58 protein-coding genes (1 of these 58 running past the window's edge) are annotated in these 57,671 nt (G+C 43.0%); 24 read left to right on the top strand and 34 right to left on the bottom strand.

All coding sequences use genetic code 11. The annotated features are described in order from the left end of the window. Positions 1-172: 172 nt before the first annotated feature. Positions 173-1,357, top strand: a complete 1,185-nt coding sequence (locus tag ACE01R_RS04695) for a PQQ-dependent sugar dehydrogenase (protein WP_395548059.1) — start codon at positions 173-175, stop codon at positions 1,355-1,357. Positions 1,358-1,426: 69 nt separating this feature from the next. On the opposite strand, the gene ACE01R_RS04700 is transcribed toward ACE01R_RS04695, so the two are convergent. From ACE01R_RS04700 to ribF, 7 genes are all read right to left on the bottom strand, one after another. After that, entirely contained in the window at positions 1,427-2,062 is a 636-nt protein-coding gene (locus tag ACE01R_RS04700; RefSeq protein WP_395548091.1) for a TauD/TfdA family dioxygenase, read from the bottom strand. After that, complete coding sequence (locus tag ACE01R_RS04705) at positions 2,019-2,471, bottom strand: hypothetical protein (protein WP_395548114.1); 453 nt, start codon at positions 2,469-2,471, stop codon at positions 2,019-2,021. Before ACE01R_RS04705 ends, ACE01R_RS04700 begins: the two co-directional genes overlap by 44 nt. 411 nt (positions 2,472-2,882) lie before the next feature. Continuing rightward, the gene (locus tag ACE01R_RS04710) at positions 2,883-3,425 is read right to left on the bottom strand and encodes an NADPH-dependent FMN reductase (RefSeq protein WP_395548116.1); all 543 of its coding nucleotides are present in this window, start codon (positions 3,423-3,425) and stop codon (positions 2,883-2,885) included. A 150-nt stretch (positions 3,426-3,575) separates the two neighbouring features. Then, on the bottom strand, positions 3,576-4,058 hold the full coding sequence (locus tag ACE01R_RS04715; RefSeq protein ID WP_395548118.1) for a peptidylprolyl isomerase: 483 nt from the start codon (positions 4,056-4,058) through the stop codon (positions 3,576-3,578). Beyond that, complete coding sequence (lspA, locus tag ACE01R_RS04720) at positions 4,051-4,593, bottom strand: signal peptidase II (RefSeq protein WP_395548119.1); 543 nt, start codon at positions 4,591-4,593, stop codon at positions 4,051-4,053. Before lspA ends, ACE01R_RS04715 begins: the two co-directional genes overlap by 8 nt. Continuing rightward, positions 4,586-7,432, bottom strand: coding sequence for an isoleucine--tRNA ligase (gene ileS / locus ACE01R_RS04725; protein ID WP_395548130.1), 2,847 nt, complete (start codon positions 7,430-7,432; stop codon positions 4,586-4,588). Before ileS ends, lspA begins: the two co-directional genes overlap by 8 nt. A gap of 63 nt (positions 7,433-7,495) precedes the next feature. Continuing rightward, a complete protein-coding gene (ribF, locus tag ACE01R_RS04730; protein WP_395548164.1) occupies positions 7,496-8,497 on the bottom strand; it encodes a bifunctional riboflavin kinase/FAD synthetase in 1,002 nt (333 codons plus the stop codon). Between the two features lie 313 nt (positions 8,498-8,810). On the opposite strand from ribF, the gene ACE01R_RS04735 reads away from it, so the two are divergent. Continuing rightward, a complete protein-coding gene (locus ACE01R_RS04735) occupies positions 8,811-9,374 on the top strand; it encodes a 5'-nucleosidase (protein ID WP_395548169.1) in 564 nt (187 codons plus the stop codon). A gap of 79 nt (positions 9,375-9,453) precedes the next feature. On the opposite strand, the gene ACE01R_RS04740 is transcribed toward ACE01R_RS04735, so the two are convergent. The 13 genes from ACE01R_RS04740 to ubiG form a co-directional block, all read right to left on the bottom strand. Further along, entirely contained in the window at positions 9,454-10,068 is a 615-nt protein-coding gene (locus tag ACE01R_RS04740; protein WP_395548171.1) for a TetR/AcrR family transcriptional regulator, read from the bottom strand. A 380-nt stretch (positions 10,069-10,448) separates the two neighbouring features. Next, positions 10,449-11,258 (bottom strand): ABC transporter ATP-binding protein, encoded by an 810-nt coding sequence (locus ACE01R_RS04745; RefSeq protein ID WP_395548172.1) that lies wholly within the window; start codon positions 11,256-11,258, stop codon positions 10,449-10,451. Positions 11,259-11,268: 10 nt separating this feature from the next. Next, entirely contained in the window at positions 11,269-12,084 is an 816-nt protein-coding gene (gene ssuC, locus ACE01R_RS04750) for an aliphatic sulfonate ABC transporter permease SsuC (RefSeq protein WP_395548174.1), read from the bottom strand. Beyond that, complete coding sequence (gene ssuD / locus ACE01R_RS04755; protein WP_395548180.1) at positions 12,084-13,259, bottom strand: FMNH2-dependent alkanesulfonate monooxygenase; 1,176 nt, start codon at positions 13,257-13,259, stop codon at positions 12,084-12,086. Before ssuD ends, ssuC begins: the two co-directional genes overlap by 1 nt. 16 nt (positions 13,260-13,275) lie before the next feature. Further along, complete coding sequence (locus tag ACE01R_RS04760; protein WP_395549467.1) at positions 13,276-14,199, bottom strand: sulfonate ABC transporter substrate-binding protein; 924 nt, start codon at positions 14,197-14,199, stop codon at positions 13,276-13,278. A 99-nt stretch (positions 14,200-14,298) separates the two neighbouring features. After that, positions 14,299-15,261, bottom strand: a complete 963-nt coding sequence (locus tag ACE01R_RS04765) for a sulfonate ABC transporter substrate-binding protein (RefSeq protein ID WP_395548207.1) — start codon at positions 15,259-15,261, stop codon at positions 14,299-14,301. 329 nt (positions 15,262-15,590) lie between these two features. Then, positions 15,591-16,943, bottom strand: coding sequence for an amino-acid N-acetyltransferase (gene argA / locus ACE01R_RS04770; protein ID WP_395548215.1), 1,353 nt, complete (start codon positions 16,941-16,943; stop codon positions 15,591-15,593). A 134-nt stretch (positions 16,944-17,077) separates the two neighbouring features. Further along, entirely contained in the window at positions 17,078-17,464 is a 387-nt protein-coding gene (locus ACE01R_RS04775; protein ID WP_395548219.1) for an RcnB family protein, read from the bottom strand. Between the two features lie 214 nt (positions 17,465-17,678). Then, positions 17,679-18,074: an RcnB family protein gene (locus ACE01R_RS04780; protein WP_395548221.1), complete on the bottom strand. Its 396-nt coding sequence runs from the start codon at positions 18,072-18,074 to the stop codon at positions 17,679-17,681. Positions 18,075-18,369: 295 nt separating this feature from the next. Further along, positions 18,370-18,525 (bottom strand): hypothetical protein, encoded by a 156-nt coding sequence (locus tag ACE01R_RS04785; protein WP_395548223.1) that lies wholly within the window; start codon positions 18,523-18,525, stop codon positions 18,370-18,372. Positions 18,526-18,729: 204 nt separating this feature from the next. After that, positions 18,730-19,476 (bottom strand): YciK family oxidoreductase, encoded by a 747-nt coding sequence (locus tag ACE01R_RS04790; protein WP_395548225.1) that lies wholly within the window; start codon positions 19,474-19,476, stop codon positions 18,730-18,732. Positions 19,477-19,507: 31 nt separating this feature from the next. Continuing rightward, positions 19,508-20,209 (bottom strand): HAD family hydrolase, encoded by a 702-nt coding sequence (locus tag ACE01R_RS04795; RefSeq protein WP_395549469.1) that lies wholly within the window; start codon positions 20,207-20,209, stop codon positions 19,508-19,510. Continuing rightward, entirely contained in the window at positions 20,206-20,919 is a 714-nt protein-coding gene (ubiG, locus tag ACE01R_RS04800) for a bifunctional 2-polyprenyl-6-hydroxyphenol methylase/3-demethylubiquinol 3-O-methyltransferase UbiG (protein WP_395548227.1), read from the bottom strand. Before ubiG ends, ACE01R_RS04795 begins: the two co-directional genes overlap by 4 nt. 181 nt (positions 20,920-21,100) lie before the next feature. Between ubiG and ACE01R_RS04805 the strand changes: the two genes are divergently transcribed. Then, on the top strand, positions 21,101-21,718 hold the full coding sequence (locus ACE01R_RS04805) for a thiol:disulfide interchange protein DsbA/DsbL (RefSeq protein ID WP_291354232.1): 618 nt from the start codon (positions 21,101-21,103) through the stop codon (positions 21,716-21,718). A gap of 78 nt (positions 21,719-21,796) precedes the next feature. On the opposite strand, the gene ACE01R_RS04810 is transcribed toward ACE01R_RS04805, so the two are convergent. Continuing rightward, positions 21,797-22,456: a TetR family transcriptional regulator gene (locus ACE01R_RS04810; protein ID WP_395548230.1), complete on the bottom strand. Its 660-nt coding sequence runs from the start codon at positions 22,454-22,456 to the stop codon at positions 21,797-21,799. A gap of 173 nt (positions 22,457-22,629) precedes the next feature. Between ACE01R_RS04810 and ACE01R_RS04815 the strand changes: the two genes are divergently transcribed. The 4 genes from ACE01R_RS04815 to ACE01R_RS04830 all read left to right on the top strand — a co-directional run bounded on the left by ACE01R_RS04815 (position 22,630) and on the right by ACE01R_RS04830 (position 26,115). Then, a complete protein-coding gene (locus tag ACE01R_RS04815; RefSeq protein WP_395548231.1) occupies positions 22,630-23,652 on the top strand; it encodes a ferredoxin reductase in 1,023 nt (340 codons plus the stop codon). A gap of 82 nt (positions 23,653-23,734) precedes the next feature. Then, complete coding sequence (locus tag ACE01R_RS04820) at positions 23,735-24,880, top strand: fatty acid desaturase family protein (RefSeq protein WP_395548232.1); 1,146 nt, start codon at positions 23,735-23,737, stop codon at positions 24,878-24,880. A gap of 172 nt (positions 24,881-25,052) precedes the next feature. After that, complete coding sequence (gene rph, locus ACE01R_RS04825) at positions 25,053-25,769, top strand: ribonuclease PH (protein WP_395548233.1); 717 nt, start codon at positions 25,053-25,055, stop codon at positions 25,767-25,769. A gap of 175 nt (positions 25,770-25,944) precedes the next feature. Continuing rightward, complete coding sequence (locus ACE01R_RS04830) at positions 25,945-26,115, top strand: hypothetical protein (RefSeq protein ID WP_395548234.1); 171 nt, start codon at positions 25,945-25,947, stop codon at positions 26,113-26,115. Here ACE01R_RS04830 and nadC read toward each other — a convergent pair. Beyond that, positions 26,112-26,957, bottom strand: coding sequence for a carboxylating nicotinate-nucleotide diphosphorylase (nadC, locus tag ACE01R_RS04835; RefSeq protein WP_395548235.1), 846 nt, complete (start codon positions 26,955-26,957; stop codon positions 26,112-26,114). The genes ACE01R_RS04830 and nadC overlap by 4 nt on opposite strands. A 175-nt stretch (positions 26,958-27,132) precedes the next feature. Here nadC and ampD point away from each other — a divergent pair, with 175 nt between their 5' ends. Both ampD and murJ read left to right on the top strand, forming a co-directional pair. Continuing rightward, positions 27,133-27,708, top strand: coding sequence for a 1,6-anhydro-N-acetylmuramyl-L-alanine amidase AmpD (ampD, locus tag ACE01R_RS04840; protein ID WP_395548236.1), 576 nt, complete (start codon positions 27,133-27,135; stop codon positions 27,706-27,708). 75 nt (positions 27,709-27,783) lie between these two features. After that, on the top strand, positions 27,784-29,334 hold the full coding sequence (gene murJ / locus ACE01R_RS04845) for a murein biosynthesis integral membrane protein MurJ (protein ID WP_395548237.1): 1,551 nt from the start codon (positions 27,784-27,786) through the stop codon (positions 29,332-29,334). A gap of 206 nt (positions 29,335-29,540) precedes the next feature. On the opposite strand, the gene ACE01R_RS04850 is transcribed toward murJ, so the two are convergent. Then, positions 29,541-29,699: a DUF1328 domain-containing protein gene (locus ACE01R_RS04850; RefSeq protein WP_395548239.1), complete on the bottom strand. Its 159-nt coding sequence runs from the start codon at positions 29,697-29,699 to the stop codon at positions 29,541-29,543. A 193-nt stretch (positions 29,700-29,892) separates the two neighbouring features. Here ACE01R_RS04850 and ACE01R_RS04855 point away from each other — a divergent pair, with 193 nt between their 5' ends. After that, positions 29,893-30,345 carry a YcgN family cysteine cluster protein gene (locus tag ACE01R_RS04855; RefSeq protein WP_395548241.1) on the top strand — a complete coding sequence of 151 codons (453 nt, stop codon included), beginning with the start codon at positions 29,893-29,895 and terminating at the stop codon, positions 30,343-30,345. Positions 30,346-30,468: 123 nt separating this feature from the next. On the opposite strand, the gene ACE01R_RS04860 is transcribed toward ACE01R_RS04855, so the two are convergent. After that, the gene (locus ACE01R_RS04860; protein WP_395548243.1) at positions 30,469-32,634 is read right to left on the bottom strand and encodes an EAL domain-containing protein; all 2,166 of its coding nucleotides are present in this window, start codon (positions 32,632-32,634) and stop codon (positions 30,469-30,471) included. Between the two features lie 302 nt (positions 32,635-32,936). Here ACE01R_RS04860 and ACE01R_RS04865 point away from each other — a divergent pair, with 302 nt between their 5' ends. Next, the gene (locus ACE01R_RS04865; protein ID WP_395548245.1) at positions 32,937-34,211 is read left to right on the top strand and encodes a replication-associated recombination protein A; all 1,275 of its coding nucleotides are present in this window, start codon (positions 32,937-32,939) and stop codon (positions 34,209-34,211) included. Between the two features lie 273 nt (positions 34,212-34,484). On the opposite strand, the gene purC is transcribed toward ACE01R_RS04865, so the two are convergent. The 3 genes from purC to dapA are packed head-to-tail and all read right to left on the bottom strand — an operon-like array spanning position 34,485 to position 36,762. Continuing rightward, a complete protein-coding gene (purC, locus tag ACE01R_RS04870) occupies positions 34,485-35,204 on the bottom strand; it encodes a phosphoribosylaminoimidazolesuccinocarboxamide synthase (protein WP_092820622.1) in 720 nt (239 codons plus the stop codon). 36 nt (positions 35,205-35,240) lie between these two features. After that, the gene (locus ACE01R_RS04875; RefSeq protein ID WP_395548249.1) at positions 35,241-35,849 is read right to left on the bottom strand and encodes a lipoprotein-34 precursor (NlpB); all 609 of its coding nucleotides are present in this window, start codon (positions 35,847-35,849) and stop codon (positions 35,241-35,243) included. A gap of 13 nt (positions 35,850-35,862) precedes the next feature. Next, positions 35,863-36,762 (bottom strand): 4-hydroxy-tetrahydrodipicolinate synthase, encoded by a 900-nt coding sequence (gene dapA / locus ACE01R_RS04880; RefSeq protein ID WP_395548270.1) that lies wholly within the window; start codon positions 36,760-36,762, stop codon positions 35,863-35,865. 728 nt (positions 36,763-37,490) lie between these two features. On the opposite strand from dapA, the gene mhpT reads away from it, so the two are divergent. The 3 genes from mhpT (at position 37,491) to ACE01R_RS04895 (ending at position 40,654) form a co-directional block, all read left to right on the top strand. Next, the gene (mhpT, locus tag ACE01R_RS04885) at positions 37,491-38,696 is read left to right on the top strand and encodes a 3-(3-hydroxy-phenyl)propionate transporter MhpT (protein ID WP_395548305.1); all 1,206 of its coding nucleotides are present in this window, start codon (positions 37,491-37,493) and stop codon (positions 38,694-38,696) included. Positions 38,697-38,979: 283 nt separating this feature from the next. Continuing rightward, positions 38,980-39,615: a bifunctional nicotinamidase/pyrazinamidase gene (gene pncA, locus ACE01R_RS04890; RefSeq protein WP_395549476.1), complete on the top strand. Its 636-nt coding sequence runs from the start codon at positions 38,980-38,982 to the stop codon at positions 39,613-39,615. Positions 39,616-39,712: 97 nt separating this feature from the next. Continuing rightward, positions 39,713-40,654 (top strand): bile acid:sodium symporter family protein, encoded by a 942-nt coding sequence (locus ACE01R_RS04895; RefSeq protein ID WP_395548341.1) that lies wholly within the window; start codon positions 39,713-39,715, stop codon positions 40,652-40,654. A 76-nt stretch (positions 40,655-40,730) separates the two neighbouring features. Here the strand turns inward: ACE01R_RS04895 and ACE01R_RS04900 are convergent, their stop codons facing one another. Further along, entirely contained in the window at positions 40,731-41,984 is a 1,254-nt protein-coding gene (locus tag ACE01R_RS04900; protein WP_395549481.1) for a hypothetical protein, read from the bottom strand. Positions 41,985-42,061: 77 nt separating this feature from the next. Between ACE01R_RS04900 and serB the strand changes: the two genes are divergently transcribed. The 3 genes from serB to ACE01R_RS04915 all read left to right on the top strand — a co-directional run bounded on the left by serB (position 42,062) and on the right by ACE01R_RS04915 (position 44,676). Further along, the gene (gene serB / locus ACE01R_RS04905; RefSeq protein WP_395548346.1) at positions 42,062-43,282 is read left to right on the top strand and encodes a phosphoserine phosphatase SerB; all 1,221 of its coding nucleotides are present in this window, start codon (positions 42,062-42,064) and stop codon (positions 43,280-43,282) included. 422 nt (positions 43,283-43,704) lie between these two features. After that, on the top strand, positions 43,705-44,040 hold the full coding sequence (gene aciT, locus ACE01R_RS04910) for a ciprofloxacin tolerance protein AciT (protein WP_395548370.1): 336 nt from the start codon (positions 43,705-43,707) through the stop codon (positions 44,038-44,040). A 156-nt stretch (positions 44,041-44,196) separates the two neighbouring features. Next, positions 44,197-44,676 (top strand): SCP2 sterol-binding domain-containing protein, encoded by a 480-nt coding sequence (locus tag ACE01R_RS04915; protein ID WP_131274221.1) that lies wholly within the window; start codon positions 44,197-44,199, stop codon positions 44,674-44,676. Positions 44,677-44,746: 70 nt separating this feature from the next. Here ACE01R_RS04915 and dtd read toward each other — a convergent pair whose 3' ends face one another. Then, complete coding sequence (gene dtd / locus ACE01R_RS04920; RefSeq protein ID WP_395548386.1) at positions 44,747-45,187, bottom strand: D-aminoacyl-tRNA deacylase; 441 nt, start codon at positions 45,185-45,187, stop codon at positions 44,747-44,749. Positions 45,188-45,415: 228 nt separating this feature from the next. Here dtd and ACE01R_RS04925 point away from each other — a divergent pair, with 228 nt between their 5' ends. The 5 genes from ACE01R_RS04925 (at position 45,416) to asd (ending at position 50,755) form a co-directional block, all read left to right on the top strand. Then, on the top strand, positions 45,416-46,933 hold the full coding sequence (locus tag ACE01R_RS04925; RefSeq protein WP_395548399.1) for a catalase: 1,518 nt from the start codon (positions 45,416-45,418) through the stop codon (positions 46,931-46,933). 153 nt (positions 46,934-47,086) lie between these two features. Continuing rightward, entirely contained in the window at positions 47,087-47,605 is a 519-nt protein-coding gene (locus ACE01R_RS04930; RefSeq protein ID WP_395548433.1) for an ankyrin repeat domain-containing protein, read from the top strand. A gap of 135 nt (positions 47,606-47,740) precedes the next feature. After that, on the top strand, positions 47,741-48,946 hold the full coding sequence (gene pncB, locus ACE01R_RS04935) for a nicotinate phosphoribosyltransferase (RefSeq protein ID WP_395548454.1): 1,206 nt from the start codon (positions 47,741-47,743) through the stop codon (positions 48,944-48,946). A gap of 112 nt (positions 48,947-49,058) precedes the next feature. Then, complete coding sequence (locus ACE01R_RS04940; RefSeq protein WP_395548457.1) at positions 49,059-49,907, top strand: sulfurtransferase; 849 nt, start codon at positions 49,059-49,061, stop codon at positions 49,905-49,907. Next, on the top strand, positions 49,904-50,755 hold the full coding sequence (asd, locus tag ACE01R_RS04945) for an archaetidylserine decarboxylase (RefSeq protein WP_395549491.1): 852 nt from the start codon (positions 49,904-49,906) through the stop codon (positions 50,753-50,755). The genes ACE01R_RS04940 and asd overlap by 4 nt, the downstream gene beginning before the upstream one ends. A 314-nt stretch (positions 50,756-51,069) precedes the next feature. Here the strand turns inward: asd and ACE01R_RS04950 are convergent, their stop codons facing one another. Further along, positions 51,070-51,681, bottom strand: coding sequence for an SPOR domain-containing protein (locus ACE01R_RS04950; protein WP_395548459.1), 612 nt, complete (start codon positions 51,679-51,681; stop codon positions 51,070-51,072). A gap of 22 nt (positions 51,682-51,703) precedes the next feature. After that, on the bottom strand, positions 51,704-53,494 hold the full coding sequence (gene argS / locus ACE01R_RS04955; RefSeq protein WP_395548460.1) for an arginine--tRNA ligase: 1,791 nt from the start codon (positions 53,492-53,494) through the stop codon (positions 51,704-51,706). Positions 53,495-53,691: 197 nt separating this feature from the next. On the opposite strand from argS, the gene ACE01R_RS04960 reads away from it, so the two are divergent. Further along, positions 53,692-53,976 carry a DUF2798 domain-containing protein gene (locus tag ACE01R_RS04960; RefSeq protein ID WP_395548461.1) on the top strand — a complete coding sequence of 95 codons (285 nt, stop codon included), beginning with the start codon at positions 53,692-53,694 and terminating at the stop codon, positions 53,974-53,976. A 127-nt stretch (positions 53,977-54,103) separates the two neighbouring features. Here the strand turns inward: ACE01R_RS04960 and ACE01R_RS04965 are convergent, their stop codons facing one another. The 3 genes from ACE01R_RS04965 to ACE01R_RS04975 are packed head-to-tail and all read right to left on the bottom strand — an operon-like array spanning position 54,104 to position 56,586. Continuing rightward, positions 54,104-55,411: a DUF445 domain-containing protein gene (locus tag ACE01R_RS04965; RefSeq protein WP_395548463.1), complete on the bottom strand. Its 1,308-nt coding sequence runs from the start codon at positions 55,409-55,411 to the stop codon at positions 54,104-54,106. A 30-nt stretch (positions 55,412-55,441) separates the two neighbouring features. Further along, the gene (locus ACE01R_RS04970; RefSeq protein ID WP_395548465.1) at positions 55,442-55,996 is read right to left on the bottom strand and encodes a CC0125/CC1285 family lipoprotein; all 555 of its coding nucleotides are present in this window, start codon (positions 55,994-55,996) and stop codon (positions 55,442-55,444) included. A 50-nt stretch (positions 55,997-56,046) separates the two neighbouring features. Next, complete coding sequence (locus ACE01R_RS04975) at positions 56,047-56,586, bottom strand: DUF924 family protein (protein ID WP_395548467.1); 540 nt, start codon at positions 56,584-56,586, stop codon at positions 56,047-56,049. A gap of 226 nt (positions 56,587-56,812) precedes the next feature. Here ACE01R_RS04975 and gshA point away from each other — a divergent pair, with 226 nt between their 5' ends. After that, a protein-coding gene (gshA, locus tag ACE01R_RS04980; protein WP_395548468.1) for a glutamate--cysteine ligase crosses the window boundary here: on the top strand, positions 56,813-57,671 show its 5' portion. 719 nt of this gene lie beyond the right edge of the window; 859 of the gene's 1,578 nt are visible here — the first part of the coding sequence; its start codon is at positions 56,813-56,815; its stop codon lies off the right edge, out of view.

A 57,671-nucleotide genomic window follows, 5' to 3' on the forward strand; every position in this document is an offset into this window, starting at 1 on the left:
AGAAAGCTTCTTTGAATTGATGTATTTCATCCGCAGATTATGCACGAATGCTAAGAAAATTAGAGTGAAAATATCAATCAAAAAGGTGGTCATTTTTTGATTTATGAAAGAGATCTAATATTGTACTTAGAATAAAACGGGTGAGCGATTTGAATGACAGAGGATAATAACGATGAAAATATTCCGACAGCGTATGCTGATCACAACTATATTAATCAGTACATCAAGTTTAACAGCCTGTAATGCACAAACTGACGCTGTAAGTCCGGCATCCAAGTCAGCAGCAGAAACCACATCTTCCAAACCTTCTTCAGGTTCAGTCAATCAAACGTATAAACTCACCAGCGTCACAGAATTTAATGAACCCTGGGCCATGACAGGGCTGAAGGATGGTCGGTTACTGGTCACTGAAAAAAAGGGAAAGTTACAGTTAGTTGACCCCAAAACCAGAGAAAAAATTGAAGTCAAAGGCATTCCTAAGGTGGCCTATGGCGGGCAAGGAGGCTTGGGTGATATAGCCTTGCATCCGCAATTTGAACGGAACCATATCATTTACTTAAGTTATGCAGAAGCAGGACAGGGAGGCTATGGGGCTGCGGTGGCTCGTGGTGAACTGAACCTATCCAATGCTCAAAAACCACATGTTAAAAATTTAAAAACCATCTGGAAACAAGTGCCTAAAGTACAAGGACAGGGGCACTATGCCCATCGGCTCCTGTTTGGTCAGGATGGAAAGTTATGGATTAGCTCAGGTGAACGTCAGAAGTTTGATCCTGCGCAAAATATGCAATCCAATTTAGGCAAAATATTGCGTTTAAATGAGGATGGCACACCTGCCTCAGGTAATCCGTTTAGCGGTCAGGGCGAGATTGCAAAACAGGTCTGGTCGTTGGGCCACAGAAATCCCTTAGGTATTGCATTTGATGCACAAGGCAAACTTTGGGTGGTGGAAATGGGTCCCAAAGGTGGAGATGAGCTGAATCTGATTGTCAAAGGTGAAAATTACGGTTATCCGCTGGTTTCAAATGGTGATCATTATGATGGCAGAGATATTCCTGACCATCATACCCGCCCTGAATTTAAAGCACCTGAAATCAGCTGGACACCTGTCATCTCCCCATCCAGCTTGATTTTTTATAACGGTTCGCAATTTCCTGCATGGAAAAATAAGGCGCTGATTGGCGGTTTATCTTCCAAATCCATTATTGTGGTAGATACAGCGATGAAGCCTATGACTGAAGTACAGCGTCTGGATATGAAGCAACGTATCCGTGATTTGCTGCAAGCACCAGATGGGTCAATTTGGGTGCTGGAAGATGGTAGCAATGCCAGACTGCTGAAAATGACTGCAAAATAAGGTGATTTATAAACTAAAAAAGCCCCTGATGGGGCTTTTAGAATAATTGATATTCATGACTGCACTGAATCAGGCTGCGTAATGTTCATCTGCATTAAAAGCATTGGCCTGGATCTGGATCAGTTTACGCTTGCCTTGTTCGCCATTCATGCGCCAATGGGCAATTTTGATATTATCTACAATGGCAACATCACCTTTCTGCCATTGCAGTAAAAGGGCATCACGGTACATGGCATCAAAAAAGACTTGCTTCTCTTGATTGCTCCATTCAACTTGCTCACCTTGCTGATTAAAAATTTCCCAGGTCAGCTGCATGCCATCAGCGGTTGAATCCAGCTGAATATCACCGCGATTTTCAAAGCAGTTTTGTGCCGCCTGATGTGCAAATGGATTGGTATTGTTAGCAAATGCCCAAGGTTGTATTGCCAGTTTTTGCGTGACCGGATGCTTAATGACAAATGGACAACGTTGTAAAGTCAGCTTGGCTTTTTTGTCAGCCCGTATGGATACGCTAAATGGACTTTTTTTCAGCAAGATCCGGTCGATAAAATTGACCTTGCGTGATGAAACATAAGAAAAATGGTTCCAGCTGCCTTGGTATTTCTGCTTCATTGTTTCAGGGATGTTTTCCCAAATTTGTTCCAGATTATTAAAGCCTGTTTCAGCCAGATAAGTTGAGGGTTCCTGACAATATAGGGCAGGCAATATAGCGTGAGCGTTCCGAACGTACGCCACCTTCCACATGCGGACCTTGGATAGAGTTTTCGACAGGTCCGAGCTGAACAGTATTACGGTCAATATAACGCCGATAATCGCCTGCCCCTAAAATACTTTCACTGTATTTACGCATCCATGATGCAACCCAGCTTGGCATATTGGGGTTAAAAGAATTCCAGGGCTGAAATTTGAATTGCTGTTCAATCAGGTGATGAAATTCATCGGTATGCTGGATGTTAAATCCACGAAAAATCAAAATGCCGTACTGATGTAACTGTTGCATTAGCGGTTCAAGATTCCGTTCAATATATTGGCCTAAGTCAAGCGCTGTATTGCTGTTTTCGGGGGCAATAAACAATTTAGCGTAATCGCTTAGCAAATGATGTTCTAATTGCATTTCTTTTCTCTCAAGCATTTTTATTGTTTTGTTTAGGATGGTTGTAATAATTCTGAGGATTATTCCAGTGATTCCTCATTTTTGTATGCTGGTGATTATAGGGTTTGAAATTTCAATATCATGTAAATTTTAGTGGTATTGGTTCAAGTTTTCGATAAATGGTCAGCCAGATTAAAATCATGCAGAAAGAAAAAACCCCGACATCCTGTCGGGGTTTTTTCATATTCTTTCTAAGGTATAACTCCTGTCGTACCTTGCAGCATCCTGCTGTTATCATCGCTTATCTTTTTAGTTTTAAGCTTAGAGACTTCCTGTCTCGGTATGAGTTAAATATATCGTGAAAGATAATGTGTGAAAAGTGGATATATTCTTCAACTCTTGTAAGCTTAAGCGTATATAGTCTTTAAAACATCAGGCACTTACGTATTGAATCAGTTTATCCAGTACAGCCTTTAAAGTCTTCTCGTCAAATTCATTCGGTTCGAATTCTTCGGTTTTATTGCGTGAAAAAATATCGCGAATTTCAATCACTGCATTACTATCGACTAAACCGAGTTGTGTTCCGACCTGGCGAATCTGGTCTATGGAACGCGATCCATTGGTTGCACCATAACCAATATAGGCAGCAGGTTTGCCTTGCCATTCTTTACCGACGTAATCGAATGCATTTTTCAGGGCTGGGCTATAGCCATGGTTATATTCAGGGCTAATAAAAATGAAGGCATCGCCTGAAGCTACTTTATCTGCCCAGTCTTGTTGTTTGGGTTGATCATAAATGCCCGTAATTGGAGGATGGCTACCAGCAAAAATCGGCAGAGCCCATTCTTTTAAATCGACCAGTTCGGCCTGAACTGTACTGAAATTGGCTTGTTCAATACTGTGTTTTACCCAACGTGCCACTTTAATTGCAGTCCGACCTTCACGCACGCTACCCACGACAATATATATTTTCATGTATTGAGCCTAAATTTTTAAAATTTTCTTCTTTAACTTATTATGAATGTTATTTGTTGAATATTATGGATTTGTATCTTCATCAATATCGCTGAAAGCAGAAAATAAAAAAGCTCCCGTAGGAGCTTTTAAACGAATAAGGCTGAAACCTTACATAATTTTAATGCCTTGTTGACCCGCCGGGGTCACTTTAAAGATTTCTACTTCAAAAGTAATATCTTTGCCGGCAAGCGGGTGATTAAAATCAATTTCAGTAATATCTTCACCGACCGATTTCACTACACCAAACAGGCTTTGCTTGGCTTTATCTTCAAATTCAATCATATGACCTATAACAGGTGTCTGCTCGAATTTAACGGTATCAAATTTCTGTACGTTTTCAGGATTCCATGGACCAAAAGCTTCTTCTGGAGGAAGACTCACAGTACGGCGGTCACCGGCACGTAAACCAAACAGGGCTTTTTCAAAACCAGGTAACAAGCTGCCATCACCCATCACCAGGCTGACAGGTTCTTCACGGCTACGAGTGTTGTCAATTTCCACACCATTTTCAATGGCCACCGAAAAATGCAGCGCTACTTTAGAGCCTTCTGCAATTCGGGTTTCTTCATTTGGATTAATAATTTCAGTCATTTTGTTGCGCTTCCGCACGTTGAATACGTTGCTTTTCTAGGAAAAACGTATCGATCAGGAGCAAGATAGTACCTACGGTAATGGCACTATCAGCAATATTAAAAGCAGGAAAGTGGCTGTTGTTGTAGTAAACGTGAATGAAATCGACCACATAACCCAAGGTTACACGGTCAATCAGGTTACCGATGGCCCCACCCAAAATCAGGGCAATGGCCATAGGTAAAATCACGATTTTTTTCGGCATACGCATCAGCCAAAAAACGAAAATCACAGACACTAACGCTGCCAGTGAAGTAAAGAAATAACGTTGCCATCCACCAGCATCGGACAAGAAACTAAAGGCTGCGCCATAGTTATGTAACAATGTCCAGTTTAAAAAGGGCAGTACAGCTACCGGATCTGCATAATTCAGATGTGTCGTTGCAAACCATTTGGTCCATTGATCGAGAATAATTGCCACAATGGATAATCCGACCCACACCAGATTGTGTGGGTAGAATTGAAATAAGCCCTTTTTGTTTTGCGGATTAGGCATACTTTCTCTCTTCGCCTTGACCTGTAGGAAGGTTAATAATACAACGAGAACAAAGACCTGGATGTTCATGATGTGTATTCACATCAGGAAGCACATGCCAGCAGCGTGCACATTTTTCACCGTCTGCTGCAGAAACTTTCACGCGTAAACCTTCCAGATCGGTAGCTTCACCTTGAGCTTCATCAAAGGCATTCACAGCCACTTGAGAGGTGATCAAGACAAAACGGAGTTCGTCGCTTAACTGATCCAGTACTGCTTTCAATTCAGTATTGGCCCAAAGTTCAACTTTGGCAGACAGGTTAGAACCAATCAGTTTGGCATTACGCGCTGCTTCAATTTGCTTGTTTACTGCAGATTTCACTGCAATCAGGGTTTGCCAATCGGCTTCTGAAACCAGGTTTGCAGTTGAAGCGACTGGAATGTCATACCATTCGGCAGTGAACACATATTTCTCGCTTTGACCCGGAATTAAAGGCCAAGCTTCTTGCGCAGTAAAGCTCAGGATAGGCGCCATCCAGCGAACAAAGGCTTGTACCAGGTGATACAACGCAGTTTGTGCAGAATGACGTGCCTGTGAATCTGCTTTGGTGGTGTATTGACGGTCTTTGATGATGTCGAGGTAGAAACCACCCAAGTCATTGATACAGAAGTTAGTCAAGGCATTGGTGACGATATGGAAGTTCATATCTTCATAAGCTTGCTGAATGGTTTTTTGAACGTCCGCAGCACGTTGCAAGATGTATTGATCCAGTGCAATCAGTTGATCAACTGGCAAGGCATCCGTTGCTGGCTGGAAGCCATTCAAGTTTGCCAACAAGAAACGCAAGGTATTACGGATACGACGGTAACCATCAGACGCACGGCTAAAGATTTCTTTACCGGCAGTCATTTCATAACGGTAGTCTGAAGATGCGATCCAGAATCGTAAGCCGTCTGCACCCATATCTTTAATGATGTCTTGCGGTGTAATCACGTTACCGATCGATTTTGACATCTTGCGGCCTTTTTCATCGACCACGAAACCGTGAGTCAACAAGCCTTTATAAGGTGCGCGTCCATTGATGGCAATCGAGGTTAATAATGAAGACTGGAACCAGCCACGGTGCTGGTCTGAACCTTCAAGATACAAATCAGCAGGATCAGTCAATTCTTCACGTTGACGAAGCACGCCGTAGTGCGTTGTACCAGAGTCAAACCAGACGTCTAGCGTATCGCGTACCGCGTTGTATTGTTCAGCATCTGCACCAATGAAGTCTTTGGCTTCACGGTTGTACCAGCCATCAATGCCTTCCTGTTCAATCAGTTGGGCCACTTCTTCAATCAGTTCAGGGGTACGTGGATGCAACTCATTGGTGTCTTTGTGTACGAAGAACGGAATTGGCACGCCCCAGGTACGTTGACGCGAGATACACCAGTCCGGACGACCTTCAATCATCGATTCGATACGGTTTTTACCCCAATCTGGCACGAAGCTGATGTCATTCTCGATTGCATTTAACGCGCCTTGACGTAAACCTTTTTCGTCCATGCTGATAAACCATTGCGGTGTGGCACGGAAGATAATCGGAGTTTTATGACGCCAGCAGTGCGGGTAGCTGTGCTTGATTGGGTGATGTGCCCAAAGTTTGCCCGCTTCACTTAAAGATTCAATAATTTTCGGATTGGCTTTATAGATGTGCTCACCAGCAAAAATCGGTGCAGTTGGTAAATACACACCATTACCACCGACAGGATTATCGACTTTCAGGTTGTACAGCAAGCCAACTTTATAATCGTCTACACCATGGCCCGGTGCTGTATGTACCGCACCTGTACCGCTGGTTGCAATCACGTGTTCACCCAAGATTACAGGCACTTGGCGGTCGCTGATTAACGGATGTTGCAGCACCAGATTTTCAAGTTTGCTACCTGCAAAATCGGCAATCACTTCAACTGTGGTGAAGCCATAGCGTTCAGTGGCAGATTCAACCAAGTCTTTCGCCAAGATAAAGTTTTGCGCTGCTTTATCTTCACCGCGTGCTTTCACCAATTGATATTCAATTTCAGCATGCAGGGCAACCGCCTGGTTCGCAGGAATGGTCCAAGGTGTCGTGGTCCAGATCACGATGTCTGTTGAATCAGCAACACTCACACCTAGGCGTGCAGATAAATCTGCAAGGTCAACAACAGTGAAACCGACGTCAATCGCGTCAGATTTCTTGTCTTCATATTCAACTTCAGCTTCTGCCAATGCCGAACCACAGTCCAGACACCAGTTCACAGGTTTTAGGCCTGGCTGAATGTGACCATTTTTCGCGATTTCACCCAAGGAACGCACAATGTCCGCTTCCTGTTTAAAGTTCATGGTCAAATATGGATTGTCCCAGTCACCGAACACACCCATACGCACAAAGTCTTTTTTCTGTAATTCGACCTGGGTATAGGCATATTCACGGCAGTGTTTACGGAAGGTTGCAGCATCTACTTTAACGCCGACTTTACCAACCTTATCTTCGACTTTCAGTTCAATCGGTAAGCCGTGACAGTCCCAGCCCGGAACATAAGGTGCATCAAAACCGTCCATGACACGGCTTTTGATAATGATATCTTTAAGAACCTTGTTGACGGCATGGCCTAAATGGATTTGACCATTGGCATACGGAGGGCCGTCATGAAGCACATATTTTTTCTTGCCAATACGCGATGCACGAATCTGCTGATAAATGTTGTCAGCATACCACTCTTCTAACCATTTTGCTTCACGTACTGCCAGATTTGCTTTCATTGCAAATTCAGTACCTGGGAGGTTTAGCGTGGCTTTATAATCCACTGCATTTTCAGGAGTTTGCTTATCGCTCATGCAAGTTGTCTTCCAATTTAATCAGTCTGAGGCTGACGCGTTTTACAATAAAAAATCTGGGATTTAAAAGGGAAAATGCGGCGTGTTTTGTCGAAACTCAAGCAGTTTCTCTACATCGTCATCAATTCCCGCTTTCAATGCTTCAAGCGAAGGGTAGTCCTTTTCACCATGTAAATAGTTCAAGAACGTCACCCGCATTAACAGGCCATACAGATTAGCAGAAACATCAGGAAAATGTACTTCTAATCGCCATTCCGGATGGACTTGTTTGATGGCCGGTCGTGTACCTACATGTCCTGCACCAAACAGGGCAGTCGGTTCATAGCCTGCAATGCCTAATTTTTCAGGATTGTCGGCTTTGACTTTATCTTTTAAAGATCTGGTTTCACACACCACTTCTACGCCGTAAATTCCATTTAAACACGGTTTATGACGGTTTAGAGCAACATTAATGGTTGGAAAATCAATGGTTCGTCCAATCTGGTCACCGTATTGTACCCGACCGGTAATGCTATAGGGACGACCGAGCAATTTGGCAGCTAGAGCCAAATCGCCTGCTTGCAAAGTTTGGCGAATACGGGTCGAACTGACACGTTCACCATCCAGTGCAATCGTATGTAAGGTGGTGACCTGAAAACCATAGGCTTTTAAAAATTCACTATTGCCTTGACGGTTTTTGCCAAAGTGAAAATCATCGCCCAAAACCAGATGTTCTGCATTAAGTTTTACTTTTAACAGTTCAGCAAAGTTTTCAGCATTTAGACTGCGGAAATGGTTATCAAACTTTGCAACGGCAATGTAATCGACGCCCAGTTCGGTCAGATATTCCACTTTTTCACGCAGTGAGGTAATGCGGGGAGGCGCTTCATAACCTTGAAAAAACTCCAAAGGCTGTGGCTCAAAAATCATCACCAACGTTTTTAAATTTTGTGCGGCCGCCAGTTGTTTTAATTGGCTAATCATCGCCTGATGGCCCAAATGTACACCGTCAAAATTACCAATGGTTACGGCCGTTTTTGGCAATTGAAAATTGGGCGCTAAAGCATTCAGGCGGAGCAGCTTCATGGGCGAATCAATAAGTGAAAAATTATCAGGGCTATATATTGCCATAATCTTAGGCGTTCGTCTTGTTGTTGTGTTTTCATACAAAAAAATTATCTATTTCTCTTAAAAAATAGCTCGGTAGATAGGAGTGAACTGTATTAAGCATTAAAGACCAAGCCATGTGAGTCTCATGATGACAGTAAATCAGGATTGATAAAATTCTAAGTAGCATTTGCAGATCTGTTTTTACAGGACTGCTTTTAAATTTGCACTTGTCTGCTAATTCTTTTCTAATGGGCACAATTTTAAATTTGCATCTTAAAAAGGTTTTGCTATGTCTGATCTGGCTTTAATTATGGCCTTGCCCAGTGAATCTAAAGGTCTGTTTGAGCAGGCAGGCGTCGAGGTCCATTACAGCGGTATTGGCAAAGTCAATGCCGCGTTTAAAGCCTTTGAGGTGATTCACAAGACGGGCTGCAAGACCTTACTCAATTTGGGTACTGCAGGAAGTTCACATTTTAATGCGCATGAACTGGTAGAAGTCAGCACCTTTGTGCAACGCGATATGGATGTCTCTCCCCTCGGTTTTGCAGTGGGGGTTACTCCTATGGATGAGGATCATCCCGCAGAAATTCATTTGCAGTCCTATTTTCAGCATTTGCCTCAAGGGATCTGTGGAACAGGGGACAGCTTTGAAACAGGCTTACCCAAAGTGCCATGTAATTTGGTCGATATGGAAGGCTATGCCATGGCTAAAGTCTGTAAAAAACTGGGGGTAAGATTTGTTTCGGTGAAATATATTACCGATGGGGCCAATGAAACTGCACATTTGGATTGGGAAGAAAATTTATTATTGGGTGCACAAAAGTTATCTAAATTATATCAAATGATAAAATAAGAACAGTAAAAGCGGCAATTCGGCGACCATAGAAGGCTATGGTCGTAGGCCAAAATTATCGTTAACGATAATTTAAGATTTATGAACGGGGAATGACGCCATATAACATCATATGTACAGTATGTTGAATACAACGTTGTTGCATACTGCGATTGCGTAAGGTCTTACCGGTGACCATTTCCATTTGGGTGGCAAAATCGGCATAGTTTTGCGTCACTGCCCAAATATTCAAAATCAGCAGTTCAGGATCAATTTCTTTCGCAATTTTCCCCTGTTCCTGCCATACGCTAATTACTTTAGCCTTGCGCTTAAACAGTTTCTTTAAAGGACCTTTTAGAATTGGCAAAATATGGGGTGCACCTTGAATCACTTCCAACGCAAACAGACGGGATGCTTTCGGTTGAGTACGTGACACTTCAATTTTTTGCAATAAATAATTGGTGATGGCTTCTTCAGGCTCTAGCTCTGATTCCAGCATTTGCAGTGGTGCAAGCCATTTCTGTAGAACGGTGGTCAGTACTTCTACATATAAAGCTTCTTTATTTTCATAATAATAGAAAATATTTGATTTATGCATTTCAGCTATTTGAGCAATTTCGTCCAAGCTTGCCCCATTAAAACCGTAAAGGGAAAATACATCGAGCGCTGCACTTAGCAGTTGATGTCTTTTTTGAGTACTCTTTTTTTGTTCCATTGGCAAATTTAAAAATTAAAGTGGAAACACAAATTGTACGGCAAATCGTCAGATTTGTGCATAAGCAAAAGTTTTAATTTTATGAATAATGACGATTTATTTTGAAGATGAGCTATGAAATTGTGATAAATTCAACAAAAGTAAAAAGTTGAAGTAGAAAGATGGCTGTTTAGTACACGATGTCTATTTTCCAGTGTTTCAACAAGATTAAAAATTAAAATATTTATGCCAGGCAGAGGCTGAAATCTTGGGGTAGGGGAAAATCTATCATTAAATAAAATTAAAGAATTGATTTAACTTTACTGTGCAGAATATTGAGATCAGCGCTAATCAACTCCGGATTGATAAGCGCTCATTTTAAATCCTGATTCAAAAAAAGATCAGGTCGCCAATACCGCATTCAGCACTTGTTGTTCTAACTCAGTAAAAGCGTAATCTTTTTTACGCGGTCGAGGCAGATCCACTTTAAACTGCTGGGCAATGTGTCCCTTGTCTAACAAGATAATACGGTCGGCCAGCTGAACGGCTTCGCTGACATCATGTGTGACCAGAATTGCGGTAAAGCCTTGCTCGGTCCAGAGTTTTTCAATCAGGTTCTGCATGTCCAAACGGGTGAGTGCATCCAGCGCACCTAAGGGTTCATCTAAAAGCAAGATACGCGGCTTATGCGACAAGGCACGGGCAAGCGCAGTACGCTGACGTTGCCCCCCTGAAAGTTGTGAAGGCCACAATCCAGCTTTTTCTTTCAGTCCAACTTTTTCCAGCAGGGCAGAAGCATTGCCTTGATGTTCTTTGGCTAAACCGAGCTGTACATTTTGCTCAATGCTACGCCATGGCAACAGTCTTGGGTCCTGGAACATGACCCGAATGTCATCGCTAGTAATGCCTTCGCGAATATGACGTGCCGATTTAAACTTGATTTCACCATAGCTCGGTTGTTCCAGATCGGCAATTAAGCGTAATAAGGTACTTTTACCGCAGCCACTGCGTCCAACAATCGCAAGGAATTCACCTGGTTGAATGTGCAGGTCCAGATCTTCCAGAACTTTCACTTCACCATAGAATTTGTGCAGCTGTTCAATCAGAATTTCTGCACCCGCTACAGCGTTGGGGTTGATATCTGCACTGCCAGGGTGTTTTGGTATTGAGCGTTCTTCAGATGCATGACGCCCTATGCTTAAATCAGTCATGTCTTATTCCTTATTTTTGATAGCCTGCATGCCAACGAAGCAGGTATTTTTCTAAACCGACTGCCAATACATCAGCCAGTTTTCCAAGCAGGGCATAAAGTAAAATCCCTACCAAGACCACGTCCGTCTGTAAAAACTCACGTGCATTCATGGTCATATAACCAATGCCGGATTGTGCCGAAATGGTTTCGGCCACAATCAGCAGCACCCACACCAGACCCAGGGCAAAGCGTAAACCGACCAGAATAGACGGCATTGCGCCCGGCAAAATAATTTCTTTGTATAACTGCCAGCGGGTTAGGCCGTAACTTTTACCCATCTCGATCAGCTGCGGATCGACTGAACGAATGCCGTGATAGGTATTGATATAGAGCGGGAAGAACACCCCGACAGCGACCAAAAACAGCTTGGCTGATTCATCAATCCCGAACCATAAAATCACTAAAGGAATTAAGGCTAAAGCCGGAATATTACGGATCATCTGTAAAGTAGTATCCAGCAGGGTCGAGGCTGTCTTAGAAGAACCATTGAGCAGGCCGAGTAATAAGCCTAAGCCACCACCCACCAATAAACCAAGCAGGGCACGACCGGCACTGACTTTGACGTGTTGCCAAAGTTCACCACTGATGAGCAGGTGCCAAAATGCAGCCACGACCGCCGTCGGTGCAGGTAAAATACGACTTTCCAACAGCCCGGTACTGGATGCAATTTGCCAAATCAGGATCAGGGCAATGGGAACTAACCAGGGCAGCAAACGCTGCCCAAATTGTGTTCCACGTGAAACCTTGGGTTTCGCCAAGCTTTCAGCAGAAATGGTTTTGCTCATTAAGCCGGCTCCTGATGTTTCACTTCCTTTTTAGCCTCATCAGCAACATAGTTGTTGGCTACGATTTCACCAAAAGGACCGGTTAAGTTCGGTTGAGCCAGTTTTTTACGGGTTTCCAAAGGCAGTAAAGGGAACACCAGTTCGGCAAAACGAATCGATTCTTCCAGATGCGGATAGCCCGAGAAAATAAAGGTATCAATACCTAAATCGGCATATTCTTGAATACGTGCAGCAACCGCTTCTGGGTCACCCACCAGTGCCGTACCTGCACCACCGCGGACTAAGCCTACACCTGCCCAAAGGTTTGGAGATACTTCAAGTTTAGTACGGTCACCGTTGTGCAGTTCTGCCATACGACGTTGACCGACTGAATCCATCTGTTTGAATTTTTGTTGTGCAGCGGCAATGGTGGCATCATCGACATACTGGATCAGCTCTTCAGCAGCAGCCCATGCCTGTTCATTAGTTTCACGCACAATCACATGTAAACGGATACCGTAATTTAAACGACGACCTTTAGCTGCGGCTTTGGCTCTGACATTTTCAATTTTTTCTTTTACTGCTGCGGGTGGCTCGCCCCAAGTCAGGTAAGTGTCGACCTGATCGGTGGCCAATTCGACGGCTGCATCGGAAGAACCGCCAAACCAAAGTGGTGGGTAAGGTTGTTGTACTGGTGGATAAAGCAGTTTTGCCTCATCGACACTTAAATGTTCGCCGTGGAAAGTGAAGCTTTCACCGCTATGTGAGCGTTGTAAAATTTCACGCCAGATGGTGGTGTATTCTGCTGCAGTTTTGTAGCGTGTCGCATGATCTTCATAAACGCCGTCACCTTTCAGCTCTTGCTCATCACCACCGGTCACCAGGTTAAGCAGAACACGACCGCCAGACAAACGGTCAAAAGTTGCAGCCATACGTGCAGCTAGTGCCGGCGTGGTCACGCCTGGACGTAATGCCACAAGGAATTTTAAATTTTTGGTGGCATCAATCAGGCTGGCTGCTGTAATCCACGGATCTTCACAAGAACGGCCAGTAGGAATGAGGATGCCTTCATAACCCAGGTTGTCTACCGCAACCGCAATCTGTTTCATATAAGCATGATCGACCTGACGAGCACCTTTGCTCGTACCCAAATAACGACTGTCACCATGCGTAGGAATAAACCAGAAAATTTTCATTGCTTTGATCCTTAGATTATTTGCCTGCCCAAACGGCTTGCTGAATATTGATAGATTTTGGAATGATCTTGAGTTCGCTAAAACGGTTGGCGAGTTCTTGCTGATCGGCAATCACTTTCTTGTTAAGCAGAGCAGCGCCAGACGGGTTCGGACGACGTTGGATAAACGTTTGGCTAACCACCAGTTTCAGACCGGTGCTTTTCGCAAAGAGGTTTGCAGTAGCAGCCTTGTGACTTTGCACCCATTTGTCTGCAACGTTGACCTGCTTGATAATGCCTTTGAGTGCCTGAGGATGATTTTTCACTAAATCATTTGAAGCCAGATAGAAGGTGTAATTTGGACTTAGGCCTTTACCTGAAGACAATACTTTGGCTTTATCTTCCACTTGAGCCGCAGCATAATACGGATCCCAAATGGCCCAGGCATCAATGGCACCTTTTTGGAAAGCTGCACGGGCATCAGCCGGGCTTAACCAGATCGGTTGAATGTCAGTCCATTGCAAACCGGCTTTGCGTACCGCCTGTACCAATAAATAATGCGAGCTTGAACCACGGTGCACGCCAACACGTTTACCCTTCAACTGGCTCAGCTGGGTAATTTTGGAGTTGCCTGGTACCAAAATGGCAGAAGCCAAAGGTTTTGCTGTTTCATAGGCAAAATAATGTAGGGGTTTATTGCCGGCCTGAGCGTAAACAGGAGGAGTATCCCCTGTGGCACCGATATCAATCGAACCGACCGCCAGCGCTTCTAAAATTTGAGGACCGCCAGGAAATTCATTCCAGCTGATTTTGGCGTTTGGAAATTCTTTTTCCAATAGCTTTTGTTGCTGTGCAATCACCAGATTGACTGAAGCTTTTTGATAGCCCACGCGTAGCTGTTTTACCGAAGGATCGACCGCCCAAGCGGCACTTGAGCCCAACATCGCGCAAGCAACGAACATGGCATTTATGCCATGACTGGAGGTTTTGAACCATGTGATTGCTTTGTTGTGTGGCTGATGTTGAGTCATTGTTAAATCCCCTAAAAGTTGTTCTATGATTTACTTCGCTAAAATCGCGGCTTGAATATTGAGTTTGTTTGGAATCAGTTTCTGGTTATAAAAAGCATCGGCAACATATTGCTGCTTTTGCACCACATCGGCAGAAATCGGTTGTACCCCAAAGCCCATGCGGGAAATGGAAGTTTTCAGAATCTCGTTAGATAGTCCTGTCGGTTTTTCCAGCAGCTTGGCGGCTTCGTCCTGATGCTGGGATACCCACTGTGTGGTGGTATTTAATTCATTCACTACAGCTTTCAGCACTTCCGGATGCTGCTCGGCAAATTTGCGGTCAGCCAGATAGAACTGATGGTTACTCACCAGATTTTCACCTGTGGCAATGACACGGGCACCAATCTGTTTTTCTGCAGCCGCAAAGAACGGGTCCCAAATGACCCAGGCATCGACTGCACCACGTTCAAATGCGGCACGTGCGTCCGAAGGCGGTAAATACACCACCTGAATGTCATTTAGGGTGAGCTTGTTGGCTTGTAACACTTTTAACAGTAGATAATGAACATTCGAGCCTTTATTCAGGGCAACACGTTTACCTTTTAAATCCTGGATGCTGTGAATGACTGAATCTTTTTGCACAATTAACGCTTCTGCTTTAGGCGCTTCCGGCTGGTTGGCGATATAAACCAGATTCGAATTGGCTGCCTGAGCAAAAATAGGCGGTGCTTCACCTGCTTCACCTAATACAACACTGCCGACATTTAAGCCTTCAAGCAGTTGAGGACCGGCTGGGAATTCTACCCATTTCACATTGACGCCTTGCTCTTTCAATGCTGTTTCTAAAATGCCGCGTTCTTTAATAATCGGTAACAAGCCATATTTTTGGAAGCCGATATTTAATGTGACCGTTTCCGCTTCTTTTTTTCCGCAACCTGACATCATCATTGCGCCAGCAACTACTGAAGAAAGGACCAGTGATTTCGCCCAGAATTTTGCTTGAATGGCGCTCATGTATGTGTGCTCCGCAATAAGGAAGTGTTGAATATTGAACACATACGCTAAAGCCTTTTCTTTTTCGAAAAAAATAAGAAAAGATAAATTTCTAATGAGGAAAAAAGATAAATAAAATAAAGAAAACCTTATGCAGAAATATGATTTATCAGGACAACTCAATATCCAGTTTTATTTAATTAAATTATTGATATTAAGTAACTTAAATTCTAAATCTTAAGCGTGGATAAGGATATGCAAAAATGCCATAAACAAATCATGATAAATTTCGATGGGTTTATCATAAAGATATAAAAAATAAAGATATAAGCGGCATAAAAAAAGCCACTTTAAAGTGACTTTTTAAAGACCAGAGAATTACGTTGATAGTTATACAGGGCCTGACGTGCATTGGGTAGGTCATCCACACTGGCGGGTTCAAAACCATGTTCGACAAACCAGTGCGCGGTACGTGTGGTCAGTACAAACAGTTGCTGAATGCCCAGGCTTTTGGCTTTGTCTTCCAGGTAATGCAAAATCTCGCTACCGCGATTGGACTTGCGATAGGTTGGATCGACCGCCACACAGGCAATTTCCGCCGATGGAATTTCATTGGCTGAGGTGGGGATGGGATACAGCGCGGCGCAGGCCAGAATCATGCCATCCCGTTCAATCACGGAAAACTGTTCAATTTCACTTTCTAATCGTTCACGTGAGCGATAGACTAGAATGCCTTCCGCTTCCAGTGGACGAAGCAGATTCATCAAGCCGCCGACATCCTGAATCGTAGCCGTACGTACATCTTCATAATGCGCATCGGTCATCATGGTACCTGCACCATCACGGGTGAATAGTTCTTCCAGCAAGGCTCCATCATAAGTATAAGAAATCAGATGGACACGATGTACTCCTTGCAGTGAGGCATTTTTTGCCCCACGTAATTGCAAGGCAATATCGGGATTGGAATCCTGATATTGCAAGATCTGCTGATCGAGCTGATGCGGTCGAATTTCACGTTGCAATTGCCCGAATTCATTGACCAGACCTTGCTGTTTACCCAAGAAAATCAGCTTGTCAGCTTTGAGCCGAATGGCGGTATTGGTGGCCACTTCTTCTGCCACCAGGTTAAACACCTCACCGGTATTGGAATAACCGGTTGGGCCAAGCAACACAATATTGTGGTTTTTCAGATGTCTTTGAATGGCATCGGTATCGACTGTACGCACTTCACCAGTGAGCTGGAAATCAATCCCGTCACGAATGCCATAGGGTTTTGCGGTGACAAAATTGCCCGAGATTACATCAATACGTGCGCCGTACATTGGCGAATTGACCAACCCCATAGAGAGCAGAGCTTCAATTTGCAAACGGATAGACCCTACTGCATTCATCACAGCACTTAACGATTCACGCGTGGTAATCCGGCGATGATTATGGAAAGGCGTTTGAATACCGCTGGCTTTTAGGTTCTGGTTAATTTGCGAACGCGCGCCATGAACCAGAATCAGACGAATACCTAAAGAATGTAGCAGGGCAATGTCATGAATAATATGCTGGAAATTTTCATGTTGTACCGCTTCACCATCAAACATAATGACAAAGGTCTTGTTGCGGTGGGCATTGATATAGGGCGCAGAATGTCGAAACCAATGCACATATTGCAGATTTGTGCTTTGTGATGTTTCAGATGAATTCGTTTGCATACCTATCTCAAAATTAAAAAAATTTCCTGCTTTGATTCTAATCAAAAAATGACTGGGGGGAAGCTAAAAAATAAAAAAACACCTGAATCGAATTCAGGTGTTTTTTTTTAGGGAAGAGGAAACTTACGCCGATTTTAGTTGATGATGCGCACAATACGGTCGGTACGTTCATTTACCAAGACATAGTCGCCGTTGATTTTATACCACTGTTGATAACGGTTGGTATTCGGTAAGCGGCGTGCTTCACGGTCGCTGACTTTATAGCTGGATGAGCTAAATACGCGCGGGAAGTTTTGTCCTGCACGCCAGTCACGGCTTGGGTTTACTCTTTTATTGTCATAACGGTTCTGGTTATAGCGGTTATTGTCATAACGGCTATTGTGATCCCAACGGTGGTCCTGTTGTGATGTTGCATGATTGTAGCGTTGATGATCATCATAACGATGGTCCGGTGCTGCCATCGCTGAAGTTGCCATCAATGCAGATAAAGAAAGCGCAATTGTAGTCAGAACTTTTTTCATTACTTTCACCCTGGATCATTTAGGAAGATGTTTTCGATGATTCAAAATTAGAAGAAAAGTAGAGATAAACAATGTTGGAATCTTAGTTGAATTGTGAAATTGATGGAGAAAAAAAGAAGATTGTAAAAGCGCTGAAAGTCATAGGGTTAAAGGGGTGGGGTTGAAAATAAAAAAGCCCAAACCGAAGTTTGGGCGTGGAGAATTAAAATCGAGTTTAGAAACCTTGAATACGTACAATATTATTGCTATCTGTATCCACTAAAATATAGTCATTGTTGATTTTGTACCATTGCTGGTTACGCGACGGTTTGGGTAGGTCATGGCTTTTATAATCGACCTTGTAACCATTGCCACGATAATGCTGTGGCATCACATAGCCCGGTTGCCATTTATGCTGTTGTAAACGCTTGAATCCGCGTTCTTCACGCATCCGGCGTTTGTCCTGCATGTCGTCATCATCTTCACGAAAATCGCGGCCTTTATTGAATTTTGGATGATCGGATTGATCCCAGCCACGATTATCGTGTTTTTCATGAGGGGCAGCAGTAGTGATACTGTTTGCCATCAAAGCACTGAAAGAAATTGCCAAAATTGTCAAAATCTTTTTCATGTTGAACCCTCATAAAAAAAGTATTAATTCATTAATGCTAATGTACAAAAAAATTGCAGAGAAACTGTGAAGATAAATCACGCATTTCTTAAAAAATGCAGAGATAATAAGGATATTATTAAAAAATATCTCATCATTTAAAAATCTCTAGCAATTTTATAGTCCTATAAAATACTTGAAAACTTTCTGCTGATGAGAATTTTGTATCAAATTTCTGTAAATTATTTTATGAAGTAAAAATTTTCTTTTTTTTTAAAATAAACAGCCATGCCGGCTGTTCATGGATAGGGGTATTTTAGTTCCATTGCGTAGAGAGCTGCTGTAATGATGTCACCGCCTCAGCAATGGTTTCTGCTTGTTTAGCATCCTCAAGACCATGAATCAGAACATTCGAAAGCTGTAAGTTTTCGATGATACGAATCGTTTCAATCTTACGTTTTTGATCAGCCATATTGAGCTTCCTCATACTGAATGTTTTTAATGGTGTTCAGCATAGCCGTATTCTTATTATTTGGAAAAACGAATATTTTATTAAAAGTTATTTAAAAATACGATTTAAGGCTTGGGCGCTAAAAATATGGTTTTAGGTTTTTCAATAAGTTTGAATCCGACATAAAAAAGGGAGTAAATATAGCTCCCTTTTTTATTTTCAAGATTAATCCTGTGCATCAATGCTTTGACCATTAAGGTGCAGGCTATCATCACCCATTAAATACAGGTAAGCCGGCATAATGCTTTCCGGGGTCGCCAAGGTTTTTGGGTCTTCCTCAGGATAGGCTTTGGCACGCATGGCGGTACGGGTGGCACCCGGATTAATGCAGTTAAAACGTACGTTTGGATAGACATTTTCTTTAGCAAAAATCTGGTTCACCGCTTCAATGGCAATTTTAGATACTGAATAAGCTCCCCAACGTTCCCGCGCTTCACGGCCGACACCGGAACTGGCAAATACCACAGAAGCATGTTCAGACTTTGTCAGTAAGGGCAGCAGTTCCTGGGTCAAAATAAAAGGCGCACGCAGATTGACTGCCATGACATCATCCCAGACATCTACCGGGTAATGAGCGAGTTCAGTACGTTCCCCCAGAATTCCGGCATTATGCAAAATGCCATCCAGGCGACCGAACTGTTGCGTTAAAGTATCGACCAGTAACTCATAATCACGAGGAGAGGCGCTGGAGAGTTGCAAAGGCAGAATAGCCGGTTGTGGTGCACCCAGGCTTTCAATTTCATCATAAATGACTTCAAGCTTGTTCAGGGTGCGTCCATGCAGAACTACAGTTGCACCATGCAGGGCATAGCTTATTGCAGCAGCACGACCAATACCATCGCCCGCACCTGTAATCAGGATAATGCGATCTTTTAACAGATCGGGGCGAGGTTGATATTCTGAATATTTCATTGCATATCTCCTCGTTTATATTGTTATGTCTTTATGAAATGAGTGAATTATGATCTTGTTTTACGCCGACTAATTGATTTACCACTTGATGTAATTCTGCAACTGTCTTCACTATACAATCAGCCTGCCATGCTGTTAAGTCATCTTTGTGTTGCAATGGTAAATAACCATAGCCTGCCAGGATGGTATACATATTGGCATTACGGCCCGCATCAATGTCACGGGGATGGTCACCCACATAGATACAGTCTTCAGGCTGAAGCTGAATGTGCTTGGCTGCCAGATACATGGGTTCAGGATCAGGCTTGGTTTTGCTGACATCTTCCGGGCAAACCAGAACCGCACAGCGATCGGTCAGGTTCAATGCCTTAAGCAAGGATTCGCTTAACCAGCGTGGCTTGTTGGTGACAATCCCCCAAGGAATATCCTGACTTTCCAGTTGTTCCAGCAATGGATACATGCCTTCGAACAGGTCGGTATCCACGGCAATATTTTCCCCGTACAAGTCCAAAAAGCGCTGGCGATGGGCAAGAAAAACCGGATCGTCGACTTCCAGTTCCGGATAGACCAGTTTTACCATGGCCCGTGCGCCTTCAGAGACCTGGGTACGAATTAAATCCGCCGCTACGATTTCACATTGTTTATCGCGGCACATGTCCTGAATAATGCGAATGAAGTCGGCAGCGGTGTCAATTAAGGTGCCATCCAGGTCAAACAGTACAGCTTTCATCAGGCACCTTCTTTTACCGTATAAACCATATAGTTGACATCAACATTCGGTGCCAGCCAATAACGTTTGGTCAACGGGTTGTAATGCAGACCGGTCATGTCTTTGAGTTTTAGATTGGCGCTACGGATGTCATGTGCCAGCTCGGAAGGCTTAATAAACTTGCTGTAATCATGGGTGCCTTTGGCGAGCATACGCAGGACATATTCCGCACCAATAATGGCAAACAGATAAGATTTTGGATTACGGTTAATGGTCGAAAAGAACACATGACCGCCCGGTTTGACCAGGGTTTGGCAGGCCTGAATAATTGATGCCGGATTTGGAACATGCTCCAGCATTTCCATACAGGTCACCACATCGTATTGTCCGGCCTGTTCCTGGGCCAACTGTTCTACTGGAACCTGGCGATATTCAATGTTCTGCACGCCTTCCTGTTCGGCATGAATTCGAGCCACATTTAACGGCGCTTCACCCATGTCGATTCCCAAAACATTGGCCCCACGACGTGCCATGCTTTCTGACAAAATACCGCCACCGCAACCGACATCGAGCACTTTTTTACCGCTGAGACCACCCGCATGTTCATCAATCCAGTTTAAACGCAGCGGATTGATCATATGCAAGGGGCGGAACTCAGAATGCTGATCCCACCATATGGCAGCGAATGCTTCAAATTTGGCAATTTCTTGTGGATCAACATTCAATTGCGACATCGGTATCACCTCAATCAAGTCGTTATAATTTAAAAAAAGTTACAGAAGCTTAGTGTAGCGTTAATTCTAAAAAAAGCGATAAATACCGTAAAAAAGTTCACAGAATGAAAACGAATTCAGCATAATTGATTTATAGTGATCGCATAAATTAAGCATAATGATTTAGAGGACAATAAGGTCAATGAAAAAATTTCTTTTAGGTAGCGTAGCGACGGCTATTTTCGCCTTGTCAGGCAGCACCATGGCAGCAAATTTTGTTGCAGGTAAAGACTACACCGTGGTTGCCAACCCGGGTAAAGTTCAGGTACCGGGAAAAATTGAAGTGCGTGAATTCTTCTGGTATGGCTGTCCACACTGCTATCGCTTAGAGCCGCATATGCAGGCTTGGCTCAGAAAAATTCCTAAAGATGTCAACTTCGTGCGTACCCCGGCTGCGATGAATCCGGTATGGGAACAGGGCGCACGTGGCTATTATGTGTCTGAAGCATTAGGGGTACGCAAGAAAACTCACTTGCCTTTATTCCATGCCATTCATGCCAATGGCCAGCAGATTTTTGATCAAAACTCACAAGCCAAATTCTTTGTGAAATATGGCGTACCTGAAGCCAAATTCAACAGCATGTTTAATTCATTTGCGATTACCTCAAAAGTGGCACAAGCCAAGCAATTGGCACAGCAGTATCAACTGAGCGGTGTGCCAGCGGTGGTGGTGAATGGTAAATATGTGGTGCAGGGTGAAGATGCTAAAGTCACTCAAGTGATTAGCTACCTGGTAGAAAAAGAGCGTAAAGCTAAATAACAGCTCGCTTCCCTAGACGCTAAAAAAACCGCCGTGATGGCGGTTTTTTTATGTCGGATATAAACGTTGAATCGTGAATTAGGGCTTGGCTGTTTCTTTGGAAGTATCCCAGTTGGAGATGCCGCGGAAAATTAAATGAACCTGAGTAATGGTTTGCAGCTTAAATTGTTTTTGTTGTTCTAGGCGCTGTTGCGCTTGGTATTCACGGTTGATATCCATCCAGGTCATGGCCCAGGTGAAGGATAGGTTAATTAAAATATTCGAAATAATCTGCAAGTCGGACACATTGCGGATGTGCTGTACGGTTTCCATTTTGCATAGGTCATTGGCCAAGTCTTCAATTAAAAAATTAATTTCCCGTGCAATGGCATGACGAATCACTTCAGAGCCTCCCCAGCGCTCGGCAATCATAAAGACCCAAGGTTCAGGATGGTGTTCAACTGCCTGAAAAAACAGGTCCAGACTGATTTTGGTTTTGGTATTTGGCTGATAGATATAAGCCTGACCCAGCTGATGCAAGATGCCTTTTAAATGCAGCGCCACTTGGTCGACCAGTTCCAGTCCCAGTTCATTCATGTCCTGAAAATGACGATAAAACGCCGTCGGAACCAAACCGACATGGCGTGCGATTTCGCGCAAACTGATGCTGCTGAAAGAGCGTCCAGACGTGCTTAAAGCCAGCGCTGCATCCAAAAGTGCTTGGCGGCTCTGTTGTTTACGCTCATCCCGTATCGACATTTGATGACCCTAAAAAAATGCTGCATGAAGTCTATCAAAAAAAAACAAAATAAACGACGAATGTCAGTGAACAGGTGTTGACTGAAATAAAAAATCCTTATAGTGTACAACTGTTCACTATAAGAACACTTGTTCACTCAAATAAATAGCCAGCAATAAAAGAGGAACGTCATATGAGTCATGTGATGCAATATCAGCCGCAATGGATTCGAGAAGATTTCGTCGATTTTATTGCTGAAAAAATAAATCCGGTCTGGGCATGGAAAAAAGTAAAAGCCAGCATTGTCGATGTACAGATGCTGAGTTCTGACTTTTATCAGATTGAGTTGCAGCCGAATCATAATTTTCGTGCTGACGTTTTTCATGCCGGACAAAGTATTTTAGTGACTGTGGTGATTGCAGGTGTGCGTGAGCAACGCAGTTATTCGATTGTCAAAATCACTACAAACGGCAATGTGGTGATTGCAGTGAAACGTCAGGGCAAAGTTTCTAATGCTTTAACCCATTTGGTAGTGGGCAGTGTGGTGGAAATCTCTCAAGTTCAGGGTGATTTCACATTAAGTTCATCTCAGCAACCTATTCTGTTGTTAGCTTCAGGCAGTGGTATCACTGCAATTTATTCTTTATTGCAACAGGCAATCCGTCAAAAAGTCAGTCAAATTGACCTGATTTATTTTAGCCGTGATGAGGCTTTTCATAGCGAATTGCAGCAATTGGCCGAGCAGTATCCACAGTTTCAATATCATCATTTTAATACCCTGACCCAGAAGCAACATTTAACGGTGGAACTGCTTGAAAGTACTGTAGCTGATTTCAAGCAACGTCAAAGTTATGCTTGTGGTGCCAAGGGCATGATGCAAAGCCTGAACCAGATTTATCAACAGCTGAGGATTACCGATCTGCTCAAACAGGAATATTTCCAGGTCGTCGTTGATGAAACTGCTGCAGTACAACCGGTGGTATTTTTACGTGCTCAACAAGAATTTGAAGCAAAAACCAATTTACTTGAAAGTGCCGAACAGGCGGGCTTAAGGCCAGCCCATGGCTGCCGTATGGGGATTTGCAACACCTGTACCTGTACCAAAGTCAGCGGCTCAACCAAAAACTTGCTGACCGGTGAAATTGACCACGACAGCAATACCCAAATTAAGTTGTGTATCAGTCAGGCCGTGAGTCCGGTCACTATTAACCTGTAACTATAAAAATTTTTAAAAAACTTTCAGTGATTGATCCCGTTTTAAAACAAGCCATGCTGGATGATCACTCAGGAGAAAAACAATGAATATGTCAGTGAAATTTCCAGAAAATAGTAAATCCAAATATTTAACTGCTGAACAAATTGCCGAATTTGGTGAAAAAGTCGATGCCATTCGCCGCGAAATCATGGACAGCATTGGTGAGAAAGATGCGCAATATATTTACAAAATTCGTGATTTTGTGCGTTATAGCGAAATTGCCTCACGTGGCATGTTGATGTTTGGCGGCTGGATTCCACCAGTATGGTTGTTGGGAACCGGCTTGTTGGGTATTTCCAAAATTGTGGAAAATATGGAGCTGGGCCATAACGTGATGCATGGTCAGTTTGACTGGCTGAATGATCCGACGTTAAACGGCGCCAATTATGACTGGGACACCATGGCGACAGGCGATGACTGGAAACATACGCATAACTATATCCATCACACCTATACCAATATTATCGGTAAAGATCATGATGTCGGTTATGGCCTGATTCGGGTCAGTGAAGCGCAAAAATGGGAACCACGCTTTTTATTCAATATTCCTTTAACTATTCAGCTTATGGTGTTTTTTGAATGGTATGTGGGCGTACAGAATTTACATCTGGAAGATGCGATTGCCTATAAAACCAAAACCTGGAAACAGGTGTGGAAAGAGTCGGCAAAATTCCGCAAGAAAGCCACCCGTCAGATTGCCAAAGATTATGTCTTTTTTCCCCTGATCGCAGGCCCGAATGCACTGCCAGTATTTGCTGGGAATGCAGTAGCGAATGTCATTCGTAGCCTCTGGGCATCGGCCGTGATTTTTAATGGACATTTCACAGAAGATGCCGAAACCTTTGAACCGGACAATACTGAAAATGAAACCCGTGCCGAATGGTATTTACGTCAGATTCGCGGATCAAGTAATTTTACTGGAACAGAATGGCTGCATATTTTAAGTGGTAATTTGAGCCATCAAATTGAACACCATTTATTCCCGGACATGCCGGCGAACCGTTATGCTGAAGCTGCGCCGAAAATTCGTGCCTTATGTGCCGAATATGGCATTCACTATAATGAAGCCAGTTTCTTTAAACAGTTCGGGAGTGTCTGGGTACGTGTGGCTAAATGTTCATTGCCAAATTCATGGACCTCAACCCTTGAACAATCCGCACAGAAATTAAAAGGGTTATTGAGCTTTTAAGATTCCATAACAAGCTTAAGATTTGCATAAGAGGCAGCGAATTACATTAAAGGCTAAATAGACCTAGCCAAGCTTGATGTTTTTTGTCAATGGATCATGTCCCGGCAAAACCTGAGAGCTTGCTTCTGTTATACTAGCCCGCAATGAATTTTAGCCGAAACAAGGACTCATTATGCGTATCGACCAACGTACATTAGATCAATTACGTGACGTAAAAATTACCCGTAACTATACACGTTATGCGGAAGGCTCAGTGTTGATTGAATTTGGTCATACAAAAGTTCTTTGTACTGCAAGTATTGATAATTCCGTGCCACGTTTTTTAAAAGGTAAGGGACAAGGTTGGGTGACTGCAGAATACGGCATGTTGCCACGTTCAACCCATACCCGTAGTGACCGTGAAGCAGCACGTGGTAAACAAAGTGGTCGTACTCAGGAAATCCAGCGTTTAATTGGTCGTAGCTTGCGCGCCATGGTGGATTTGAAAAAACTGGGTGAAAATACCATTACCATCGACTGTGATGTGATTCAGGCTGATGGTGGTACGCGTACTGCATCCATTACCGGTGCAGCAGTGGCTTTAATTGATGCCATGAATGTGTTGCTTGAAAACAAGAAAATTAAGCAAGATCCACTTAAAGGCTTGGTGGCTGCGATTTCTGTCGGTATGTATCAAGACGAAGCGTTATTGGATCTTTGTTATGAAGAAGATTCAAACTGCCAAACCGACTTAAACGTGGTGATGACTCAGGCAGGCGAATTTATCGAGTTACAGGGTACTGCTGAAGACAAGCCATTTACCCGTGCACAATGTAACGAGATGCTTGAATTAGCTGAAAAAGGTATTAAAGAACTCATTAAAAAACAGCAAGAGGCTTTAGGCTGGTAAGTTGTTTAATTAACTCAGAAATAAAAAACGCACCGATAGGTGCGTTTTTTATTTGCAGCAGATCACAAGAGCAGATACAAAAAGGCTGCAATAGCGGCACGATTTGAAACGCCTGCTGAAGATTCAGCTCATATTCCCCCTGTAGTCTGCCACTTTATTTGTACAGGAGTAGAAGATGATGAATATCTTGATCTTACTGATTTCTGGCATAACTTTGGCCTTGATGACCAGTGACCCTAGAGTTTCAGCAGCACCGTCCATTCAATCTGCATGGCAACAACAAGAACAGATCAGTAGCGCCCACGAGCTCAGCAGCAAAGCTAATAATGAGCGCGAACAGGTTTAGGCATTAAAACGCATGGATAGGTCAACTGCTTTGACATCTTTGGTTAAAACACCCATCGAAATATAGTCCACCCCAGTGGTTGCCACTTCACGTAAGTTTTCAATGGTGATGTTGCCCGAAGCTTCCAGTTTGCAACGACCTGCAACATGCTTCACCGCATCAATCATTTGCTGTTGGCTGAAGTTATCTAGCATCACGATATCCGCTTTTGCTTCTAAAGCCTGGTTCAGTTCATCCCAGGTTTCAACTTCAACTTCCACTGGTTTACCCGGTGCAATGCTATGTGCTTTAGCAATCGCCTGAGCAATACCACCTGCCGCCATAATATGGTTTTCTTTAATTAAGAAGGCATCGAACAAGCCCAAACGGTGGTTTTGTCCACCACCAATCGCCACTGCATATTTTTGCGCAATACGTAAGCCGGGAAGGGTTTTACGGGTATCTAACAATTTGGTATTTAAGCCTTCCAGTTCTTTGACATATAAAGCGGTTTTGGTCGCAACCGCAGAAAGTGTTTGTACAAAGTTGAGCGCAGGACGTTCCACCGTCAGCAGGCTACGCGCAGAACCGGCCAGTTTTAAGAAGGCTTCATTGGCCTGTACACGGTCACCATCATTTTTTAGCCAGGTCACCTGTACATCAGCATCATAAGCCTGAATCAGTGCATTGACCCATGGCTGACCGGCAAGCACCATATCTTCACGGCTAATGATGGTTGCCGTGGCTTGCTCATCTTCAGGGGTTAATAAAGCGGTGATATCACCTTCGCCAATATCTTCTTGTAATGCTTGTTGAATGTTGATTTGGATCGATTGTTCAAGCAAAGATTGAGATATGCTCATAAGTATTTCCGTATCTTTTTTAACCCATGAAAATTGCGCGTTATTTTAGCATTGTTCATTTAAAAGAAATGTTTTTTTCAAGCGATTTTATCTGCAGAATTTGAGATTTTAAGTTTAAAGTTTTAGGATTGCGCTAAAATCATCAGCTTATGCGAACAAAAATCAGGATTGGAATATGCAACAGGCACCCTTTTTTCAGGTCATCGATGGTCAGTTAATCGGTGCAAGGCAAGTACCATCTCCAAACTATAATCAGCGTCCCGAGCAGACTGAAATTCAGTTAGTGGTCATTCATAATATCAGCCTACCGCCGTCACAGTTCGGGGGCGGTTATATTGAACAATTTTTTCAGAACCAGCTGGACTGGTCAGAGCATCCTTATTTTCAAACGATTGAAGGCATGCAGGTTTCTGCCCATCTGCTCATTTTGCGTAGCGGGGAAGTGCTGCAATTTGTCAATTTCAATGATCGTGCCTGGCATGCCGGACGTTCGACTTACCTGGGCAAAAAAGAATGTAATGACTATTCTATTGGCATTGAACTCGAAGGTAGTGATGATTTGCCCTTTGAAGAGGCGCAGTATGTGGTGCTGGCGCAAGTAACGGCTGCATTGCAGGCAACTTATGCAAAAATTCTACAACATTTGGCTGGTCACTCGGATATTGCGCCTGGACGTAAAACCGATCCGGGCCCATTTTTTGACTGGGTCAAATTCAGAACCTTATTACAGCAGCATAAAAACCCTCAATAATGAATGGGCTTTATGATTAAACAACGAAATTCCATGTGGAGTTTCATTACAATAGCGACTTAATTTTTTCACTGGGTGGTTACGATGGCGCTTTGGCGATCGACCTTTATTGTTAGTACAATGACCATGTTGTCTCGGGTTTTGGGCTTAGTCCGAGATGTGGTTTTGCTGAATGTGTTTGGTGCGGGTAAAGATTTCGATACCTTTGTGGTGGCCTTTCGTATTCCGAACTTTTTCAGGCGGTTGTTTGCCGAAGGGGCATTTTCGCAAGCCTTTATTCCGGTCTTAACCGAATATAAAACCACGCGCACTCATGCAGAAGTGCAAATCCTGATTAGTCGGGTGTTTGGTTGTCTGGCCACCTTTATGACCACCCTGACCTTTATTGCCATGATTGCGGCACCGGCCGTGCTATATATCTATGCACCCGGTTTCCATGACGACCCGGAAAAATTTGCCTTGGCGACAGACATGTTCCGTCTGACTATTCCTTATCTGCTATTTATGTCTTTAACGGCTTTTGCCAGCAGTATCTTGAACAGTTATGGTTCTTTTTCAACACCGGCTTTTTCGCCTGTGTTATTGAATATCACCATGATTGCAGGCGCCTGGTGGCTAACGCCCTATATGGCCGAACCGATTATGGCACTGGGCTGGGCGGTGGTGATTGCGGGTATTTTACAGCTGGTGATTCAAATTCCAGAGCTGTGGCGTAAAAAACTGCTGATTCCACCTAAAGTGGATTTCAAACATGAAGGTGTGGAACGCATCATGAAATTGATGCTTCCGGCACTATTTGGTGTTTCGGTTACCCAGATTAATCTATTGCTCAACACCATTTGGGCATCGTTCATGCAGGATGGTTCGGTATCGTGGTTATATAGTGCTGAGCGGATGACGGAATTGCCTCTGGGATTGATCGGTGTGGCCATTGGTACGGTGATTTTACCTTCCTTGTCTGCACGTCATGCCGAGCAGGATCAGACCAAGTTCCGTAACATGATTGACTGGGCCGCAAAAGTGATCATGCTGGTCGGTATTCCAGCCAGCATCGCCTTATTTATGCTGTCTACTCCAATTATTCAGGCCTTGTTCCAGCGTGGGCAATTTACCCTGCAAGATACGCAAATGACCGCTTTGGCCTTGCAATGTATGAGTGCGGGGGTGATTTCCTTTATGCTGATTAAAGTGTTTGCCCCGGGTTTTTATGCGCAGCAAGATACCCGAACTCCAGTGCGTGTTGGCTTGATGGCGGTTGCAGCCAATGCCATTTTAAACGTGGTGTTTATTGGGTTCTTTAAGTTAATTGACTGGCATGCAGAGCATATGGCTTTGGCCTTGGCTTCTTCAGGGTCAGCATTGGTTAATGCTGGCATGCTGTATTTCTATTTGCATAAACGCAATATTTTCCGCTTTGCCGGACACTGGAAAAAGCTGTTTCTACAGTATGCAGTGGCGAATGCCGCGATGATTGCTGCACTGTGGTATGGCCTAAGCTGGTACAACGGAGATGTATCACAATGGATGCGTGTACTTGAAGTGACCGGTTTGTGCGTACTAGGTGTAGTGGCTTATGCCATTGGTTTATTGGCAACCGGCTTTAGACCACGTCACTTAAGACCTTAACGGATAATCAAAGAACAGATAAATCAACGTGAGTGATCATTTTGAATGATGAGCTGAATGAAATGGAGTGCAGTAGAATCTATATTTGCTGCATTTAATTCAGCATTTTGAGCTGCATCAAAGCAAACATTTCAATCTAAAAAAGAGCCTAAATAGGCTCTTTTTTTTTAGTCAATTGAGATGGGTTTGAAACGGAGATCATTCAACTAAACTTTTCCGCGAGAGAGGAAGCCGACGATAGCTAAAATAACGGCAACGACGAGTAAAATAATCGCAAAATCTTTAGATAATCCTGCGACACCAGCAAAACCTAGTAGACTAGCAATTAGTGCAATCACTGCAAAAATAATCGCCCAACGGAACATAAGCTTTCTCCATGTGTTGTTATTTTCAAAGTAGATTCAGTATAGGGGCGGAAAATTTCCAACAGTGTTATGCTTGTGTTTAAAAAATGTTCACTTTGACAGCAAATCTATGATTTGAAGTAAAAATTACATTCATACATTGTGAACTGGAACACGTTATAATAAGTAGCTTTCTTTCAATTCTTTCACTGTTATGACTGAACAATTGCGTCCACAATTTTGGAAAAAATATGCTTTAACTGAACTTAATCCTACCGAATGGGAGGCATTATGTGATGGCTGCGGTTTATGTTGTTTAATCAAATTAGAAGACGAAGAACTGCAAGAAGTCGCTTATACCAAGGTGGCTTGCAAACTTTTAGATTGCAAAACTGCACGTTGTAGTAATTATGAGCAGCGACTTGACCATGTGCCGGATTGTATTCAACTCACGCCAGAAAAGTTGGCCGCTATTCACTGGCTGCCGCCGAGCTGCGCTTACCGCCGTTTAAAAGAAGGCAAGAGTTTACCTGCCTGGCATTATTTAAATACCGGTACACGTGACAGTGTCATCAAAGCCAGAAAATCGGCAGCAGGTCGTTGTATTTCCGAAACAGAAGTCAATGAAGATGACCTTGAGGAATATATTGTACGCTGGGTTCGTTAATCGCCTGTTCATCATCAAGAACGCTTCTACGGAAAGCATTTGAAGATCTCATCCTCGACAGGCAACAAAGTCACTTCTTGAGCCTGTAAAGTAGAGGATGATGAGCATGAATGGATTTAATATCTAACCCGAAGAACTGAGCGGCCGAGCTGCATCAGCCAAAGGATTTAATAATTGCGTAGCCTCCTGAAAGATCAGGGGCTGATAAAAATAGAAGCCTTGTCCGCTATGACAATCGCAGGCTTGCAGGGCTTCGACCTGTTCTCTTTTTTCAATGCCTTCCACCAAAATATCCAGAGAGATACTGCGGCCAATCTGGCTAATGGCTTTGACAATAGCTAGAGCCGAAGGGTCATTGTGCATGTTTTTGATAAAATTTCGATCAATCTTTAAACAATCGACTGGATAATCTCTTAATCGGGTCAAGGATGAATGGCCTGTACCAAAATCATCTAATGAAATACTCAGACCCGCCTGTTTTAATAGTTTAAGTGCACGGATAGCATAGTCGGAACCTCGTTCAGAAAGACTTTGTTCGGTAATTTCTATTTCAACCAGCGTGTGGGGAATCTTAAATTGAGCAAGCCGGTTTAAAAGCGTTTCGGCATAGTTATCCCTTAAAAATTCAACCGGTGCGGCATTGATGGAAATGGGTAACAGTTCCAGGCCTGCTTGCAGGCATTGACTCATATCCTGAAAGACTTTGTGTTGAATAATTTCACTGTTTCGCGTAGCCAGTTCATAATCCTGAAAAGCGGAAGAAATATGCGAGGGCAGTTGGATTTGATCTTCTGCATCATGCCAGCGCAGCAACGCTTCAAAACTGATGACTTTTCCATCTGCAAGATTGACCTTGGGCTGATAGACCGGAAAAATTTTATCGTTATGAATAATCGCCCGGGCCAGCGAAAGCTGCTTGGAGGTGAGCTCTATGCTGTTAAACATGGCACTCTTGAACATCCGGATACCACCACGGCCACTGATTTTAAGATCATTCAGGGCGACATCGGCACAGCGTAGCAAGGTCGAGCTATTTTTCGCATCACGGGGATATATGGCACAGCCGATGCTCATCCCGCCATTAATATATTGCCCGGCATAACAAATCGGGATATCCATTTGCTGACGCGCTATTTTTGCAATGTTCAGCAATTCAGCCTCATCATGCAGATGGGGCACGATAATCGAAAATTCATCACCCCCCAGACGAGATATCACGACTTGTTCGTTAAAACAGCCACTTAAGCGCTGACCTAAAATCTGGAGTAAATAATCACCCGCAATATGACCCAAGGTATCATTGATATGTTTGAAATAGTCTAAATCAATGAGTAAAAAACCGACAGATTTTTGTTGGTGCCGTGCATTTTGAATGGTTTTTTTTAAAATTTTATTAAATGCGCAACGGTTATATAAGCCAGTTAATTCGTCGAGTTCAAGCATCTGTTGAAGATTCTTTTCCGCAATTTTTTGTTGGCTGATGTTACGGCATACACAAAGAATACTTTGGGTTGAACCATCTTCATTCAGGATGGGGGTTAAAATATTATCCCAGTATTGCTGGGGCTGACCTGAAATGACACTCATGCCATCAAAACGCGCACTTTTGCCTTTAGAGGCTTGCTTTAATGCATGTTGCCCAGAATTCTGAAGCGGCTCGGGCAGTAAATTTAACCACGGCATACCAAACTTATTTTCATCTGGCGGTAAACCTAAGGCGAGACAACCTGAACGGTTCATATGGGTCACATGACCTTGTGGGGTCAAAATTTTAATACAGTCCACGCTAGCATCCAGCATTTTGCCCTGTGCCAGCACTTGCTGATGCAGCTTGTTCTGCTTTAAATAATGATCATGAATATCAGTGGCACTCACCATCCAGTCAATATTATCTAAATGTTCTATCAGTTGAACTGAAATCTGGCAAACCCTGTAACCTCGTTTATGGTGCTGAATACGGCATTCCTGTTCGAAGCCTTGTTGAGTGTGCAAAGCATTTTGCCAAATTACATTAAAATTCAGATCATCTTCAGGATGCATGAATGTTTGCCATTCATCATTATGCTGTAGATTGATGTTGCGACCGATGTAGTTACAAAGAGTCTGATTATAATAATACTGGTTTCGTTTGTTCTTGACCCAGACCAGCTGAGGTAATTGATCGAGGATATTTTGAATAAGGATGTTTTCGGCAGACAATTGAATTTGATTGCTTTTAATATATTGTTGGGTGGGTATTTTACAATCCTGACTAAGAGGTTTTCGCTTGTTTTCGAAAATATATTTCATAAAGCTCACCCATTAAAATAATCAAAACACCCAAAAATGTGATGTTTTTCACGTAATAATTATGCACATTCAGGTTTAGAGGTAGTATGTTTCAGTTTGTATTTCTGATGATCTACTTGTTTTCGATAATCTACTTCTTTATTAAACGCTATTTAAAAGTAAATTCACGTAAAAAAGACACAATGATGATGCAGATTTTTTAAAACTAATAATATGATTTTTTTGTAAATCAGTTCATTTGAAATACGCGATATTAAAATTACATAGTAGACTTACTTTAAGTACAGCAAAGAAATAACAAGATGTCTGAGAGTCATATTCCACTCCCTGAACGACTTCGTCCGCGTGACCTGTCTGAAATTATTGGTCAAGATCATCTATTAGGCACAGGTGCACCCTTACGTCAAATGATTGATCAGGGACATTTACCTTCCATTATTTTTTGGGGACCACCAGGGGTTGGAAAAACCACCATTGCTTTGCTTTTGGCTCAAGCGGTGGATCGGCCATTTATCAGTTTATCGGCACTCAATACCGGGGTAAAAGAACTGCGTGAAGTGATTGCCGAAAGTGGCGATTTACTGACCCCTGTGGTGTTTATTGATGAAATTCACCGTTTTAACAAGTCGCAGCAAGATGCCTTATTGAATGCAGTCGAGAAGGGTAAAATCACCTTAATTGGAGCGACTACAGAAAATCCATCTTTTGAAGTCAACAATGCCTTGTTGTCGCGTTGTCAGGTATATACCTTAAATGTGCTGGATGACGAGGCGATTAAGACCTTGGTGAATAAGGCGATTCAGCAGGATACTTTTTTAAAAGAACGCTATATTCAAATTGAAGAATATGAGGCCTTATTGCAATTTGCTGCTGGAGATGCCCGTAAGGCACTTAATCTGCTCGATCTTATTGCCAGTACTTTTGAACCGGAACTGGAAAATATCATCACCAATGCTGTTGTGGTGAAAGTGGCACAGCAGAATATTGCCCGTTATGATAAATCTGGCGAACAGCATTATGATCTGGTTTCGGCATTTATTAAATCGATTCGCGGTAGTGATCCCGATGCAACCTTATACTGGATGGCACGTATGCTAAAAGGTGGGGAAGATCCGGTCTTTATTGCCCGCCGTATGCTGATTGCCGCTTCGGAAGATATTGGTAATTCCAATCCGAATGCGTTGCTGTTGGCAGGCGAGTGTTTCCGTTCGGTTCAAGCTGTCGGTATGCCTGAATGCCGTATTATCCTGGGTCAATGTGCGGTGTATTTAGCGACCAGTGCTAAAAGTAACAGTACTTATCTGGCCATTAATAAAGCGCTGGATTTAGCTGAAAAAACTGCGAATTTACCGGTGCCACTACATCTACGAAATGCACCTACCAAATTGATGAAAGAGCAGGGTTATGGCGTGGATTATCTCTATCCGCATAATTACCCAGAGCATTTTGTCTTGCAAGAATATTTGCCGCCTGAATTAAAAGGCACCAAGTTATATGAATCTGCACGTAATAAACGCGAAGTAGAAGGCGAGCGTTTACAGCAGCGCCGTTGGCAGCAACAACAACAGCAGCAATAAGCCCAAAAAAAGCCCAATCCACAGGACGGATTGGGCATAAAATAGGATGTCTTGGGGAGATACATCCTAGAGGGTAAACTGGATTTTGGTTGGCAGACAAGATGCTATAAGGCCATCTACTCCCACATCTTGCTGCCTGGTATATGAGATATATTAAGTAAAAACCAGTATATTGTAAAAACGATCATTTTTATTATTAAAATCTGTTTTTTCGATTTAAAAAGGCATAAAAAACCGAGCCATCAGGCTCGGTTTTTTGAATCAGCGGACTGATTAGATATCAGAAAGGTCGATACCTAAACGTGCAGCAACTTCTTCATAAGCTTCAACAACACCGCCTAAACCTTGACGGAAACGGTCTTTGTCGAGTTTTTTCTTGGTGTCTTTGTCCCATAGACGGCAACCATCTGGAGAGAATTCATCACCAAGTACAATGCGGTCGTGGAATACACCGAATTCAAGTTTGAAATCTACAAGTAACATGTTACCTGCATCGAACAAGCCTTTAAGCACTTCGTTCACTTTGTAAGTGAGTTCTTTCATTTGTGCCAATTGTTCAGCAGTCGCCCAACCTAAAGCAATAGCTTGAGATTCGTTCACCATTGGATCGCCAAGCGCGTCATCTTTGAAGAACAATTCGAAAGTAGGTGGAACAAGCTCTTTACCTTCTTCTACACCTAAGCGACGGCATAAAGAACCAGCTGCATAGTTACGCACTACACATTCAACCGGAATCATTTTTAATTTTTTCACTAAAACTTCAGTCGGAGAAAGAAGTTTTTCAAAGTGAGTTTCAATGCCGGCAGCAGCCAATTTTTCCATGATGAAGGCGTTAAAACGGTTGTTCACCTTGCCTTTACGATCCAGCTGTTCGATTTTTTCGCCGTTAAATGCAGAAGCATCGTCACGGAAAACTAGGATAAGGTGATCTGCACTGTCTGTTTCATAAACAGATTTCGCTTTACCAGTATAGAGCAAGGTTTGTTTCAACATGGGGGAACCTTTTTCAAAAAAAAATGCCTAGTACGACTAGGCTGGCCAATTTTGGTAAATCTGGGTTAACAGTTCTGCAGCTTTTTCTTTGTCTGCAAAGCTGTTATCGGCATTGAATACAGCTAGGTTGTTACTTGTACCTACAGAACTCAGTCTTAATACATAGATCTGCTGATCAATCTTAATGGTTACTTCGTAACGATTTTTACTTTGACCAACAATGGTATGGTTAAGGCTGCTGAGAGTGGCAAGTGTGTACTGCCAAATTGTAGCAGAATTTCCGTCTATTTTGAGCAGAGGATTTTGGTTTCCATCACGAACCAGCTGAGGACGACCGATATTTGTGCTGTCTTGTTGAGCATCAGCAGTGGTGGTATTAGTTTGAGCCTTGTCCGGACGCGGTAGGGCAAAGCGGTTACCACGCTTGTTTTCAAGCGTGGGTGCATGCTCAATGGCAAGTGGGTCAATTGTTGGGGCAGGGTACAATGGCGTTGCTGGTCGAACCATTGAACCTTCAGGATATTTCAGAGGCTCAAGGGTTGTTGTATTTTTATAGTCCAGTGAACCATTGCTGATTCCCATGGAACTACAACCCGCTAAACTGAATGCTGAAAGTGCAAGGGTTAAACCGAAACGTAATTGCATAGTGTTGTGCTCTTTATTTAATGACACCTGAAGCACGAAGTGCTTCACGCAGCGGTGTGCGATATTGTTCTGCAAGAGGAGTTAATGGTAAACGAATACCCGTACCAATTAAGCCCATTTCATGGAGTGCCCATTTCACAGGAATTGGGTTGGATTCACAAAATAAAATATTGTGTAAATTTGCAACTTCATTATTTAATGCTTCAGCACGTTCCGCATCACCTGCGAGTGCAGCAGCACAGATCTGGCTCATTTCTTTAGGTGCAACATTGGCAGTTACAGAAATGTTGCCTTTAGCGCCCAGACCCATCAACTGGTATGCTGTAGCATCATCGCCAGAATAAACTGTCATGTCTTTGCCGTTTAATCCTTCAATGAGTTCTTTACCACGAGCTACATCCCCAGTCGCATCTTTAATACCGACAATTTGCGGAATATCGGCCAGGCGGATCACGGTTTCATTGAGCATGTCTACGCCAGTACGGCCTGGAACGTTATACAGAATTTGAGGCAAATCAACGGCTTGAGCAATCGCTTTATAATGTTGGTATAACCCTTCTTGGGTTGGTTTATTGTAGTAAGGTGTGACCAGGAGTGCAGCATCTGCGCCCAGTTCTTTGGCCTCACGCGTCAGTTCAATTGCTTCATGGGTAGAGTTGGCACCCGTACCTGCAATTACAGGAATACGTTTGTTGGCCACACGAATGATTTCTTTAATCACCTGTGTATGTTCAGCCATGCTTAAAGTTGATGCTTCGCCTGTAGTACCCACAGCTACAATACTGTTGGTGCCTTGTGCGATATGCCACTCAACGAGCTTTTCTAGACCCTTCCAATCTACGCTGCCATCTTCAAACATCGGGGTGACGATTGCGACAATTGAACCTTGAATGATCTGTGCTTGCTGAGTCATTTTAAAAAATTATCCTATTTGGCCATCCAACTGAGGTAGAAAAACAGAGACGTGGACGGTTACGTATTTTGATTTATAGCAAAATTCAATCGAATTGAATGAAATTGAATAATGCTTATGCAAATTATGAACGAACAAGCGGTGAAGAACAATATGCTTTAGTCAAACCATCTAAAAACTTTATGAAAAGCAAGTGAAAAACCGAACAATCAAAACCCAGGTCATTTTTTTAATGGATGTACCCTGAAATTTCGAAGCAGCTTTGATTCCTCAAGATGACTTTTTTGACTGGAAAAATGGCTGCTTTTATCTCAAAAATGTACGCTTAGCTCAATCAACTCAATAATTCCGGGTAAAAAAATCAGAATTTAAGATTTAATAAAGATCAGCATAGACATGAAAACTCTATAAATTTAAACTTTAACCGATCAAAATGATCATTAAAAACTAGAATAATAATTAATAAAAACTATTAATCTATTTTAATCTTTTTCGCACAGGATGATCTTTAGAATTGAAATTATCATAATCACAGTCATTTTTTTTGTGCAGATTAAATCTGATTAAGTGTTTTTGCGACTATCTGTTGTGAGTATAGAAAAGTTTTAAATATTCAGTCTTTTTGTCAATAAAGTGTAGATTATTCCACTTATTGGTAGTTATTTGAATTTCCAGACTCATGGATGATGCTGTTCTATTTTGAACGCTGATTGAACAAGGATATTCCAATGGAAAAATCAGATAATAAGCATGCCATCGTCACGGTCGCGATCTGTTTTCTGATTGCTGTGATTGAAGGTCTAGATATTCAGGCTGCCGGAATTGCCGCTGCAGGTATTCGTGAGCACTTCGGTCTCGATAGTTCCCAGTTGGGTGTGTTTTTCAGTGCAGGGATTTTAGGCTTACTGCCTGGTGCACTGGTCGGTGGTCGATTTGCGGATCGTATTGGTCGTAAGAAAGTACTGATCTGGTCGACAGCAATTTTTGCCGTATTTACTTTATGTACGGTTTGGGTGAACAGCTTTAACAGTTTGCTGGCAGTGCGTTTCCTGGCGGGTGCAGGTCTGGGCGGTGCGATGCCGATTCTGATCACGCTGGCTTCTGAAGCCGTATCGCCAAAAAATCGTGGTCGTGCCGTGGGTCTGATGTACTGTGGTATGCCGGTTGGTGCTGCGATTTTATCGTTAATTGCCGCGACTGAATTTGGTGCGAACTGGAAGAATGTTTTCTACCTGGGCGGTTTATTACCAATCCTGGTGATTCCACTGATGATGTGGTTCCTGCCTGAGTCGAAAGAATACCTGAAAGCACAGAACAAAACTGCTGCAGAACTTGCTGCTTCACCGCAAGGTTCATTCAAGGACCTGTTTAACTCGGACAACCTGTTACGTACCCTGTGTATCTGGGTTAGCTACTTTTTCACGCTGATGGTGGTTTACATCATGCTGAGCTGGTTACCATCATTGTTTATGGAACTGGGCTTTACCCGTCAAAACGGCTCAACCGCACAGTTCTACTTCATGGTGACTGCGACCATCGGTACGATTATTCTGGGTATGTTGACGGATCGCTGGAAAAAAGCTTACGTCATCCTGTTGATGTACGGTGGTATCCTCGCGGGTCTACTAGCGCTAAATGGTGCAAGCTCGCTTAACCAGATGTATATGGCAGCAGCATTAGCCGGTGCATTTGTGATCGGTTGTCAGGGTGTACTGTATGCCTTTGGTAGTATCGTTTATCCGACTGAGGTTCGTGGTACCGGTGTAGGTGTCGCTTCTGCAGTAGGCCGTATTGGTGCCATGTTGGGTCCTGTGATTGCAGGTCAATTACTGACTGCAGGCTTCGGTGCAGCAGGGGTTATTACCGCAGCGATTCCATGTATCATTATCTCGGCAGTATGTATGCTGATTCTGGTGAAGCGCACTAAAGTGTAAGATTGAAAAGATTTAAAAAGCCTGCATTTGCAGGCTTTTTTATGCTCAGAATTTAAAAAATCATCATGTTATTTATATAGCGAGTTTTTTCTTTTTTTCTTACAGATGGCTATGAAATAACAACAACCCGTTAATTTATTATTCATTACAAAATGATGCAGATATTGAGCTGATTGCAAGATTAGTCCGAATGAACAGTCATTCTATTTTTATCGCTAGCGCTAAAAATCCTCTACTATTTTGCGCTATGCTTGGGCGTAAATTGATATTTCAAGGGATGAAAATAATGCAGAATGCGGCTTTGATTGTGGTGGATGTGCAACGAGGATTTACGCCGGGGGGCAATTTGGCTGTGGCCAATGCGGATCAGATCATTCCAAACATCAACCAGTTGGGTCAGCATTTTGGCAATATTGTGATTACCCAGGATTGGCATCCACAGAATCATATTTCATTTGCTGAAAATCATGTCGCCAAGCAGCCATTTGAAACTATTGAACTGGATTATGGCACTCAGGTGTTATGGCCTGCACACTGTGTACAAGGCAGCGCTGATGCAGAGCTTCATCCCGATCTTCATCTTCCGACTGCACAACTGGTCATCCGCAAGGGCACCCATGCCCATATCGACAGCTATTCAGCTTTTTTGGAAGCAGATCAGAAAACCACAACCGGTTTGGCCGGCTATTTAAAAGAATGTAGCATTGATACCGTTTTTATTGCAGGAATTGCCACTGATTTTTGTGTGGCATGGACAGCAATAGATGCCTGCAAACTGGGCTTTAAAACCTATGTGATTTCCGATGCGACTAAAGGTATTGATTTAAACGGGTCATTACAGCATGCCTGGCAAGACATGCTCGCAGCAGGGGTCAAGCGTATTTTGATGAAGGATATCGTTCAACTCCGCACCTCCTGAAAAATAGGGTCAAGCTGAATAAAGCTGCTGTTTTGCTGAATAGATATGGTAAAACGTCCTCTCTAGATCAGACCAGCATAAATATTGGATGTATTGTATGTCTGCTTTTTTGCGCTTTACGCAATTTATTCAGAAAACCTTTGCCCTGTGGGTGGTACTGTTTGCCGGTATTGCTTTAATGTTCCCGGAAGCCTTTGTCTGGCTTAAAGTCTATATTACCTGGATGCTCGGGATCATCATGTTCGGTATGGGCATGACCATGACGGTAGATGATTTTAAAGGAGTAGTGCAAAGTCCTAAAGCTGTGGTGATAGGTGTGGCTGCACAATTTATTGTCATGCCGGGACTGGCTTATCTATTATGTCAGCTGTTCCAGTTACCGCCTGAAATTGCGATCGGAGTGATTCTGGTGGGTTGTTGCCCGGGCGGGACAGCATCCAATGTGATTACCTATATGGCTAAAGGCAATACCGCTTTATCGGTTGCATGTACCTCGGTGTCTACTTTACTTGCGCCTTTGCTGATGCCCGCGATTTTTTATTTTCTGGCCAGTCAATGGATTGAAATTAATGCAAGTTCAATGTTTATTTCAATTTTACAAGTCGTACTGTTTCCCATCATTCTGGGTTTAATTATTCGGGCAGTACTGAAGTCAAAAGTGGAATCTTATATTCAAGTGATGCCATTCATTTCAGTGGTGGCGATTGTGGCCATTGTGGCGGCCATTATTGCAGGCAGTAAGGCACAAATTTTGCAATCTGGTTTATTGATTCTGGGCGTGGTGGCCCTACACAATGGTTTGGGTTACTTATTGGGTTTTTGGGCAAGCCGTTTGTTTAAATTACCTTATGCAGACTGTAAAGCAGTTGCGGTAGAAGTTGGCATGCAAAACTCGGGTCTAGGCGTGGCTTTGGCTGCAGTACATTTTGCTGCTTCACCACTTACTGTGGTGCCGAGTGCGATTTTTAGTTTATGGCATAATATTTCAGGCCCTGCCTTGGCGACCTATTGGGCTAGTAAAGTCAATAAAATGAAATAATGTCCTAGTGAAATCTCTATTTTCAACAGACAAAAAAGCCGAGCATATAAGCTCGGCTTTTTTCATTGCTCTCTTTTTAAGAGGCTTTGGATTGCTTGGCTTTTAAAATTTCTGTTCTGAAAGTCTGTGCCAATTCGGCTACTTCGCTATCCATACCGTTCATCATAAAGGCATGACGGGTTAGCACATTGGTTGGATTTGGTATGCTGACCAGCTGGTAACAATCTGAAATACCTTTAAGTAATTCATTTGGTAAATGAATGGCACTTTCTTTGGCAGCCAATTGTTGTACTAGGCGTTCTGCCGCCTGTACCGGAGTCAGATGCATCGCTTCCACATGACTGGAAATGGCACTGCGGGTTTGCAACACGAAACGTTTTTCTTCACGATAACGTTTGTACAGTACATCGGACAGTAACTGGAATACGGTACTGATCATCACCAGACACTGTACCGCATTAGGTGTTTCTACTGACATGCTGATGGTGGCGCCATGTTCATCAAATTTATGCACAGTGGCAATATCTGAACTGTTCAACTTGTAGTGTTGCACACACAACTCTGTCGTTTTATTCAGGAAAATCTGGCATAAATTGAAATAGGGAACAGAAACGGTTTTATTGACCGAGTCCATGAGCTGTTTAGGATCATAAAACTGGATATTTAAAGCAATGCAATTGTCATCCAGCACCACTGGTTTTGATTCTTTGACTTTAGCTTTGGTCTGAGCATTGCTCTGTGCCTGGGCAATCGCGACTGCGGCATTATGTTGTTCTTGTTCTAAAGCCTGAGTCAGGGTTTGAATTTCATGTTTGAGACGTGATTCATTATTGATACGCGCCAGATATTCGGTACGGCTTGGACGCGCAATGGCACGATAGGCTAACCATAATAAGCCATGAATCAACAATGATAATAAAATCGCCAGCCATTGGGTACGTAAAATTTCCCCAATACTCGGCTGAATCAGGGTAATTTCAATACTGCCGACTTTCTTTTCATTTTGCAGCGCTTCACGAACAAACACTTCGCCTTGACGTGTTTTGGTTAAACCGCCTGTTGCCAGTACCTGATTATTCGCATCTAAAATACGGATAGAAGCTACACTCGGGTTGGTGGCATAACGTTCGGCCAATAACGCCAAAGACACCGTATTGGCCGGTTCCAGCTCGGACAGGCTGTCTGTGACCAGTTGTGAGGTCATCAGCTGTCCCTGACTGGCACGGTTTGCATTCAGCTGATGCGTCGTCGCAAGTACCAGTAAAAAGGTGTGTAAAGCAAAACTTACAATCAGTAGGCTAGCAAATAGCCCTTGTCTAGGCGCATTCAACGTAAACTTCCAAGGCATTTATGTTCAAATTCGATTATGATTCTAACAATAGTTGTAGCTCAGATCCGAGTCAATTCATGCGAGAAATCATTCTTATATCATTTTTGGGACCAGACCAGCCTAATCAATTTACACGATTAATGCAGGTATTGTCCGTACATTCTTTACAAATTCTGGACGTTGGACAAGCCGTCATCCACAACCAACTGACTTTAGGTATTGTTGTTTCGTCAGATGACCAAACTGCTACAGCATTAGCCATGAAGGAGATTCTGATTCTAGCACATGATATTGGCTTAACAGTGCGCTTTAAACCAATCTCTACATCAGAATATGATCAATGGGTGAGTGAAGGTGGGCAGACCCGTTATATCGTGACTGCGCTGGCACCAGAACTGAGCGCTTCGCAGTTACAGGCAGTGACCCAGATCGTCTCTAATCAGGGCTTCAATATTGAAACAGTCACCCGTTTGTCGGGCCGTCCAGAACTGAATAATCAGGTGGAAGGTCCAAAGCGTTCTTGCGTGCAATTTGGTCTAAAAGGACAAATGCTGGATGCCACTGCTATGCGTGCAGCCTGCCTGCGTTTATCGGCTGAATTGAGTGTCGATGTCGCGGTGCAAGAAGATAATGCTTACCGCCGTAATCGCCGTTTAGTTTGCTTTGACATGGACTCTACTTTAATTGAGCAAGAAGTGATTGATGAGTTGGCCATTGAAGCCGGTGTCGGTGAACAAGTGGCTGAAATCACTGAACGTGCCATGCAGGGTGAACTGGACTTCCAGCAAAGCTTCCGTGCCCGTGTCGCCTTGCTCAAAGGCATGGATGCGTCTGTTTTACCAAAAATTGCCGAGCGTCTGACCGTGACCGAAGGGGCAGAGCGCCTGATTTCAACCTTGAAAGCGTTGGGTTACAGAACTGCAATTCTTTCCGGTGGTTTCCAGTATTTTGCCGAATACCTGCAAGAAAAATTGGGTATTGATGAAGTACATGCCAATATTCTGGATGTACAAGATGGTCTGGTGACAGGTGAAGTCAAGGGGCACATTGTAGATGGTGCTCGCAAAGCATTGTTGCTGCGTGAATTGGCAGACAAAATGGACATTTCTCTGGAACAGGCCATTGCCGTGGGTGATGGTGCCAATGACTTGCCGATGCTGTCGATTGCCGGTTTAGGAGTCGCTTTCCGTGCCAAACCTTTGGTACGTCAGAACGCCAATCAGGCGATTTCAAGTGTGGGTCTGGATGGGGTGTTATATCTTTTAGGTGTGCATGATAAAGACCTGAGCCGTGCCTAATGGTTCGGTCTAACTTTTGATGTTATTAACAAAACGCGACATTGATGTCGCGTTTTTTTGTGGTAAAAATAGTCAAATTACGACGAACGGTAGGCGGAAATTGCCGATAAAAACCACAATCCCTCCTTTCGTAAAAAATATTTTTTTAATGCTTTTAATACGTTGTTTTTTTGTAATGACACGGCAAGTCCGAGCCCATCTCACTTCCAGAAAAAGTTAAAAATAAAAAAGTGTAATGACAAAATAATATTGCGACAAGGTGTGTCGCTTGCTGAAAATACAAGACTTTTTTTCTTAAAAAAACTCCGCATAATGCTTGCATAGAGATTGATATAAATATATTTCATCATTTATTCACGGTATCGGGGATTTGTTTAGACCCATATAAAAGTGTCAAAATCCTATATAGGACGGAGGTTTTTATGGTTACAGCGAATTTAGCAACCATCATAGGCTTAAGCTTGATTGCCGCTGCTTTGATAGCTGTTTTCTTCTCGCCTTATCGTCGTTTGTTAAGCTTTATGTTTGCAGGTATGCTTTTTTGGGGATTGATTGAAGCCATCCGCATCAGTACTCAAGTGGTTTTTGATTTACCCATGGCGTACAGCTATCTGACTGCGTTAATGTCGGTGATGGGTATTATAACTCTGCTGTTATTACGTGAAGATCGTCGTGCAGAACGAGCTTTAGCCAAACGTCGCTATATTGAACATACACCAGTCTATGACGATGAGCAGCAACACTATTCAAGCCGTTAATTTGAAAGACCTATAAAAAAATCTAAAAAATAAAAAGATGTGCTCCGGCACATCTTTTTTTATTCATTATTGTTATACAAAGCCTTACTTCAAAAAACATAAGTTATGGTAGGATAAGTCGTCAATTTTCCAACAATTACAATAGGCTTAAATGTCATGAAACTCTCTTCGATTCCTGTCGTAAAATTACCACTGGTCGATGTAAGCACGGATCCGCTTGATTTATTAGTTGCGGGCCTAGCTTTGCGTATGAAGCAATTGGCGCGTACAAGCCCAAAATTTATTGAGCTGGTTCATGAGCGTCAATTCCGTATTCAAATTGGTACCGACTTGGGGGTTGCACGTCAAATTATTGTAAACAATGGACAAATTGACACAGTAGCAGGCGATGCGGAAAAAGCAGATTTTATCCTGCAGTTTGCAGACAGTGAACAGGGCGTAAAAACCTTAATGAAAGGTGATCCCAGCGCTTTTATGACTGGCATGCAAAATGGAACCATTAAAATGGAAGGCGATTTTGGCCTTTTGGTCTGGTTTAACAAAGTTGCAAAATTGATTCCACCTAAATTACCAAAACCGGTACAAGAAAAAGTGAAATTGGTTCGTTCATTCATCCGTGAAAAAACCGGTAAATAATTTCAGACTTGCATTTTAAAATAAAAAAGCCCTCAATCGAGGGCTTTTTTATGCCTGGAATTTTGTCGTGTTATTTAACTTCCAGATTAAACGTTACCGGACCATCATTGACCAGATGCACTTTCATGTCGGCTGCAAAAATACCGGTTTGCACCTGTTCAAATTGAGATTTTGCATAGTCGACCAATGCTTCATATAAAGCTTTTGCCTCGCTAGGGGGCATCGCTGGACCAAAGTCTGGACGTAAGCCTTTTTGCGTTTGTGCCATCAAGGTAAATTGCGAAACCAATAATAATCCACCGCCTGCCTGAGCCACATTCCAGCCCATTTTGCCCTGTTCATCATCAAAGAAACGGTATTTCAAAATTTTATCGATCAGCTTTTTGCCTTTTTCAAGATTGTCTTCTTTACCTAGACCTAGAAACACCAAAATGCCATGTTGAATTTCACCGGTGATTTGACCATCGACCACGACTTTGGCTTCTAAAACTCGTTGTAATAATGCGCGCATTTCACACTTTTACCGACTGATGTTGATGGCCGTGATTGTAGCAAGAACAGAATTTAGAAAAGAACTGAATGTTGAAATTTTGATCTATAAATAATTGAAAAATAATTGATTAATTTTTATTTATTTGCAAAAACGATTAAATTTATGAAAATAATCCGTTTTAACAATGTTTGGTCTTTATATATCTTAGCTCATGCAGGAAAGGTCTGAATAAGAGAGATTAAGACGATGTTTAAGCGTTCTTTATTAGTTGCAATGCTTGCAACAGCAACAGCTGCGACTCAAGCTGCGGCATTAACCAAAGACAACGGTGCACCTGTGGGTGACAACCAAAACTCAATCACTGCTGGTCCAAATGGCGGTACTTTACTTCAAGACGTTCAACTGGTTCAAAAGTTGCAACGTTTTGGTCGTGAGCGTATTCCTGAACGTGTTGTTCACGCACGTGGTACAGGTGCTTATGGTGAGTTCGTAGCAACTAAAGACTTATCTGACTTAACACTTGCATCATTGTTCAAAGCAGGTACCAAGACTCCAGTATTCTTACGTTTTTCTACCGTTATTCACGGTAAAGGTTCTCCAGAAACTTTACGTGACCCGCACGGTTTTGCAGTTAAATTCTATACCCAAGAAGGTAACTGGGACTTAGTCGGTAACCAAACGCCAGTATTCTTCATCCGTGATGCAATCAAATTTCCAGACTTCATTCACGCAATGAAACCAAGCCCAATCAACAATGTTCAAGATGCAAACCGTGTGTTTGACTTCCTTTCAAGTCAACCATGGGCAACCAACATGTTGACTTATGTTTATGGCAAGCAAGGTGTTCCAACCAGCTACCGTGAACAAGACGGTTTCGGTGTTCATGCGTACAAGCTGTATAACGACAAAGGTGAATACAAATACGTTAAATTTAACTTCCGCTCTAAACAAGGCGTAAAAGGTCTTAACGTTAAAGAAGCTGCTGAGCAACAAGGTAAAGATTTCAACCACTTGACCAACGATCTTTACAACAACATCAACAAGGGTAACTTCCCTAAATGGGATCTTTACATCCAGGTATTGGATCCTAAAGATTTAGGCAAATTCGATTTTGATCCGCTTGATCCAACAAAAATCTGGCCTACAGATTTAGTTCCAGAAACTAAAGCGGGTACCTTGACGTTGAACCGTATGCCGAAGAACTTCTTCCAGGAAACTGAGCAGTCAGCGTTTGCACCAGGTAACTTGGTTCCAGGTATCGAGCCATCTGAAGACCGCTTACTTCAAGGTCGTATCTTCTCTTACTCAGATACACAAATGTACCGTTTAGGTGCGAACCACCAGCAAATTCCTGTAAACCGTCCAGTTGTGGCTGTAAACAACAACAACCAAGATGGCTACATGAACATTGGTGCAACATCTTCTGATGTGAACTACGAACCAAGCCGTAAAGAGCCAAAACCGGCAACTGAAAAAGCGCGTGCAGTTCAAACTCCACTTTCTGGCTCAGTTCAACAAATTGCGGTGAAAGAGCAAAACTTCAAGCAAGCGGGTGATCTTTACCGTTCATACACTGCAAAAGAGAAAGATGACTTAATCATGAACTTGGCTGCTGACTTGGGTACAGTGAAAGATTCAGAAACCAAGCACATCATGTTGTCGTACTTCTACAAAGCAGATGCTGACTATGGTACTCGTATGACTAAAGCAGTGAAGGGTGACCTTGCAATGGTTAAAGCAAAAGCAGCTAAATTGAAAGACTGATTCCGGTTGGTTGATCAAATCGGTGACTAGGGCTTAGGAGTCACCACCGAGAAGTCCTGTAAAACTCAAATCCTTTCCTGCAACCCTAGGGGAGTTTTACAGGCATTTGATATTTCCAATATTTTGTCATAAGCAAACTTGAGGCCAGTTGAAATGAAAGTCATATTGAATGGTGTGATGATGTCGCTTGCTAGCACTTTATTAATAACACTGCTTACGCTCGGTATTACTAAAATTCATGCTCAAGAGCCAACTCAAGTGACGCAGCAACAAACAATCAACTCGCAAAAAGAGCTGATCGATATCTTTTTTGCCGCAGCAAAAACCGGTAATCAGGAAGTCATAAATGAGTTTTTAAAACACGGATTCCCTGTAGATGTACGTAATGGTGCAGGTTATACCCCTTTAATGATGGCAGCTTATTATGGTCATCAAGATACCGTTACAACCTTATTAAAATATGGTGCCGATCGTTGCGCACGTGACAGCAAAGGCAATACCGCCATGATGGGGGCGATGTTTAAGCTGGAATGGGTAATTGTAAAACAATTACGCCAGGTCGATTGTGATAGCAATGCCAAGCAAAGCGGACAAAAAACCGCAGCTGAATTTGCCAAAGTGATTGGTCAGGAAAAACAGCTGCAAAAAATGATTCAAGAACAAAAAAAATAGAATAAAACAAAGCCGATCTGAATATGCTGTGCTGATACAACCTTGATTCAAGCTGATGGCACTGTACTGAAAACTAGTAATATCAAGGTGCAAATTGTGCTTTAATATCTTAAGCACAGCGAAATTTTACGAAATATGCCTCCAATTATTCAATCTCTGCTTGATACTGACTTGTACAAATTCACCATGTTACAAGTGGTATTGCATAAATTTCCCCAAACGCACAGTGTTTATCATTTCCGTTGCCGTAATTTAGAGGATACCGTTTATCCACTGACGGATATTTTGGACGATTTGAATCAACAACTCGACTATTTATGCCAGCTTAAGTTTAAAGAAGATGAATTGCTCTATCTTCGCAGTTTACGTTTTATCAAAAGTGACTTTGTTGATTATTTAGAACTCTTCCAGCTGAAACGTCGTTTTATTAAAGCCAGCATTGATGAGCAAGGCCGTCTGGACATCTGGATTGAAGGTCCGATGGTTCAGGCCATGATGTTTGAAATCTTTGTTCTGGCCATTGTCAATGAACTGTATTTCAGCCGCATCCGTACCCCTGAAGTGCTGGCCGAAGGCGAACGCCGGTTAAAAGCCAAAATCGAGCTGTTAAAACAGTATGATGCCGCCCAGAATCCGAATGATCCACCATTTTTGGTGTCGGATTTTGGTACCCGCCGCCGTTATAGCTTTGCCTGGCAGAAACATGTAGTCGAAGAATTCCATCACGCTGCACCGCATGTGTTCCGCGGAACCAGTAATGTACTGCTGGCCAAAGAGCTCGAGATTACCCCGATCGGTACCATGGCGCATGAATTCCTGCAAGCCTTTCAGGCACTGGATGTGCGTCTGCGTAATTTCCAGAAAGCCGCGCTGGAAACCTGGGTACAGGAATATCGTGGTGATTTAGGGATTGCTCTGACCGATGTGGTGGGGATGGATGCATTCCTGCGTGATTTCGATTTGTATTTTGCCAAATTGTTTGACGGTCTGCGCCATGACAGTGGTGATCCCTATCTATGGGGTGATAAAGCCTATGCACACTATAAGAAATTAAAAATTGACAGCAAAACCAAGATGCTGACCTTTAGTGACGGTCTGGATCTAGAAAAAGCCTGGAACTTGCATCAATACTTTAAGGAGCGTTTTCAGGTCAGCTTTGGTATTGGTACCAATTTAACCAATGACTTGGGCCAAACACCACTCAATATTGTGTTAAAACTGGTGGAATGCAATGGGCAATCAGTGGCAAAAATTTCCGATAGCCCAGGAAAAACCATGACCGATAACGACACTTTTCTGGCCTATTTACGTCAGGTGTTTAATCTCACCGAAACGGCATAATCATGATTGCTATAGCTGATTTTTTGCTAAATGAATGCAAAAAATCAGCATAATAGTGAAAATGACTTGTGCTAAGATCGGCAATGTTGATCTAAATAAAACATGAAAAAGTATGACTGTATCTGCATTTAATTTTGGTCTGCTTATAGAAGCAGAAGAGCTGGTTCCGTTTTTAGGCAATGATAAATTACGCATTGTCGATTTAAGCCGTCGTTCTGTTTATGATCAATTGCATATCCCGCATGCTATTCATGTTCAACCGAAGCAGCTGGTACGTCAAGAAGAACAGGCTTCAGGTTTACTACCTGACGTAGAGGGTTTAAAAGCCCTGATTGAATATCTGAATATTTCTCCAGAACATCATGTGGTGGCCTATGATGACGAAGGTGGGGCCTGGGCAGGGCGCTTGATCTGGAACCTGCATTGTCTGGGTTTTGAAAACACCAGCTTGTTGAATGGTGGCATTCATGCCTGGTTGGCCGCTGGTTTGCCGACTTCTTCAGCAGCTGAAACTTTTGCACCCGTAGACAGGCTGGTGGAAATTAATCAGGTCCATATTGATCAATATCGTATTGAATATGCAGATCTTTTAGAAAAAGTCCAAAACAATAACATTCAATTGTGGGATTGCCGTACCGAAGATGAATATACTGGTCTTCGACTTGCAGCGCGACGCGGCGGTCACATTCCAAATGCGCGACATTTTGAATGGAGCACTGCCCTAAATCGTGAAAATCATTTAAAATTACATCCTTTAGAACGCACTCAACAGCGCTTAGAACAACTGGGTTTCAATTTAAAACAACCTGTGGTGGTCTATTGTCAGTCACATCACCGTTCGGGTTTGGCCTATATTTTGGGTCGATTACTCGGTTGGAAGATACAGGCTTATGATGGTGCGTGGAGTGAATGGGGCAACCGCCTCGACAGTCCGATTATTACCGGAGAGTTACCATCTTGAGTTTCGCATCACGTTTAAAAAACCAAATTTTTATTCAAGCGCAACGTGTTGTGCCACAACACCAATTATCACGTGTCGTGGGGAAACTGGCTGCCAGTGAAAATCCGATTATCAAAAATACCGTGATTCAGGCTTTTAAAGCACAGTACGGGATTGATATGTCGATTGCTGAACAAAGCAATGCATTGAAATTCAAGTCATTTAACGAATTTTTTACCCGCTCTTTAAAAGAGGGGGTGCGTCAAATCGATACTGATCCGCATAGTATTGTTTCACCTGCCGATGGTGCCATTTCACAATTGGGCCAGATTGAAGAGGGTGATATTTTTCAGGCCAAGGGTCAAAGCTTTTCGGTGGAAAAACTGATTGCCGATCCGCAATTGGCTGAACCGTTTAAAAATGGTCATTTTGCTACAGTATATTTATCACCTAAAGATTATCACCGTGTGCATATGCCTTTTGCCGGTACTTTGACTGAAACCTTGTATGTTCCAGGTGAATTGTTCTCGGTCAATCAAACCACTGCGGAAAATATTCCGGGTCTGTTTGCGCGTAATGAACGTATGGTGTGTTTGTTTGATACTGAACTGGGTCGTATGGCAGTCGTTTTAGTCGGTGCGATGATTGTTGCGGGTATTGAAACGGTAGCTACCGGTAAGGTGAAACCGACGGGGCATTTGGAATTGAACCAGCATAACCTGTTTCTGGAAAAAGGGGCAGAGTTGGGGCGTTTCTATTTAGGCTCAACTGCCGTGATTTTATTTGAAAAAGATAAAATGGCCTGGGATGCTGCATTTAAAGCCAATTCTGTTGTGGTGATGGGCGAGGCTTTGGGGCATACGGTTTAAATGCTTTTAGCCTCCCTTTAAAAAAGGGAGGTTGGAGGGATTTAAAGAATTTACTTTTTTATCAGTAAATCCCCCTCATTCCCCCTTTAATAAAGGGGGAAGTTCCCTCTCCTTCTAGGAGATGAGAATCCTCAGAATATATTTTGAGTTCGCAAGATAGAGGTTAAAAAGCCCCTCCACCTAACCTCCTCCCAGAGGGAGGAGGAATAATCATAATGGCAATTGTGATTATTACAGGGAGGTCTAATTTTCTAGAAGAAGATGCAACATCAATAAAAAAGCGCCTCAAATAAGGCGCTTTTTTATTGAATGTCTTAACGTTTTACCACAATAGAATCAATGCCACTGCGTTGTAAGGTTTGCTGGGCAATAATTGCAGCTTCAGCAGAATCATAAGGTCCTGAAATTACACGGTACCAAGTTTGACCACCTTCAACCGATTTCACTACATCCGCAGACAGACCATTCAAGATAATTTCAGCACGGCGTGCGTCAGCACTATCTGGATCGGGATAGCTACGAACCTGCAGAATATAACTTGGCTGTTGTACAACCGGAGCTTCGGTAGATTCCAAACCAGGCTCGGCTGTCTCAGTTGGAGGAGCCGTTTCTGCTTCTGGCGCTTCAACAATCACCACGGTTTCTGGTTTTTTTGTTTCTGGAACTGCCTGATCTGGAATAGGCGTTACTTGCTGTTGTGGCAATAAATCGTAGAAACGATAGTCCTTGTTGGTATCTTCCTGATAATGTTCAGAACTAATCTGATCCTTCGGTTTAACCGGTGCCCACGGTTTCCATAGCATCAACGCTACAGCAAAACTCAACACGATTAAAATAACGACCAGCGTTCCTAGCCATGCAGGAATCAATGGCTTTTTCGGCTTATTCGGTCGTTCAGAGACACCGCGCTGCGTTTTTCCAAACACGTGGGACTTCCTTTTGTGCTAATTACATTGATGTAGGAGCAGATACACCTAATAATTCTAAACCATTACGTAAAACCTGTTGTACGTTTACTGAAAGTAATAAACGGGCTTGTGTAAGTTCAGCATCATCATTGAGTACTTTATGCTCATTATACCAACCGTGGAATAATGCTGCCAATTCTTTCAGATAGTTACCGACTTGATGCGGTTCATAACTGTTGGCTGCGCGAATCACGATCTCAGGGTAGGCTGCAAGTTTGGCCAGAATTTCTGTTTCTGCATCCAGCGCAAGTTTCGCCGCAAATTGACGTGCATTCGCAGCATCAAAGTTCACACCTGTGGTCGCTGCTTTTTCTAGCATACGGCAGATACGGGCATGTGCATATTGAATATAATACACGGCATTGTCTTTACTTTGAGAAACAGCAAGGTCCAAGTCAAAGTCAATGTGCTGTTCAGACTTACGCATCACGTAGTAGAAACGCGCTGCATCGTTGCCGACTTCTTTACGCAGGTCACGTAAAGTCACGAACTGACCTGAACGGGATGACATTTGCACCATCTCGCCACCACGCCATAAGCTTACGAACTGAACCAAAAGCACGGTCAATTTTTTCGAGTCATAACCCATGGCATCAATCGCTGCTTTAACACGCGCGATATAACCGTGGTGGTCTGAACCCCAGATATCGACGATATCGGTATAGCCACGTTGTAGTTTATTCAGGTGGTAAGCAATGTCAGAGGCAAAGTAAGTGGTTTGACCATTCCGGCGTTTCACTACACGGTCTTTTTCATCGCCAAATTCAGTCGATTTAAACCAGATATTGCCATCTTGTTCGTATAGGAATCCACGTTGATCTAAAGTTTGTAGCGCTTCTTCAATTTTTTCAGTTAAAGATGCTTCACTGAACCATTGATTGAAGGTCACACCAAACTCACCTAGGTCATCTTTAATGTCATCAAGAATCGCTTTGAGCGCCGCTTGATGGAATACGCGGTAGCCTTCGCCAATCAACGCTTGAGAATTATGAATTAAGCCATCGATGTGTTTTTCTTTATCACCGGATAACACTACTTTGTTGCCATCTGCATCCAGTTCGGCAGCATATTGAACATCTTCAGGCACATCTTTGTAGACATCAGCCACTGGACGTACATAAGCATCGCCATCTTGATCGATAATGCTTTGCGCAATTTCTTTAACGTAGTCGCCTTGGTAGGCATTTTTAGGGAAAACCAGTTCCTGACCGGTGAGTTCCAGGTAACGCAAGTATGTCGATGTTGCCAGGATGTCCATTTGACGGCCAGCATCGTTGACATAATATTCACGGTCAACTTTGGCACCTGTTGCTTCAAGCAGGTTGGCCACCGTCATACCGTATGCTGCACCACGACCATGACCGACGTGTAGGCTTGAGGTCGGATTGGCTGAAACAAATTCGACTTGAATGCGTTTTTCACCATTGGCTTGGGTACGACCGAATTGATCTTTTTGCGCTTGAATCTGGTCTAAAACAGCAAAGCGTTGGTCGGCATTTAAAAAGAAGTTAATAAAGCCGGGACCCGCAATTTCTGCTTTGCTGATATCTGCCACTTCAGGTAATGCTGCAAGAATTTTTTCTGCAAGATCACGAGGCTTCATACCCGCAGCTTTAGAACCAATCATTGCAATATTTGAAGCGAAGTCACCGTGGCTTCGGTCTTTGGTTCGCGTTAAATGACCGCTGTTATTCCAGTCGGATGGAAGTACACCTTCAGCTTGAAGAGATTGCACTGCATGATCGAGAGCTGCTTGGATTGCCGTATTCATAATCAGTCGAAAAATAAATGTCGCAGAAAAACAGCAAATATAGCAAATTTCGTGGTCTTTAGGTGAATGCATTTGTATTGAATGAATCTTGTCCGACAACTAACCCAGAATTGAAGCAGGAAAATTCTGCAAAAGATTAAAAAAAGCAGGATTTATGGCATATTGCATAATATCAAGCCGTGAAAAGAGCCGACGTGATGCAACCTGAACGCCCGATGATCATCGGAAATATTCCCAAACTTCCAGCAAAATGGGCCACCGTGATCATGCCATTTATGTTGTCTTGCCTGATGAGTGGCATTATTTCCTTTATTAATATGCTGCGTAATCTGGGGTGGATCGATGGTTTTATGAATTTATGGTTTCACAACTGGATGATTTCATGGGCTTTTGCATTTCCGATTGTATTAACGCTTTTACCTTTTGTGCGTAAATTGACAGGCAAACTGGTCGATCTGCCTGCACCGCCTACAGCAAAATAAATGAGTTTTGCCAGCCTACAGGTTTCACTCATCCTTCTGCTATTGTATTGGAGGAAATATAGCGTTTCTGGGATTTTAAATTTTAATAAACTTGCTGTTATGACGTTTTAAGGATGGATAAAATTGACTAAAGTATCCAGTCAACCAGCGCACGGATAATTCCCAGCACCAAGCCAATAAAACCACCGACCACCACACCATTGACCCGGATCATGTGCAAATCGCCACCGACTTCATTTTCAATTTTGTCAATCATTTCGCGCGAATCCCATTCATGAATGCGTTCACTAATAAAACGGATCACTTTTTCACTGTATTGATCACTCAAATTGACGGCAAGTCCACTCATCCGCTCATTCAGCAATTGACGTACTGCCGGATTAGAAATGATATTTTCCCCGACTTGCTGAATTGCAACACGCAGGTTCTGCGCAATGCCTGAATCGGGTTTGAGCAAATCAGCCTTAATGGCATCACAAAGAATGACCACAGCACCACTGATAAAATTCAGTACCTGAGGACTATCGAGCAGGGCATCTTTGGTACTGTTTAGACGATAGCTGGCCTCACTTTCACTATCTGCCAGTTCCAGCATCAGCTCCTGACCCATCTGTTCAATTTTTTGCCGCCATGGATGCTGCGGGTCGGCCAGCATTGATTCTACCCGTTCAATGAGGGAATCAATGGTGCGCTGCTGTACATCAATCCCAATCCAGCTGGCACCCTTGGCCAGTTTCCAAACGCCCAACTCCTTAAATAAACGGCGAGTCAGTTCATGGGCTTGTTCAGGATGTGAAATCATCCATTCGTGCGCCAAATCCAGTCCGCGTTGTAATACATCCTGATGGAAGTCATTTTCCAGCACAGCACGCAACATTTCACTGGCAAGTGTGTTGATTTGGGTATTACGAACCCATTGCACACTGTTGTTTTGAATAAAGCGGCCAATTTGCTCCTGACCGACAAATTCAAAAATCTTCGGTACGGTTTGCTGAATGACCTGGGTGACCTGGCTGTTATTTTCTGGCTTTGCCAACCATTGTCCAACCGCAAGGCTGAGATCGGTATTTTGTAGGCTTCTTTGTACCACTTGCGGAGACAAAAAGTTTTCCTGTACAAAGCGTCCCATGGATTCGGCAATACGGGCTTTATTGCGTGGAATGATTTCAGTGTGATCAAGCAGAAACTTGGGAATCGGCATTTTCCCAAAGGGATTGCGAAACAGCACCGTAATGGCATACCAGTCGGCCAATCCGCCGACCACACCAGCTTCGGCAGAAAGCATCAAAATATGAATCAGCCAGGCATATTCAGGAATCAGCTTGGCAACCACCATCAGCATTAACCAGATAACGATAGCACTGATTAAGGCAATAGTGGCAAAGCGTTTACTGCGTTGCAAACTCGGTGTTGTGATTGCTTCCGCTGTGGTCATGCAAGATTCCTGTCGGTTACTAAATTATTGTTATTTTGCTGTTTTTGGCATTGGTGGTGGCAGCACTTGACCGTTAGGGCCCAAGCCATATTTTTGTCCTAAATATTTTAAAATCAAATAGGCATCAAAGGCATCATCGGGTGCTTTTTTCTGATCTTTATAACATTCAATGGTATAGGAAACTTGTACCGGGTCAATAGTTACCACGCGCGGCATATCATAAAACGGGTCAGGCCAGAAGCCGGGATAACGGCGATAATAACCATAGGGATAGTACATCGGGGTAGAATAGACCACGGCCTGACGTGGTGGCTGGCTACGGTTGCTCGGATCATTCAGTACTTTAAAATAGCGGAATCCGTTCTGTACTGTGGTCTGGGCTGCTTTCACCAAGGTAATTTCTTCGGCAGTTCCAAAACTCATATTGGGACGCGCCTGAAAACTGATGCGATAGGTTTGTGCATTCAGGGGCGTATTGCTGAATTGCCCCAGCTGGTCAAAAGTCAGCGGTTTTGAAGATGTCGTTGCACAGCCTGACAGCGCTATGGCCACGACCATGCTTAAACCTATAATGCTGTTCTTCATGTTAAACCTCCATACGATTTACTGTGAGTGGGAGGAGACACAATAAATGGTTAGAAACTACTATTCGGTTGGGTTAAAAATTCGAGCTCTTCTGCAGTTGAGGTACGCGCCAGGATGTGATTGCGGTGCGGATAGCGCCCGAAACGATCAATAATGGCTTTATGCATTTTCTCGTAATCCAGATTCATGGGATTACCCAGTCGTTGAAATAATTTTAACGCGAATTCGTGGATCAGTTTCGATTCACTGTGCATAAAGGGCATGTATAAAAACGCACGCTGTTCTGGACTTAATTGTTTATCCAAATCCAGGCTAATGGCTTCTTGTGCCAGTGCCAATGCTAGGGAGTCTTGAGCAAAGGCCTGGGCTTGATCCCGAAACAGGTTGCGCGAGAATTGATCCAGAACAATAATTTCTGCCAGGCGACCTTCAGCCGTTTTACGCCATGACCACAGTTCGGCATGTGCTGCTTTTTGGTGAATGTCATGAAACTTTTGCTTGATCAGTACATCAAAATCATCACTTTTTGCAAACCACAGCGGCTGGGTTTCCGGATTAAACCAAAAGTCCAAAACATCTGGATAATTCATAAGATTTACAAATCCTTAGCACTTATTATTCAATACAAACACAAAATACAGATGTCTTATAGAGTATCTTTGTGATAAAAATTTGCCAGAAATAAAATTGACGTTTTGCTTGAAAACTATACAGGGTGTAATGTAGCAGCCAAAAATCACGTTATACTGATATAAACTGATGATTTTATTTTAGTAGTTTTATTTAGTAGTTATCTTCCGATAAGCGAGATTGTTAATGAGTCAACCCGAATCGACCTCTCAAGTTATGGTACCAACTTGGGTGGATTCTTCGCTGTTTAAGGGCATGTTGCGCGGTATTGAACGTGAAAGCCTACGTATGCAAAGCAATGGCTTTTTATCCCAGGCATCACATCCTCAGGCACTTGGCTCTGCTTTAACACATCCGCATATCACGACTGATTATTCTGAAGCCTTGATGGAGTTTATTACTCCTCCACAAGACAGCATTGAAAAAGCACTCGATTATTTGGCAGATATTCATGCCGTTGCACACCGTCATTTGGAAAATGGGGAAAAACTCTGGCCCTTGTCAATGCCCTGCATGCTGGATGATAACGAAGAAAACATTCGTTTAGCCCAATATGGCAGTTCCAATATTGGACGTTTCAAAACCTTATACCGTCGTGGTTTGGGCGTGCGTTATGGTCGCCGTATGCAGACCATTTCCGGGGTACATTATAATTTATCCTTTCCGGATCAGATCTTTGAAGCACTACAACAACATGAAAGCGATGAAGCCCTAAAAAGCCTCAGTTTGCAGGATTATCGCAGTCACCGTTATTTTGGTTTAATCCGTAATTTTATCCGTTTAACGCCCCTGGTGATGTTCCTGGTCGGAGCCAGTCCTTCTGTGTGCCAGTGTTTTATGACAGGGCGTGAACATCATCTGTTGCCTTTATTAAAAGGCACTTTGTTCTTGCCGTATGCAACAGCACTGCGCATGGGCAATTTTGGCTATCAGAATTCTGCACAGAAGCAATTGGGTATTCACTACAACAACCTGCCAGGTTATCTGGATGGTTTGCAGAAAGCCGTGAAAACGCCTTATGCACCTTTTAGCCGTTTAGGGTTAA

Source organism: Acinetobacter sp. BSP-28 (assembly GCF_044130285.1).
In the GTDB taxonomy this organism is placed as follows: domain Bacteria; phylum Pseudomonadota; class Gammaproteobacteria; order Pseudomonadales; family Moraxellaceae; genus Acinetobacter.

Bases quoted from the DNA above. Each gene is read 5' to 3' on its own strand.
- ACE01R_RS04695 (WP_395548059.1), top strand. From the start codon at position 173: ATGAAAATATTCCGACAGCGTATGCTGATCACAACTATATTAATCAGT.
- ACE01R_RS04705 (WP_395548114.1), bottom strand. From the start codon at position 2,471: ATGCAATTAGAACATCATTTGCTAAGCGATTACGCTAAATTGTTTATT.
- ACE01R_RS04710 (WP_395548116.1), bottom strand. From the start codon at position 3,425: ATGAAAATATATATTGTCGTGGGTAGCGTGCGTGAAGGTCGGACTGCA.
- ACE01R_RS04715 (WP_395548118.1), bottom strand. From the start codon at position 4,058: ATGACTGAAATTATTAATCCAAATGAAGAAACCCGAATTGCAGAAGGC.
- lspA (WP_395548119.1), bottom strand. From the start codon at position 4,593: ATGCCTAATCCGCAAAACAAAAAGGGCTTATTTCAATTCTACCCACAC.
- ileS (WP_395548130.1), bottom strand. From the start codon at position 7,432: ATGAGCGATAAGCAAACTCCTGAAAATGCAGTGGATTATAAAGCCACG.
- ribF (WP_395548164.1), bottom strand. From the start codon at position 8,497: ATGAAGCTGCTCCGCCTGAATGCTTTAGCGCCCAATTTTCAATTGCCA.
- ACE01R_RS04735 (WP_395548169.1), top strand. From the start codon at position 8,811: ATGTCTGATCTGGCTTTAATTATGGCCTTGCCCAGTGAATCTAAAGGT.
- ACE01R_RS04740 (WP_395548171.1), bottom strand. From the start codon at position 10,068: ATGGAACAAAAAAAGAGTACTCAAAAAAGACATCAACTGCTAAGTGCA.
- ACE01R_RS04745 (WP_395548172.1), bottom strand. From the start codon at position 11,258: ATGACTGATTTAAGCATAGGGCGTCATGCATCTGAAGAACGCTCAATA.
- ssuC (WP_395548174.1), bottom strand. From the start codon at position 12,084: ATGAGCAAAACCATTTCTGCTGAAAGCTTGGCGAAACCCAAGGTTTCA.
- ssuD (WP_395548180.1), bottom strand. From the start codon at position 13,259: ATGAAAATTTTCTGGTTTATTCCTACGCATGGTGACAGTCGTTATTTG.
- ACE01R_RS04760 (WP_395549467.1), bottom strand. From the start codon at position 14,199: ATGTTCGTTGCTTGCGCGATGTTGGGCTCAAGTGCCGCTTGGGCGGTC.
- ACE01R_RS04765 (WP_395548207.1), bottom strand. From the start codon at position 15,261: ATGAGCGCCATTCAAGCAAAATTCTGGGCGAAATCACTGGTCCTTTCT.
- argA (WP_395548215.1), bottom strand. From the start codon at position 16,943: ATGCAAACGAATTCATCTGAAACATCACAAAGCACAAATCTGCAATAT.
- ACE01R_RS04775 (WP_395548219.1), bottom strand. From the start codon at position 17,464: ATGAAAAAAGTTCTGACTACAATTGCGCTTTCTTTATCTGCATTGATG.
- ACE01R_RS04780 (WP_395548221.1), bottom strand. From the start codon at position 18,074: ATGAAAAAGATTTTGACAATTTTGGCAATTTCTTTCAGTGCTTTGATG.
- ACE01R_RS04785 (WP_395548223.1), bottom strand. From the start codon at position 18,525: ATGGCTGATCAAAAACGTAAGATTGAAACGATTCGTATCATCGAAAAC.
- ACE01R_RS04790 (WP_395548225.1), bottom strand. From the start codon at position 19,476: ATGAAATATTCAGAATATCAACCTCGCCCCGATCTGTTAAAAGATCGC.
- ubiG (WP_395548227.1), bottom strand. From the start codon at position 20,919: ATGTCGCAATTGAATGTTGATCCACAAGAAATTGCCAAATTTGAAGCA.
- ACE01R_RS04805 (WP_291354232.1), top strand. From the start codon at position 21,101: ATGAAAAAATTTCTTTTAGGTAGCGTAGCGACGGCTATTTTCGCCTTG.
- ACE01R_RS04810 (WP_395548230.1), bottom strand. From the start codon at position 22,456: ATGTCGATACGGGATGAGCGTAAACAACAGAGCCGCCAAGCACTTTTG.
- ACE01R_RS04815 (WP_395548231.1), top strand. From the start codon at position 22,630: ATGAGTCATGTGATGCAATATCAGCCGCAATGGATTCGAGAAGATTTC.
- ACE01R_RS04820 (WP_395548232.1), top strand. From the start codon at position 23,735: ATGAATATGTCAGTGAAATTTCCAGAAAATAGTAAATCCAAATATTTA.
- rph (WP_395548233.1), top strand. From the start codon at position 25,053: ATGCGTATCGACCAACGTACATTAGATCAATTACGTGACGTAAAAATT.
- ACE01R_RS04830 (WP_395548234.1), top strand. From the start codon at position 25,945: ATGATGAATATCTTGATCTTACTGATTTCTGGCATAACTTTGGCCTTG.
- nadC (WP_395548235.1), bottom strand. From the start codon at position 26,957: ATGAGCATATCTCAATCTTTGCTTGAACAATCGATCCAAATCAACATT.
- ampD (WP_395548236.1), top strand. From the start codon at position 27,133: ATGCAACAGGCACCCTTTTTTCAGGTCATCGATGGTCAGTTAATCGGT.
- ACE01R_RS04850 (WP_395548239.1), bottom strand. From the start codon at position 29,699: ATGTTCCGTTGGGCGATTATTTTTGCAGTGATTGCACTAATTGCTAGT.
- ACE01R_RS04855 (WP_395548241.1), top strand. From the start codon at position 29,893: ATGACTGAACAATTGCGTCCACAATTTTGGAAAAAATATGCTTTAACT.
- ACE01R_RS04860 (WP_395548243.1), bottom strand. From the start codon at position 32,634: ATGAAATATATTTTCGAAAACAAGCGAAAACCTCTTAGTCAGGATTGT.
- ACE01R_RS04865 (WP_395548245.1), top strand. From the start codon at position 32,937: ATGTCTGAGAGTCATATTCCACTCCCTGAACGACTTCGTCCGCGTGAC.
- purC (WP_092820622.1), bottom strand. From the start codon at position 35,204: ATGTTGAAACAAACCTTGCTCTATACTGGTAAAGCGAAATCTGTTTAT.
- ACE01R_RS04875 (WP_395548249.1), bottom strand. From the start codon at position 35,849: ATGCAATTACGTTTCGGTTTAACCCTTGCACTTTCAGCATTCAGTTTA.
- dapA (WP_395548270.1), bottom strand. From the start codon at position 36,762: ATGACTCAGCAAGCACAGATCATTCAAGGTTCAATTGTCGCAATCGTC.
- mhpT (WP_395548305.1), top strand. From the start codon at position 37,491: ATGGAAAAATCAGATAATAAGCATGCCATCGTCACGGTCGCGATCTGT.
- ACE01R_RS04895 (WP_395548341.1), top strand. From the start codon at position 39,713: ATGTCTGCTTTTTTGCGCTTTACGCAATTTATTCAGAAAACCTTTGCC.
- serB (WP_395548346.1), top strand. From the start codon at position 42,062: ATGCGAGAAATCATTCTTATATCATTTTTGGGACCAGACCAGCCTAAT.
- aciT (WP_395548370.1), top strand. From the start codon at position 43,705: ATGGTTACAGCGAATTTAGCAACCATCATAGGCTTAAGCTTGATTGCC.
- ACE01R_RS04915 (WP_131274221.1), top strand. From the start codon at position 44,197: ATGAAACTCTCTTCGATTCCTGTCGTAAAATTACCACTGGTCGATGTA.
- dtd (WP_395548386.1), bottom strand. From the start codon at position 45,187: ATGCGCGCATTATTACAACGAGTTTTAGAAGCCAAAGTCGTGGTCGAT.
- ACE01R_RS04925 (WP_395548399.1), top strand. From the start codon at position 45,416: ATGTTTAAGCGTTCTTTATTAGTTGCAATGCTTGCAACAGCAACAGCT.
- ACE01R_RS04930 (WP_395548433.1), top strand. From the start codon at position 47,087: ATGAAAGTCATATTGAATGGTGTGATGATGTCGCTTGCTAGCACTTTA.
- pncB (WP_395548454.1), top strand. From the start codon at position 47,741: ATGCCTCCAATTATTCAATCTCTGCTTGATACTGACTTGTACAAATTC.
- ACE01R_RS04940 (WP_395548457.1), top strand. From the start codon at position 49,059: ATGACTGTATCTGCATTTAATTTTGGTCTGCTTATAGAAGCAGAAGAG.
- argS (WP_395548460.1), bottom strand. From the start codon at position 53,494: ATGAATACGGCAATCCAAGCAGCTCTCGATCATGCAGTGCAATCTCTT.
- ACE01R_RS04960 (WP_395548461.1), top strand. From the start codon at position 53,692: ATGCAACCTGAACGCCCGATGATCATCGGAAATATTCCCAAACTTCCA.
- ACE01R_RS04965 (WP_395548463.1), bottom strand. From the start codon at position 55,411: ATGACCACAGCGGAAGCAATCACAACACCGAGTTTGCAACGCAGTAAA.
- ACE01R_RS04970 (WP_395548465.1), bottom strand. From the start codon at position 55,996: ATGAAGAACAGCATTATAGGTTTAAGCATGGTCGTGGCCATAGCGCTG.
- ACE01R_RS04975 (WP_395548467.1), bottom strand. From the start codon at position 56,586: ATGAATTATCCAGATGTTTTGGACTTTTGGTTTAATCCGGAAACCCAG.